Raw genomic sequence first — 57265 nt, 5'->3', positions numbered from 1 at the left:
CGGATGCGCCGTGCCGATCAGGTGTGGTCGTCGTCGGTGAGTGCTTGCCGCAGGACCTCCTGTTCTCGGTCCGAGGACAGCCCCACGAAATGAAGCAGCGCCGCGTCGACCTCGTCGGCTGAGCGCAGCAGCGAATGCAGTAGCCGTGCCGCGGTCTGCTCCCTGCTGGTCGAGGCGATGTAGGCGAAACCACGACCCGACCGCTGGCGGCGGGCCCATCCCTTACGGACCAGCTTCTCGAGCACCGTTTGCACCGTGGTGTAGGCCAACGGCCGATCGGCGTCGCTGAGGGTCGCCAGCACGTCCCGCACGAGTTGCGGGGATTCGGCGTCCCAGAGGGCGTCGAGAACGGCGCGCTCCAAGTTGCCGAGTCCGATGGAGACGTGCGCCGCTGCAGGATCAGTGTTCACTCGGCCCCGCCTCTCCCCATCGCCTGCCTACCACTGCCGCAGCACGTGCTGACCGTCCTTGTGACGACGGTTCAGGATAGCCGCCCACAGCGTGGGCTCGATCGCCACGCGCGATGGGCTTCCCGGAGAGAGGGCCGCCGTCCAGTCGGTCACCGCTGTCCTGGCACTGGGTTGGGGCTCCGATCCTTGATCATCACCAACGTGATCAGTAGGCCGGCCGACATGATGCCGGCCGAGACAAGGAATCCGAGTGACCAGCCTTGCGTGATTGCACTGCGGGACGGACCCGCGTCCTCGGGCGTCAGGCTCGCGGTGCGGGCGGTGCTGACGGCGGTGAGGACTGCAAGTCCGATCGCCCCGCCGACCTGCTGCCCTGCGTTGAACAAGGCCGCGGCGACGCCACTGTCCCCCGGCGTGGCAGAGCCGACGGCCGCGGTGGTGAGTGCCACGAAGGCGAGGCCGAGGCCGCATCCGGCGAGGACGAAGGCGGGCAGCAGTGTGCTCAGGTAGGTGCTGTCGGGCGCGATGCGGGACAGGCTCGCGAGCGCGGCGGTGACGAGCAGCGCCGAGGCGACGAGCAGCGATCGCGCGCCGGTGCGGGCGAGCAGCTTGCCCGCGGCGGTCGAGGCGACCGCGATGGCGGCCGTCATCGGTAGGAAGGCCAGCCCCACGGCGACCGGCCCGTAGCCGAGGGTGCCGCCCATGAACAGGCTGAGGAAGTAGAACAGTGCATAGATCGCGGCGCCGAGGATGAGCCCGACGAGGTTTCCGCCGAGCACCGTCGGGTTGCGGATCAGTCGCAGGGGAACCAGCGCGTGCGGGCGCACGGCCTGCACCCGCGCGAACGCGAGCAGAGCCAGGACCGACATGACCAGAACGAGCAGCGCCGGCACCGACGTCCAACCCGACTCGGCAGCCTGTACGAGGCCGTAGACGAGTCCGGCGAGCCCGGCGGTGGCGAGCACGCCGCCCGCGAGGTCGAACCGCTCGGTCTGCTCGGGAGGACTGTCGGGCAGGACGACCCTGGCACCGGCGACGGCGATCGCGGCGATCGGAACGTTGACCCAGAACACCCACTCCCACGACAGCGCCTCGGTCAGGACCCCGCCGAGGATCAGCCCGAGCGCGGTGCCGCTGGCGGACACTCCTCCCCACACGCCCAGTGCCAGGGTCCGGTCGCGGCCGGGCGGGAACACCGCCATCAGCAGGGAGAGGGCGGCGGGCGCCAGCACGGCCGCGGCGAGACCCTGTATCACCCGGCCGCCGAACAGCACGACGGCGGTCTCGGCCAGTCCGGCGAGCAGCGATCCGGTGCCGAACACCGCGGCACCGACGATGAACATGCGGCGGCGGCCGACGCGGTCGGCGAGCCGCCCGCCCAGCAGCAGGAAGCCTCCGAAGGCAAGCACGTACCCGGTGACCACCCAGTGCAGGGCGGTGGGGGCGAGGTCGAGGTCGTCCTGCATGTCGGTGAGCGCGACGTTGACGATCGTCGCGTCCAGCACGATGAGCAGCTGGCTTCCGGCGAGCACCGCGAGCGCGAACCAGCGCCGAGCGCTCCTACCTGATGCCGCAAGGGGCGGGGTCATCAGTCTCCTTCACGAGTTCGACTCAACGACCGTAGAGTGAACCTCCTCCGTCGGTCAACGTCTGTAGAGTGAGAGCCGTGAGTGGAGATGCGGGGCCTGCGACGAGGGCCGAGCGACGACGACGCAGCGAGACGGTGATCCGCGATGCGGCCAGGGCGTTGTTCGCCGAGCACGGCTACGAGCGCACGACCATCCGCGCGGTGGCGGATCGGGCGGGCGTGGATCCCGCGCTGGTCATGCAGAACTTCGGCAGTAAGGAGGCCTTGTTCGCCGCGGCCGCGCGGTGGAGCACGCCGGTCGACGAGCTCGTCGGCGCAACTCGTACCGAGCTGCCGCAGGCTGCGCTGGACCACGTACTCGTTGCCTTCGAGGATCCTGAGCGGCGTGCGGCGGCGGAGGCGCTGCTGCGGAGCTGCCTCACTCACCCTGCGGCGCAGGCGGTACTGCGCGATGAGGTGATGGGCGCCGCGCAGGAACGGGTTGCCTCCACGATCGGCGGGCCGGATGCTGCCCTGCGCGCGGCTCTGCTGAATGCGTGCGTGCTGGGACTGACGATCAGCCGCTACCTGGTGGGGGTTCCGGCGGTGGCGGATGCCACGGCTGCCGACCTGGAGCGCGTCCTGCGGCCCGCCCTCGAGCGGCTCGTCGAGCCGACATGAATCGTGCTGACGAAGGGACACAAGTCCATTCGATCGGCGCGGGACGCCGTCGATGAAGGCCGATCGATCGCAGCGGACACCGTGCTGATGCGCTATGCGGCGGGCTCTCGCCCACCGGGGCGTGCAGCGGGTGGTGACGGCGCTGTTCTGCTATCTGGCTGCCGGAATTGTCAGCCTCGCGCTCCTGGGCAGTCGGGGCCAGTTGACGCCCTTACATCATCACGGACGTCGATGGCCTCGGCGTGGACGGCCTCGACAGCCGGCGCAGCCTGCTCGCGCTGACCGGCCTGTTGCCGAGGTCGCCTTCGTCCTCGGTCCGCTGATCATCGGCTTTGCCGCGGGGGTGATCGCCGGCCGCCGCGATGGCGGTCGCGGGTAAGACCTCGTTGCTGGGCGCTTGGTGGCTGCACGGCGCGCCTGCGTTGCGGAGCGGCCGGGTGGAAACTCCTCGTCACCGGGTACGGCCCTGCCCGCATCAGCTCACCGGACACGTGAATCCGCACGTCTCGCCCGGTCGCGGAACGCATTTTCCAGGCCTGTGAGCGATCGGCGGCGGGCCCTCGACACGAGGAGGTGGTGCAGCCGGGCCGGCCGCACCACCTCTGTCGGGAGTGCTGTGATCAGGTAGCGCGTGCTCGGAAGCGGCGCAGTCGCAGGCTGTTGCCGACGACGAAGACGGAGCTGAACGCCATGGCCGCGCCGGCGATCATCGGGTTGAGCAGGCCGACGGCGGCCAGCGGGATGGCGGCCGTGTTGTAGGCGAAGGCCCAGAACAGGTTGGTCTTGATCGTGGTCAGTGTCCGGCGGGAGAGCCGGACCGCGTCGGCGGCGGCGCGGAGGTCGCCGCGGACCAGGGTGATGTCGGAGGCCTCGATGGCGACGTCGGTACCGGTGCCCATGGCCAGACCGAGATCGGCCCGGGCGAGTGCGGCGGCGTCGTTGACGCCGTCGCCGACCATGGCCACGACCTTGCCCTGGCTCTGCAGCCGCTCGATGACCGCCAGCTTGTCGGCCGGCATGACGTCGGCGATCACCGTGTTCGGGCCGGCCGCGATCCCGACCTCGGCGGCCACCGACTCGGCGACGGCCTGGTTGTCGCCGGTCAGTAGCACCGGCGTCAGCCCGAGGCGGCGGAACTCGGCGATCGCCTCGGCGGAGGTGTCCTTGATCGTGTCGGCGACGACGAGCACGGCGCGGGGCTGACCGTCCCAGGCGACGGCGACCGCGGTCCGTCCCTGCGCGGCCTCGGTCGCGGCGGCGTGGGCGAGTGCGCCGGACAGCGGGGTCGACCACTGCTCGAGTAGCCGGGGCCGGCCGACGAGCACGGCGTGGCCGTCGACCACGCCCTGCACGCCGAGGCCTTCGTGGTTGGTGAAGTCCTCGACGCCCGGCAGGTCCCCGGTGCGCTCGGTCGCGCCGTCGGCGATCGCCGCGGCGATGGGGTGCTCGGAGGCCTTCTCCAGAGCCCCGGCCAGCCGCAGCGCGGTGGCCTCGTCGACCCCGTCGGCGGTGTGGACTCCGGCCAGTGCCATCTTGCCGGTGGTCACAGTGCCGGTCTTGTCCAGCACGACGGTGTCCACCCGTCGGGTGGACTCCAGCACCTCCGGGCCCTTGATCAGGATGCCCATCTGGGCGCCGCGCCCGGTGCCCACCAGCAACGCGGTGGGTGTGGCCAGGCCCAGCGCGCACGGGCAGGCGATGATCAGGACGGCGACGGCGGCGGTGAACGCGGCCGTCGCGCCGACACCGGCGCCGAGCCAGAAGGCCAGCGTCACCACGGCGACGGCGATCACGATCGGCACGAACACCCCGGAGATGCGGTCGGCGAGGCGCTGCACGGCGGCCTTGCCGTTCTGGGCGTCCTCGACCAGCTTCGCCATCTGCGCGAGCTGGGTGTCGGAGCCGACCCGGGTGGCCCGCACGACCAGCCGGCCCCCGGCGTTGACGCAGGCGCCGACGACGGTGTCGCCGACGGCGACCTCGACCGGCACGGACTCGCCGGTCAGCATGGACGCGTCGACCGCGGAGCGGCCTTCGACGACCTCGCCGTCGGTGGCGATCTTCTCGCCGGGGCGGACGACGAACCGGTCACCGACCGCGAGCTCGGAGGTGGGGATGCGCTTCTCGATGGTGCGCCCGTCCTCGTCGCGCAGGACCGTGACGTCCTTCGCGCCGAGTTCGAGAAGCGCGCGCAGCGCGGCGCCGGCGCGGCGCTTGGAGCGCATCTCGAAGTAGCGCCCGGCCAGGACGAAGGTGATGACGCCGGCCACGACCTCGAGGTAGATGTTCCCGGCGCCGTCGGTCGGGGAGACCGACAAGGTGAAGGGGTGGGTCATGCCAGGGATCCCGGCGGTGCCGAAGAACAGGGCGTAGACCGACCAGGCCATCGCCGCGGTGGTCCCCATGGAGATCAGCGTGTCCATGGTGGCGGCGCCGTGGCGCAGGTTCGTCCAGGCCGCCCGGTGGAACATCGCACCCGCCCAGGCCCAGACCGGGACGGTGAGAACCAGCGACAACCACTGCCAGTTCACGAACTGCAGTGCTGGCGCCATCGCCATGGCGATGACCGGCACCGCGAGCACGGCGGAGACCACCAGCCGGTGCCGCAGGCTGCGCAGCGCCTCGTTCTCCCCGCCACCGGCATCGCCACCGGCATCGGCATCGGCGGCCGGATCGGTCGGCAGCGTGGCCGTGTAGCCGGCGGAGGCGACGGCCGCGACCAGCCGGTCGGCGTCGACCCCGGTCGGGGCCGAGACCTTGGCCTTCTCGGTGGCGTAGTTGACGGTGGCGGTGACGCCGTCGAGCTTGTTGAGCTTGCGCTCGACCCGGTTCGCGCAGGAGGCACACGTCATGCCACCGATCGCGAACTCGATCTCCTGGACGTCCTGGCCGGGCTGCGGCAGTGTCGCGGTCACTGGTGTCCCCCCTCGCTGTGCGCGGGTGAGTTGATGTCCGCGATGGCAGGAGCGCTGTAGCCGCCCGCGTGACCGGCGGCGCCGCTGGGAGCGGGCTGCAGGTGTGCGGTCGGGACATCGACAGCGGATCCGGTCGCAAAGGCTCCTGCGCCGAGCAGGACAGCGACCGCACCGTAGGCAGAAAGTCGCGCGACGGTATTCATGGGATCGTTCCCTCTTGTCGGACCCGATCCGGGTGGACGTCGGTGGCGCCGCTGGGGCAGCGCGTGCCTCGGTGACCCGTACCGGGTAGGTGGTCAGGTCGTGATCAGGAGTCGGATACGACCTGGTAGCCGGCCTCGGTGACTGCGGCGCGCACGGAGTCAGGGGAGACCTCGCCCTCGCCGGTGACGGTGACCGCGCCGGTCGGCAGATCCACGGCCACATCGGTCACGCCGACGATCTCACTGATCTCCTCGGTGACCGAGGCGATGCAGTGGCCGCAGGTCATGCCGGTGACGGTGTAGGTGGCGGTACTCATGGCTCGGATACCTCTCTCGTGACGGCCCGCGGCGCGGGCCGCGGTTGGCTTCGGCGCCCGGGGCGGTGATGCCACACCCTGCGCCGGGGCTGTGAAGGGCCGGTCAGGACCGGACCAGGCGCGCGATGGCCGCGCTGGCCTCCTCGATCTTCTCCTCGGCGACCGCCCCGCCCTCGGCGGCGGCATCGGTGACGCAGTGCTTGAGGTGCTCGTCGAGCAGGCCGAGCGCGACGGCCTCGAGTGCCTTGTTGACCGCGGAGACCTGGGTGAGGATGTCGATGCAGTACTTGTCCGACTCGATCATCTTGCTGATCCCGCGGACCTGGCCCTCGATCCGGCGCATCCGCTTGACGTGCGCTTCCTTGTTGTCGGCGTAACCGTGCTGCATCGCCTACCTCCTCGTTTCATTTGCACTGTACCCCTAGGGGGTACCCGCATCAAGGTGGTCGAGTGCCCGGCCCAGCTGTGTCGGGTTACGGTCAGCGTGGCCTCGGGCACGGCGCGGGTGGCCCCCCACCCCCTGGTCCCCACGCCGCGAGTACCGGCAACGCCAACGGGTAAGGACCACGACAGTGTGACTTGCACAGATGCTGTGCCCGGGTAGGGTACGCGCCTGTTGCCGCTGATCAGGGGGTGCGAGGTGGAGTCATTTGTGCCGCTGGCGGTCCTTGCGGGCGCAGGCGTCCTGGTCGTGTCAGTAGTCGTTGGAATGTCTCAACTGGTCTCGGTCGGGCCCGTCCTGAAGGGCCGCCTGCCACATCTGGGGGGCCTGCCGCCGGTGGAGCATGCGGTCTCGCGCTTTCACGTCCGCTGGTACGCGGTGACGATGATCTTCCTGGCCTTCGACATGGAGATGATCTTCATGTACCCGTGGGCCGTCGTCGTCGCGACGATGGGGACGGCGGCGGTCGTCGAAATGTTCCTGTTTCTCGCGATCCTGCTCGCCGGCGTCGTCTACGCGTGGCGCGAAGGGGCCCTGCGATGGACCTGACTGCCGTCCTGCTGAGGTTCGCGGCTGGGGTGCCGCACGTCCTGCTCGTTGCGGTGCCCGGTCGCCCCGGGCTGCGCATGGATACCGAACTCCTGATCAGGCGGCGTGGGTGGCCGGAGGCGACGAGCCCAGCTGAGGCCGATGTGCTGCTCGTCGCCGGGCATCCGGGACCTGAGCTGGGTGAGGTCGTCGAGAGCCTCTGGCGGGGGATCCCCGCGCCACGGGTTCGGCTCGACCTCGGCGACGACGCTACGACCGCGCACCTCGAGCGGCTGCTCGATCGGCTCCCCACACGGCTGGCGGATGTTCGACTTGCTCGCGAGGAAGCCATAGCTGCCGCTGCCGTCTCCGACGTGGCGGACGAATCACACGCCGCCCCCGCGCAGCACGGCGAGCACGGCGAGCACGGCGAGCACGGCGAGCACGGCGAGCACGGCGAGCACGGCGAGCACGGCGAGCACGGCGAGCACGGCGAGCACGGCGAGCACGGCGAGCACGGCGAGCACGGCGAGCACGGCGAGCACGGCGAGCACGGCGAGCACGGCGAGCACGGCGAGCACGGCGAGCACGGGCCGGAGCACGGCGAGCACGGCGAGCACGGCGAGCACGGCGAGCACGGCGAGCACGGCGAGCACGGCGAGCACGGCGAGCACGGCGAGCACGGCGAGCACGGCGAGCACGGCGAGCACGGCGAGCACGGCGAGCACGGCGAGCACGGCGAGCACGGCGAGCACGGGCGAGCACGGCGAGCACGGCGAGCACGGCGAGCACGGCGAGCACGGCGAGCACGGGGGGGGGGGGGGAGCACGGCGAGCACGGCGAGCACGGCGAGCACGGCGAGCACGGCGAGCACGGCGAGGATACGCACGCAGCTGGTCACGAAGCCCACCTCAACGAGCACTCAGGCCATGCCGGCGACGGTGAGCCGCCCGACCAGGGCGGGGATACCGCTCATGGCCGGCACGAGCACCACGAACGCGATCACGCCGAGCACGCGGACAGCGGCTCCGGCCACGAGGACGACTCGGGCCACGCCGGCGACCACCAGCATCACCACATGGACATGCCGCTGCCCGGGGGCCTGGCCATGGCCGACGTCGCGGAGGATCGGGACGGTCTGGCACTCGACGTGCTCCATCTGCCGCTCGGTCCGGTGCTCCCGGACTGGCCGGCCGGCCTGGTCATCGACGTCGAGTTGCAGGGCGACGTGATCTCCTCGGCCGAGGCCCGCGTCCTCGACGTCGCCGAGCTGCGACCCTCGGCGCCGGTCGCTGCGGCGGTACGTGACCTCGATGTGGTCGCCCGCGTCCTCGCCGTCGCCGGTTGGCCGGGCCCGGCCGCCCGGGCACGCGACCTCCGTGACCGTGCCCGGGCCGGTGAACCGGCCGACGGCCTCTCTGGGCTGCTGCGCCTGGTCCGGCGGTCCCGCGTACTGCGGCTGATGCTGCGCAGGGTGGAGTTCGGTGACGGCGTGGACGTGGCCGAGCTGCTCGAGCGTCGCCTCGCCCGGATCGAGGCGCACGCCGCGGGGCGGACGGTCGGGGAGCCGGAGCGTCCGGTCCTCGCCGAGCTCGGCGGGCGTCTCGCGGGAGCGGAGTTCACCGCCGCCCGGCTGCTGGTCGCGGCACTCGATCCCGACGTCGACGGCGCAGCGACCCCCGCCGGCCTCCGCGACCGGGAGCCGGGCGAACGATGAGTGCCACGACCCTGCTGCTCCCGGCCCTGATGATCGCCGCCGTCTGGTTCCTCGCCGCACTCGACGGCGCCCTGGCGGGCCGGGCCGCCGGGCGACCCGTCGGGCCCGCCGCGGCCGCCGTCGAACCGGTCCGCGCCACGGTGCGGCTGCTGGTCGGCCAGCGGCGCAGCACGCTCGCCGCCGATGGTCTGCTGCGGTGGGCAGGGATCGTGTCGTTGATCGTCGCCGCGGTGCTGGCGGCAGCGGTCGTCCCGCTCGGTGAACGTCCGCTGGTCGACCTGTCGGTCGGCGTCGTGTGGTTCAACGCGATGGAGGTCGTCGCGTGGGCGGCGGTGTGGCTGGTCGGGTGGGGGCCCAACGGGGCGTTGTCGCTGGTCGGCGGGTACCGGTTCGTCGCCCAGGGCCTGTCCTACGAGCTCCCGCACATGTTCGCGATCATCACCGCAGCCCTGGCCGCGGGCAGCCTGCGGATCACCGACATCGTCGACGCCCAGGCCGGCCTGTGGTTCGTCGTCCTGATGCCGGCGGCGTTCGTCGCCTATCTGCTCAGCGCGGCCGCGATGGCGTTCTGGGGGCCGTTCGATGCCCCGGTCGCCCGCGACACCGCGGGGGGCGCGGGCTCGGAGCTCGCGGGTGTGGACCGGCTGCTGTTCGCCGGGGGGCGCCGGCTGCTGCTCGTGGCCGCGGCGGCGATGGCGGTCCCGCTGTTCCTCGGCGGCGGTCACGGGCCGTGGCTACCTGCGTGGGCGTGGGTGCTACTCAAGACCGCCGCGGTGCTGGTCGTGCTGGTCTGGCTGCGCCACCGGCTCCCGACGATCCGGATGGACCGCTGGGCCGAGATCTCCTGGATCGTGCTCGTACCGCTGACGATCGTGCAGGCGCTCGTGGTCGCACTTGTCGTGCTGGCCAGGGGAGGGATGTAGATGGTTCTCGCCGTGTTCTGCGTGCTGAGCCTCCTGGCGATCTCCTCCGGTGTGCTGGTGTTCGTCGTCGACTCGATGGCGCGCGCAACGTTCTGCCTGCTGGTGTCGTTCCTCGCGGTCGCCGCGATGGTGCTGATGACCGGGCTGGCCTACCTCGGTGTCGTCATCATCCTGATGATGATCATCGAGATGGTGATCATGGCCGTGTTCATGGTCATGTTCATGATGAACCCGGCCGGGCTGATGCCGATGTCGATGTTTCACAACACCCGCGGCGCGGCCGTCATCTCGGGCCTGGTGTTCACCGGACTGGCCGCGGGGATCCTCGTCGTGGACTGGCCGCAGCGCCGTGGTGTGCCTGCGCCGGATCCGACCGTCGCGCTGGGCGAGGCCCTGATGGGCGGCCACATGCTGACCATGATGACCCTCGGCGTGACGCTGTTCGCCACCATCGTGGCCACCGTGGTCCTGTCCACCGGGCGTGGCCGCTACGACCGGCTCGGCGACGACCTCGACGCCGAGCGAGCCGATGACCCGGCCGGTGGGGGTGTCGGTCGATGATCCTCGAGGCGTTCCTGCTCGTGGCCGCCGCACTGTTGTGTATCGGGCTGTTCGGCGCACTGACCCAGCAGTCGATCGTGATGCTGATGATGGGCCTGGAGCTGATGATCAACGGGATCATCCTGGCCGCGGCCGCGTTCTGGTACTTCCTCGCCCCGGCCTCCGACGGCCAGGTGATCGTGGTGGCGGTGGTGACCGCGATGGCGATCGAGATGGCGATGGGGTTCGCCGTGGTCACCGCCATCTACCGTGCCCAGCGGATCGACATGACCGACTCGGCCACCGAGCTGGAGGGCTGAGCGGTGCTGCTCGCGGTGCTCATCGGCCTCCCGGCTGTCGCCGGCGCGGTGCTGCTGCTGGCCCACCCGGCCCGCGGCGCGACCGCGGCCGGTGTCGCCACGGCGGCGGCCACCCTGGCGCTCGCCGTGGCCGCCGCGGCGACGCGGCCTGCGTCCGAGGTGTCGTTGCTGGCCGGTATTCGGGCCGGGTTTGCCGTCGACGGGCTCTCGGCGGTACTGGTCGTCCTGGTCGCCGCGGTGCTGCTGGCCGCGCTGGTCGTCGCTGCTGCCGAGCCGGGCCTGCGGACCGGCCGGTTCCACGGCCTGATGCTGGTCTTCGCGGCCGCGATGCTGGTCACCGTCACCGCCACGACATTGCCGGCGCTGCTGATGGCCTGGGAGGTGATGGGCGCGACGAGCTGGGCGCTGATCGGCTACCGGCTCGACGACCGGGTGGCCGCCCGCGCCGGCACGGTCGCGTTCCTGACCACACGGGCCGCCGACCTGGGCCTCTACGTCGCGGCCGGGGCGATGCTCGCCGGCGGCGCGGGCGCGATGGCGCTGACGGATCTGGCCGGTCTCGACGGCGTCTGGGGCGACGTCGCGGTCGCCGGTGTCGTCGTCGCCGCGCTGGGGAAATCCGCGCAGCTGCCGTTCAGTTTCTGGCTGTCCGGGGCGATGCACGGACCCAGCCCGACCTCGGCGCTGCTGCACTCCGCGACGATGGTCGCGGCCGGTGGCTACCTGCTGCTGCGGATCGCCCCATCCCTGGAAGCCGCCGGCTGGGCGGCCCCGCTCGTGGCGTGGATCGGGGTGGCGACCGCGCTGCTGCTCGGCCTGGTCGCCGCGGTCCAGGACGATCTCAAGCAGCTGCTCGCCGCCTCCACCTGCTCACAGATCGGGTTCATCGTGCTCGCGGCCGGGACGGCCGGTGTGTCGGCCGGGGCGCTGCAGACCGTGGCGCACGCCGCGGCGAAGAGCCTGTTGTTCCTGGTCGCCGGCCTGTGGCTGGCCACACTCGGCACCCGCAGCCTGACCGGCGGTCTGCGCGGGGCCGCGCGGCGGCACCCCGTGGTCGGGGCCGCATTCACCGTCGGTGCGCTCACGCTGGCCGGGCTGCCGCCGTTCGGGCTCTGGGTCGGCAAGGACGCCGTGCTGGCCGCCGCCCTGGGCTCCTCGCCCGCGCTGTACCTGGTCGGACTGGTCGCCGGGTGGACCGCGGCGTTCTACAGCGGACGCGCACTGTGGTTCGCCTGGCAACCCGCCGACCGCCCGGCCACCGGTGCTGCTCCGGTCCGGATACCGCTCCCGGCGGTGACCACGACTGTCGTGCTCGCCCTCGCCGCCGCGGGGGCCGGAATCCTGGCACTGGGCCCTGTGCGGCCGGACCCGGCTCCGCAGGTCTGGGAGCTCGTGCTTTCCGGCGTCCTGGCCGGTGCCGGCGTGCTGCTGGTGTGGCGGTTCGCCGAGCGCGTCCCGACGCCAGGCCTGCTGGACCGGTGGCTCGGCCTCGAGGCGTTCGCGCTCCGCTACGTCGTCGGCCCGGTCGTGACCTTGGGAGCAGCTCTGGCCGTGGTCGACGACCGCGTGCTCGCCCGTGTCCCGGCGGGCGCGGCGAGTGCCACCTCGCGGCTGGCCGCGGTCGTGGCCGGGCACGGTGAGCGCGGCGTCGACCGGGCCGTAGCCGGGCTAGCCGACGGCGCCCGCGCGCTGGGCCGAGCCGCCCGTCGTCCGCAGACCGGGCAGATCCACCAGTACTACGCGCAGGCCTCGGTCGGGTTCGCCCTGCTCGCGGCGCTGGCCGTCCTCGTGATCGTCGTGAGGTGACCCCGGAATGCTCTCGCTGATCGTCTTCCTGCCCGCGCTGGTCGCGGTCGCGCTGTGCGCGGTTCCGGCGCGGGCGGGCACGACGGTGTTCGCCAGTGCGTGGCTCGCGGCGGGGCTCGCGCAGCTCGGGCTGATCGCCGTGGTCTGGGCGGGCCTGCCCGCGTCGGGGTACGGCTTCGTCGAGCGCTACGCGTGGATCCCCAGCGCCGGGATCTCCTACCACGTCGGCGTGGACGGGCTGTCGCTGCCGCTGCTGGCGCTGACCGCGGTGCTGTTCACCGCGACCGCGGTCTACACGCTGCGCGGCATCGCCCGCCCGAAGGGCTTCGTGCTCCTGTTCCTGGCGTTGCAGGCGGTCAGCGCGGGCCTGTTCGTCGCGCTCGACCTGATCCTGTTCTTCCTGTTCTTCGACCTGTCGATCGTGTTCATGTACTTCGTGATCGCCGGGTGGGGCACCGGCGCGCCGGCGCGGCGGGCGGCGCTGACGTTCTTCCTCTACACCTTCCTGGGCTCACTCGCGCTGCTGCTCGGGTTCATCCTGCTCGCCCTGGCCGGACCGCAGGTCACCTTCGACATCCCGACCCTGGCAGCGCAGAACCCCCTCGCCGGCGGCGGCGGGTACGCCGGGCTGACCCTGCTGGTGATCGGGATCGGGCTGGCGGTCAAGACCCCGCTGTTCCCGTTCCACACCTGGCTGCCGCCCGCGCACACCGAGGCGCCCGCGGCCGGGTCGGCGATCCTGGCCGCGATCCTGCTCAAGATGGGCACCTACGGCTTCGTCCGGATCGCGATGCCGCTGCTGCCCGCGAGCTGGCGCCAGTTCGCGCTGGTCGCCGTCGTGGCCGGGGTGGTCTCGGTGCTCTGGGGTGCCCTGGTCGCGCTCGCCCAGACCGACCTCAAACGCATGATCGCCTACACCTCGGTCAACCACATGGGCTACGTCCTGCTCGGCCTCGGCGCAGCCGGCCTGATCACCGCCGACGACGAGCAGGCCCGCCAGCTCGCCACCTCGGGCGCGACCTACCAGATGGTCAGCCACGGCCTGATCACCGCGGCGCTGTTCCTGCTCGCCGGGTCGCTGCACGAGCGCGGCCACACCTACGAGATGAGCGCCTACGGTGGGCTCGCGACCCGCACACCGCGCTTCGCCGGGCTGTTCGCCGTCGCCGCGTTCGCCTCACTCGGCCTTCCCGGGTTCTCCGGGTTCATCGCCGAGTTCCAGATCTTCGCCGGAGCGCTGGGCGCCGTCCCGGTCGCGACCGTCGTCGCGGTGACCGGTGTCCTGCTCACCGCCGCGTTGTTCCTGGTCGCCATGGGGCGGATGCTCTCCGGCGATGTCCGCGTCCCGGACGCCCCCGGCACCCCGCGCCCGTTCCCCGACCTCGACGCCCGGGAGCTGCTGGCCATCGGCGCGCTACTGGTCCTGGCGACCGTGCTCGGGCTGCTGCCGCGGGTCCTGCTCGACGTGATCGAACCCGCCGCCCGCACCCTGGGCGACCTGGTGACGCGGTGATTCGGCCGTGACAGTCCACAGTGACCCGTCCGCTCTGATCCCGGAGATCGCGTTGCTGTTCGGCGCGGTCGCCGGGCTGCTGCTCGGTGCCTGGACCCCACGCCGACGCCAGTGGACGATCCGGGTACTGGCCGCACTGGCCTGCACCGTCGGCCTGGCCGCGACCGCCGTCGCCGCGACCCGACCGGTCGACGTGGTGTTCGGGACCTACGTCCTCGACACCGCGACCCACGCCACCCGGGCGATCGTGCTCGTCGCGACGCTGCTGCTGCTCGCCCTGTGCGGCGACACCGTGGCCGGGCACCGCCGCGAGACCGAGTTCGTCGTCCTCGTGCAGCTCGGGGCGCTGGGTTCGATCCTGCTCGGCGGCGCCGCCGATCTGATTTTGCTGTTCGCTGCGTTCCTGCTCGCCAGCGTCCCGCTCTACGCCCTGGCCGGCTGGGCCAAGCAGGGCACCGCACCCGAAGCGGCGCTCAAGTACTACCTCGCCGGCGCGCTCGCCGGGGTCACCACCGTGGCCGGGGTGACCCTGCTGTTCGGCACAGCGGGAGCAACCGGCTACGACGCGGTTGCCGACGGGATCGCCTCCGGACCGGGCGGCGCCGCTGCGGTCGGACTGATCGCCGTGCTGGTCGGGCTGGCGTTCAAGGCTGGAGCGGTTCCCGCCCACTTCTGGGTGCCTGACGTCGCCGACGGCACACCGCCGGCGGTCGCCGCTGTGATCACCACGCTGCCGAAGATCGGCGCCCTGGTCGCCACCTACCGGCTGCTCGACACCGCGGTCCCGGCCGACGTCGTCGACTGGCCTCTGATCATCGCGATCCTGGCTGCGGTGAGCATGACACTCGGCAACCTCGCCGCGTTCGCCCAGACCTCGGTGCTGCGGCTGCTCGGCTACTCGACCATCTCGCAGGTCGGCTACATGCTCATGGCCCTCGCCGTCGCCGGACGCGCCCCGCTGGCGCAGCCGGCGCTGCTGTTCTACCTGGCCGCTTACGCCATCACCAACATCGCCGCGTTCGCCGTCGTCGCCGCCACCGGGCAGCGCACCCTCGCCGGCCACCGGGGACTGTTCCGCCGGGACCCGCCACTCGCGATCGCGCTGGTGGTCGCGCTGCTGGGGTTGGTCGGGACTCCGCCGACCGCGGTGTTCCTCGGCAAGCTCGTCGTGTTCACCGCGACCGTGGACGGGGGGCTGGTCTGGTTGGTCGCGCTCGCCGTGGTCAACACCGTCGCGTCGCTGTTCTACTACCTGCGCTGGATCGCGCCCGCCTTCGGCGAACCGGGCCCCGACCACGAGCGGCCGGTGACCCGGGCTCGTGGCTGGGCGCGTGGGACCGCGCTCGGTGCCGCCGCGCTGTCGCTGCTGCTCGGCCTCGGCGGTGGGGTGGTGTTGAACACCGTTGTGTGAGCCCCCGAAGTCGACATGCTTCACCGTCGGTACCGTGGCCGGGGTGAGTAATCAACGGGTTGAGCTGCGGTTGCTGCTCATCGTGCCCGTGTTGCTCGCGCTGCTGGGCATGCACGCGTTCGTGGCCGCCCCGCCGGGCGAGACCGGGCACGCCGCGACCACGGCCGCCGTCCCGTCGGATGGTGCTGCCGGGATCCCTGCGATCTCCGACCTGACGTTACCCGGCCACGACCCGGCTGACGTGCCCGGCGACCATGGCGCCCGGTCGGATCCGGAGCACGCCTTGCACTTGTGCCTGGCCATCCTGACCTCCCTCGGTGTGCTCCTTCTCGCTGCCGGGCTCCGCCTCGGTGGCCCCATGCTCGGTTCGCTGGTCGCACCCGTCCGGAGCTCACTTCGACGGTGGTCTGTTGCCAGACCGCCACCTATGTCTCGTCGTCTTGCCCAGCTGTGCGTGATGCGGAGCTGATCGGCCCCCAGCGCGGAAGAGCGCTGGATTCCACCAGCTCACGACCGGTCACATGCAAGGGAGTCCACCATGAAGATCAAGAAGATGGCGCTCGCCACGACGGCGGTCACCGCGGCCCTCGCCCTGTCCGCGTGCGGCGGTGGGGAGGCCACCGGCTCGGCCGGCCAGGCACCGCCCGCGCCGACCTCGTCCGCGGCGGGCCAGCAGGTTTCCGCCGATCACAACGAGGCCGACATCGCTTTCGCCCAGGGCATGATCCCGCACCACCGGCAGGCGGTCGACATGGCCAATCTGGCGGCCGACCGTGCCGAGAGCGACCAGGTCAAGCAGCTCGCCACCGCGATCCAGCAGGCGCAGGGTCCCGAGATCCAGCAGCTGCAGGGCTTCCTCGCCGCATGGGGCGCGCCCGAGTCCGGCGGCATGCCGAACATGAGCCAGGAACACAACATGCCCGGGATGGAGCAGAACGGCATGTCCGGGATGTCGGGCATGATGAGTGATCAGCAGATGCAGCAGCTCGAGCAGGCATCCGGTGTCGAGTTCGACCGGATGTGGCTGCAGATGATGATCGCTCACCACGAGGGTGCCGTGCAGATGGCGCAGACGGAGCTGCGCGACGGGCGCAACCCGGAGGCGAAGGCGCTCGCCCAGACGATCATCGATGCCCAGCAGACCGAGATCACTCAGATGCAGGAGATGCTCGGCTAACAGCGCGACTCGGCGGCGGTGCGTCCGTCATCGGCGACGGCCGCCCACCGCCCGACCCATGCGCACGTGCGACGGCGTGATGGGGCCGGTGTGGCTCGGTGCGTCGCCGTACGTTCTGTGGTGCCCACTGGGGCCGCTCAGCGGCGCGGGCCCTCGTCCCGCGCCGTAGCCGGGAACGGCACGGCCGGAACACCACCTCAGGTTGTTCGCGTCGACTTCCCGGCACGGTCTCTCAGCGTTGTCACAGGGCCCAGAGGGAGAGTGGTGGGCATGGCAGCGGTCGCGCAGTCCCGAACGAGGACCGCGTGCGTCGGCGGCGTACCGCAGTCGCGAGGCGCCATGACCTGTGGTGTGATCGCCACGGTCGGGGCGGCACTGGTGGTTGATGTGCTCGCCGGCGAACACCCGATCCACACCCTTGCCCTCGTGGTACTGGTCGGGGCCGTCACCGGGCTGCGCCGGTGGATCGCGCCGCGATTCCGCGGTCTGTTGAGCCTTCTCAACGCGACCATCGTCGCCCAGCCCGCCCTGCATCTCGCGGGCAAGTGGCTGGGGCGCTCGGCTGAAGGATCTGGGCTTGAGTGGCCGGCACCGGCTGGTGTCTGGCACGGCCTCGTTCCGGATGGGGTGACCGGAACCCAGCTCGCCGCCACTGTGCTGATCGTCGCGATGGTCCTGATCTGCGGCGCTGCCGCGGACCTGGTGGTCGGCTACTTGCGAGCGCGATTTCCCCGCCTGGCCCAGCGCAGCCGATCGGTGCGACGCCCCGGCGTGCGCCTGCCCCGGGTGCGCCGACACGGATCGATGCTGCGTTGGTGCGGTTGGAGGTTGCAGTCAGCTCGTCGGGGGCCCCCGGGCGCTGGGGCTCCCGGCTGCTGAGTGCTCTCGCGACGCTCGGTCGCCGCCCGGGGCTCAGTGGCCGGACGGGCTCTGCACCGACTGCGCCTTCGACACCCTCTGAGCAGCGACCACGCGGGAACCGGGTAACGCCGCTCAGAACCGCGGCTACCGGCCGGAATCATCCTTCGCCAGAGTCGAACGGGTCGCGACCCGCACCCCGCAGCCGAGGCTGAGGCACACCTCGACGCCATCGCTGACTGCCTCGCCCCAGCCCATCGCACACGTCGCTGTCGTCCGACCGACTCGCAAATGGCTAGGCCGGACAGCCACGACCCCACCTGAGATCACGGGCCACGTCGCAACGGTCGCCGGTATCGGCAGCCACGAGGCCGTCGCGGATCACCGCCTGCCTCTCAACCTTCGCCCGCTGCTGCCCCATCCTCCTCGGATCCGGCGGCCGCTCGCGGGTATCGACAACATGGAGCAGCATTCATGCACGACGACTCTGACCGCTTCCGCTGGATACGAGACACCGTGCTCTCGGTCCTGCGGAGCGATTCACTGCTGAACGGACAAGGTCGCCGGCAGGTTCTCAGCCGGGCAGGTCGCACATCGACGCCCCAGACGACGTCACTGCTGGTGACCTGGACCGGTGCTCCCGGCTTCAGTCCCGACATGCTTCTCGACCGGTTCCTCCTCAGCCTCCACGACACCGGCATGCCAACCGGCTCCCTCGGGTCCCGACATGTCCTCGACCACGCCACCGCCGTCCTCCGCGGCGCGGCGCTCACCGCGGACAACGGCATCACCTTCTCCGTGGTTCGCACGGGCCGCTGGCTGGAGCAGTCCGCCGTCGTCGAGCACGGCCTCGAGCTCGTCGCGTTCGACGCTCGAGTGCCGCGCGCGGAACTCGACGGCCGGCTGCCAGCCGAGAGAGGCGTCCCTGCCACGCCAGGCTCGACTGCCAGTACTGGAACCGAGCCGGCCCATCTCCGCTCGGCTGACCAGTCCGCACCGGTCAGGGACGAGGTCACGCCACGCGAGCCCGTTGCGCCGTCGGTGTCGAGCAGCACAACTGGACGAGCTGGGTCTGAGCATCGCGCGGCGCGGCTGCTGCGGCGGCGTATCGGCTCTACCAACGCACACGATCCGCGAGGTACATCGTGACCGGAACACAGCGACTCCCGGCCCTGTGCGGAGACGCGCTCGGCCGATGGCGACGGGCTACGGCACGCACCCAGCAGCAACGATCGCGACTCCAGGTTCGCAGGCGCGCAGACGGCCGCATCGTGCGGCCCGTCCGATTCCGCGGCGACACGTACTACCAGGTTCTGCGCGGAGCCGACAAGTCTGGAGCCAACGGGTCTCGGCAATACCCGTGATCGGACCACCGCACCCCTTGTCCGGCGGAGGATCGGGCTTCGACCCGCGCCGCGGGCACAGCATCAGCGACACCACGCCTGTTCAATACCCTGAGGGGGTATGACACTTTTGTCAACGGCGGGTTAGAAGTGACCCCCTGGCGACGGTTTGGGATTGACCCCTGTGTGCCCGGTTCGTGCTAGTTGTCGCGGTCTTTGGCGAGGAGTTCGCGGCGGGCGCGTGTGCGGTAGGAGTCGCCGGAGAGGGTGAGGACCTCGGCGTGGTGGACGAGGCGGTCGATCATCGCGGCGGCGACGATCTCGTCGCCGAAGACCTCGCCCCAGCGTCCGAAGGGCAGGTTGCTGGTGACCATGACCGAGCCCTGTTCGTAGCGAGAGGCGATGAGCTGGAAGAACAGGTTCGCCGCGTCGTGGTCGAAGGGGATGTAGCCGACCTCGTCGATGATGATCAGCTTGTAGCGGCGGATCTTGCGTAGCTCGGCCTCCAGCTGCCCGGCCTGGTGCGCGGCAGCGAGGCGGGTGATCCAGTTGCCGGCGGTGTTGAAGAGCACCGAGTGCCCGGACTGGGTGGCTTTGACCCCGATCCCGATCGCGAGGTGGGTCTTCCCGATCCCGGGCGGTCCGAGCAGGATCACGTTCTCGGCCTTGGCCACGAACGTGCCGGTCGCCAGATGGGCGAGCAGGTCTCGGCGCAGAGAGGGCAGATGGTCGAGGTTGAACTCCTCCAGCGTTTTCACGGCCGGGAAGTGGGCGGTGCGGATGCGCATGGTGGTGCCGGCGGACTCACGGTCGGCGACCTGGCGCTCCAGGACCGCGGTCAGGTACTCCTCGTGCGACCAGTTCAGGTCGCGGGCCTGGGCGGCGAGGTCGTCCCAGACGCGGGCGATCGTGGGCGTCTTCAACACGCGAGTCAGGTAGGCCAGCTTCGAGCCGAGCTCGGTGCTCACGCCACCGGTCTTCGTGGCTTCCGTGGCTGCTGTCGTGCTGGTCGTCGCGGTCGTCTTCGGGGTGGTCATCTACTGCCCTTCAGCGGTGGCGGTCGGGTCGGGTGCGGGGTCGAAGTTCACGCCGTAGAGCGCGTCGTAATCCGGCAGCGCGCGCAGGGCCACGACGTGCCCATCGGTGTGGGAGCGCGTGTCATGGCGGGCGCGGTCACGGGCGGCGGTGAACGCAGTGCGCAGGGCGCGGGCGGTGGCCCGGTGCTCGGGATCGGTCACCGTGGCGCCGCTGGCCCAGACCCGCTCGTGGGTGGCCGCGATCTGCCCGGCGCAGGTGACCGCGACCAGGGCGGGAGTGGCGATCCAGTCGACGAACCGGCCGATCGCGGCCGGGTTGACCGAGTAGTCGTTGCCGTCGACGCGCACGTAGTAGTCACGCGCCAGCCGAACCCGCCCGGTCAGCCCGACCTGCGGCGCCACCGGCGGCAGGGCGACCATCGCGGCCCGGTCGATCGGCCACCGCGTGGCGGGGGTGGTCCCAATCGAGCGCAGGTGCCGGGCGCCCGCCACCTCGGTCAACCAAGTCTCGATCTGGGCGTTGAAGTCGAACGGCGAGACGAAGCTGCGTCCGGGCAGAAAGGAGGTCTCGAAGTAGCCGTTGCGCCGCTCCACCAGTCCCTTCGACTCCGGGTCCCGTGCCGGGGTGAGCTTGATCCGCACCCCGAGCGTCCCGGCGAACGCAGCTGCCTCGACGCCGGGTCGCCCGGTGCCGCCGATCGCGGCCTCGCGGTCCCAGACCAGCGTGCGGGGACAGCGGCCCCACCCTGCGATGATCTCCCACATCCCGGCCAGGATGTCGCCGGCCTTGCGGGACGGGATCATCACAGCGTCCGTCACCCGGGAGAAGCCGCAGGTCATCGCCAACACCGGCAGGACCCGCGCCCCGCTGGCACCGACCGGGATCGGGACCGGCGGGAACCACAGGTCGCACTGCGCGAGCTCACCGGGGGCGTACTCGATCCGGTCCGCCGGGTCGGGAGGGGCGAACAACGGCCGCAGCTCACGCACCCGGTCCTTGAGGATGGTCAACGAGTGTGTCCAGCCGATCCGCTCGGCGATCACCGTCGCCGGCATCCTCGGATACTCGGCCAGCAGGGCCCGGACCTGCGGCTCCACCTTGTCCACCAACGACCCGCGCGGTCCACGCTCCCGCGAGGGCGGCGCGTCGGCCCGCAACGCCGCCCGCACCGTATTTCGCGCCAGTCCCAGCCGGCGGACGATCTCCTTGATCGGCACGCCCTCGGCGCGGTGCAGACGACGGACCTCAGCCCACTCTTCCAACGTGATCACCCCTCCAGCCTCGATGGAGGGGTCAGTCCCAACCCGTCGCTAGAGGGTCAGTCTCAGCGCGTCGTCGACAACTTTGGGGTCCTGCCGTATCTCCTTGGAGATAGGACTGTGTCTCGATCAGCTGCAGTGCGGTGACCCCGCTGTCGGGATCGACGCTGAGCGCCACGAGCTCGCCGCTGCCCGGAGTGGGGGAGACGACCTGCGCGGGGCGGCCCAGCACGGTGGGGAAGATCAGGGTGTCCAGGGCGCACCAGGTGTAGAGCGCCTGGCCAGCGACGGTGAACTGGTGCGGGGTCTCGCGCAGGGTGATGCCGTGCCCGACCACCGCGCCGTGCTCGTCGTACTCGGTGTCCGAGAGCCCGGCCAGTCCGTCGCGGACCTCCCCGGCGCCGCGCCCGGTGGTGTGGGCGAGGTCGTCGACGGTGACCGGATGCCCGCGGGCCAGCTCACGCAGCAGCGCCGGCCACAGCCAGCCCATCGCGTCCCCGGCGGCGCCGGGAGTGGAGCAGATGGTCTCGCTGAGCCGGGTGGCGAGATGCTCGGCGTCGATGCTCATGACAGAAACGTCCCTTCCGACGAGGGGATCGGGGAGGGGTGGGCTGGGGGTCAGGCGCAGCAGGAGGTGGGCATCTGGTTGCGGAACTGTCCGGCGGCGATGCGCAGGCCCTCGGCCATGGTCAGGTACGGCGCCCAGGTGTCGGCGACGTCGTCGACGGTCATGCCGGCGGTGATCGCGTAGGTGGCGGCGAGCATGATCTCCCCGGCCGCCTCGGCGGCCGCGTGCACCCCAAGCATCCGCCCGCTCTCGGCGTCGGCCACCACCTTGATCACCCCGCGGGTGTCGCGGTTGGCCAGCGCCCGGGGCACATCGGCCAGGTCCAGCACCCGGCAGTCGCAGCGGTACCCGGCGGCCAGCGCCTGGGTCTCGCTGAGCCCGGCGGAGGCCAGCTGGGGACGAGTGAACACGACCGCGGGCAGCCCGGTGTAGTCGACGATGGCCGGGCGGGGCCCGGCGGCGTCAGTGGCGTTGAGCGCCGCCACGCGTCCGGTGGCGGCGGCAACGTAGACGTACTGCGGCGCCCCGGACACGTCCCCGGCGGCGAACACCCGCGGGTTGGAGCTGCGCTGGGCCTCGTCGACGGCGACGAAACCCCGCTCGTCGGTCTGCACCCCCGCCGCGTCCAGGCCCAGCCCGTTGGTGCGCGGGGTGCGCCCGGTCGCGACCAGCAGCCGGGCCCCGCTGGCGCGCTGCCTGCCTCCGGTCACCACCGTCGCCTCGCCGGTACCGACGTCGACCTGCACCGCCCGGTCCTCGATGACGGTGATCGAGTCGTCGGCGAACACCCGGCGCAGCGTGTCAGCGAGTTCGGGCTCAGCCGTCGGCGCGAGGCGTCCCACGAGGGTGACCTGGGCGCCGAGGTGGGCGAACAGCTGGGCCTGCTCCATCCCCACATAGCCTCCGCCGATGACCACCAGCGACTCGGGCAGCTCGGTCTGCTCCATCGCCGTGGTCGAGCTCAACCAGTCCACCTCGTCTAGGCCGGGCAGCGGCGGGCGGGAGGGCTCGGACCCGGTGGCGATCAGGTAGGCGTGCGCAGCCAGCGGTTCATCGTCCACGAGCAGGGTGTCGGGGTCGGCGAAGCGGGCGTGCCCGGGGCGGACCTCGAAGCCGTGGGCGGCGGCTACGTCGGCGTACTTGGCCTGGCGCAGCCGTCCGGTCAGCTCGTCCTTCTGCTCCACCAACGCGCCCAGGTCCACCGGCCCGGACGAGGTCGGGGCACCGGGAAACGGGTTGCCCAGCGCGCCGTGCCGCGCCCCGGCCGCGGCCAGCAACGTCTTCGACGGCACACACCCCACGTTGACGCAGGTCCCGCCCAGGGTTGCGTGCTCGACCAGCACCACGGTCTTGCCGGCGCCGCGGGCGGCAATCGCGGCGGCCATCGCCGCCCCACCCGAGCCGATCACCACCAGGTCCAGCGCTGCGGTGTCCTCCACGTCGTCGTCCACGTCGGGGCCTCCTGACCTCCGTTGAGCTCGTCTGAACCGTCCAATCCGGCTAGACGAATACATGCTAGCGTAGTGGCATCCGTCAAGGCGGATGCATGACACGATGGAGGGAGCGCAGCGGATGGTCACCAGCTCGAGGACGGCACCAGGCCCGCCGACCGAGCCGGCCGCGCAGACAGGCGGCGAGGTCCCAGCACCGGTGGCGGGCGCCGAGGTGTCGGCGCCCCCGCTGCTCGGGCAGGCCGGCGAGCAGGCGGGGGTGGTGGCGAAGTTCTTCCGCGCGTTGGGTGACCCGACCCGGCTGCGGCTGTTGGAGTTCCTGCTCGCCGGCGAGCACACCGTCAGCGAGTGCGTCGCGCACGTCGGGCTGGCCCAGGGGCGGGTGTCGACGCACCTGGCGTGTCTGGCCGACTGTGGCTACGTCGCGGTGCGCCGCGAGGGCCGGTTCTCCCACTACCGGGTGGCCGACCCGCGAGTGGCCGACCTGGTGGTGCTGGCCCGCTCGCTGGCCGCGGACAACTGCTCCGCGCTCTCGGTGTGCGCGCGCATCGACCCCCGCCCCTGACTCGATCCCGCCCTGACCTCGCTGGGGACCAGGATCCTTCATACCTGCCGACCGACCCGACCGCGGCCCCACCAGCGGCTCCGACACCGAACGCGCCGACACCGAACACACCGAGGTCGAGCGCGCTGGCGGGGCCCGCGGCGTTTGGGTGTCGCCGCCCTGCTCGTGCGGCTGGTGATGTTGCTGCGCGGGGCCGGCGTTGCTCGCCGCCGGGGCGCTAGGAGCGGCCGGCTCCGAGCTCGCCAATCCCTGGCTGATCGGCGCTGGCGTCGTGCTACTGCTGGTTGCGCTAGACCGGGCCCTGCCGGATCGACCGCCGCAGTCGTGACGGCCGCGACCATGGGATGTCTGACTCTCGGGAAGTCGACGGGCCTTGCGGTGTCGGATGCGGTGACCCCGCGACCCCGCGGTCAGCCGTTGCCGGGGTCGGCCAGGTCAATGAGTTGCCACGGCCGGGCCAGGTTGTCCTCCAGCCCCTGCGGAGACGAAACGCGCGCGCCGCACCGCGTGCCGCTCCCGGGAACGCGTCCTCACCGACCGCGAGGACGGCCTGGCCCTCAATTTATCGCCGGTCCAGTCGTTGCGGGTCGAGGATATCGAGTGCGCCGGACCTTCGGGCAGCACTACCCAAACATATCGATGGCCGTTAGAATGTTTGTATGGCCATGGATGACGCATGTGACCTGCTCTGTCTCGATCTTCCGCACGCCGAACGGATCCGTGCCGCACTGCCGGACAGCACTCGTGTCGAACCGGCGGCCGGTATGGCCCGCGGGCTCGGGGATTCCACCCGGCTGCGGATCGCGGCCGCCCTTCTCCAGGGTGCCGAGCTGTGCGTGTGCGACACCGCCTGGGTCGTCGGTGCGTCGCAGGCCCTGGTGTCACATCACCTGCGCCAGCTGCGCACGGTCGGGGTTGTGACCTCGCGCCGGGACGGCCGGATGGTGATGTACCAGCTCTCCGACCGGGGACGCGCCGTCCTGTCGGTGCTGGTCGAGGTCGACAACGGCACAGCCGTCGACACCGATGGCGACGGCGACGCGGTGCTGGAAGGAGCGGATCGTGTCTGAGTCCGGCACTGCACCCGCACCCGCGAACGACAGCGCTGCCGGGGGCGACGAGGGGCCCGGCCGTATCTGGCAGGTCCGTGAGCTGCAGCTCGCCGCGGTCGCTGCGGTGCTACTCGCCGCCGCCTGGGTGATCGATCTCGTCGCCGGTGGGCCGGCGCTGCTGATCGGCGGGGTCGAGTTGGTCGCGGCCGTGGTCGCGGCGTCGACGTTCGTGCCCGACGCGCTACGCAATCTGCGCCACGGCCGGATCGGTGTCGGCACCCTGATGACGATCGCCGTGATCGGCGCCGTCGCACTCGGACAGATCGCCGAGGCCGCCCTGCTCGGGATCCTGTTCTCCATCGCCGAAGGGCTCGAGCACCATGCTGTGACCCGGACCCGCCGCGGCCTGCGTGCCCTGCTCGGGCTGGTCCCCCCGACCGCCTCGGTGCTGCGTGACGGCGACGAGGTCACCGTCTCCCCTGACGACCTCGTCGTCGGCGACGTCCTGATCGTGCGCCCCGGCGAGCGGGCCGCGACCGACGGCACCATCCGGACCGGGCGGACCAGCCTGGACACCTCCGCGATCACCGGTGAGTCGGTCCCGATCGAGGCGGGACCGGGTGACGACCTCTACGCCGGGACGATCAACGGCGGTGGCGCGATCGAGGTCGTGGTCAGCGCCCCGGCCTCGGACAGCTCGCTGGCGCGGATCGTGCACATCGTCGAGCAGGCCCAGGAGCGCAAGGGCTCCGGTCAGCGCCTCGCCGACCGGATCGCTCGCCCGCTGGTTCCTGCGATCATGGTCCTGGCCGTTCTGATCGCCGGGCTGGGCGCGCTGTTCGGCGACCCGGTGCTCTGGCTCGAACGAGCCCTGGTCGTGCTCGTGGCTGCGTCACCGTGCGCGCTGGCGATCTCGGTACCGCTGACCGTGGTCGCCGCGATCGGCGCGTCGAGCCGGCACGGCGCGCTGGTCAAGGGTGGTGCGGCGCTGGAGGAGCTCGGCCGGATCCGCGCCGTCGCCCTCGACAAGACCGGCACCCTGACCCGCAACAGTCCCGAGGTGGTCGAGGTTCTCGCCGCGCCCGGCGAGGACCGCACCGACGTGCTGGCCACCGCCGCCGCGCTGGAATCCCGGAGCGAGCACCCGCTGGCCCGGGCGGTCCTCACCGCCGCCGAGGCGGCACCGTGGTCGGTCGCGGTACGGCCCGCCGACGACGTCACCGCCGTGCCCGGGCACGGCCTGATCGGCGTCCGCGACGGGGTCGAGCTGCGGCTGGGCAGGCCCGGCTGGGTCGACGCCGGCCTGTTGGCCGAGGACGTCGCGCGGTTGCAGGACCAGGGGGCGACGGTCGTACTCCTCGAGCGCGGCGGCACGCTGCTCGGCGCCGTCGCCGTCCGGGACGAGCTGCGCCCCGAAGCCGTCGAAGCCGTTCGCCGCATGCGCGCGCTCGGGATTGACGTCGCCATGCTCACCGGCGACAACCGGCGCACCGCGGCCATGCTCGGCCAGCAGGCTGGGATCGGCGTCGTGCACGCGGAACTGCGCCCGGAGGACAAGGCTCGTCTGCTGCCCGAGATCGCCCGGGGTCGCCGGATCGCGATGGTCGGTGACGGCGTCAACGACGCCCCGGCGCTGGCCACCGCCGATGTCGGCATCGCGATGGGCGCCATGGGCACTGACGTCGCCATCGAGACCGCCGACGTCGCGCTGATGGGTGAGGACCTGCGCCACCTCCCGCAGAACCTCGCCCACGCCCGCCACGCGCGCACGATCATGCTGCAGAACGTCGGCTTCTCACTGCTGATCATCGGCACGCTGATCCCGCTCGCCGCGTTCGGCGTCCTGGGCCTGGCCACCGTCGTCGTGATCCACGAGGCCGCCGAAGTGCTGGTTATCCTCAACGCCGTCCGCGCCGCGCGGACACGGCCCCTGCCCGGTCTGACCGCCGCTCCGGCCACCTCGGGGCGACACCACATCGCGGTCGAGCCCGCGCCGGAACCGGACGACCCCTGCTGCGCGCCGGCACCCCGACCGGCCACACCCCACACGGTGGCCACCGGACCGTCGCCGCTCGACGCCGATCCGGGATCCGCTCCGGCACAGCCGCCGCACCAGAGCGGTTGTGCGGACGGATGCGCATGCTGCAGCCCCGAACCGTCCGCTGCTGAACAAGAGATACAGGCACACCAGAGGTCTCACCCATGACCACGGCCGACCGGGCGGCACGGCTGGCCAACACCGTCCTCACGGTTGCCGTGATCCCGCTTCTTCACCGGATGCAGAACGAGCTCGACCGCAACGGAACCCTGCGGCGGGGAACCCAGATGATGATGTGGGCTGCCTACGCGACGTTCGGAGTCCTGCTCACCGAGTCCCTCGCCCGCCACCGCGACGTGCCGACCGGCCGCCGCGGGACGACTCTCGCAGGAGCCGGCATGACGCCGTTCGACAGCCCGCAGTAGCTCAACGGCGGCGAGACCGGTGAGCTGATCACCAGTGGGATCTACCACTACAGCCGCAACCCCCGGTACACGGGCTTCGTGGCCGCCACGGCCGGCCTCGCCGTCGCCCGAGGCTCACCGCGGCCGCGCTGCTGGCCATCGAACTGACCGTAGTGATGCGCGCCTGGGTAGCGGTCGAGGAAAGCCACCTCCGGCGACAGTTCGGAACGGCCTACGGGCGCCTGTGCAGCCAGGTTCCGCGTTGGATCGGCGTTCGGTCATAGGGGCGGGGTCTCGCGTCCCGCCCTTGGGCTCTGAACATGTGACCAGGGGGTCAGCACCATGCTGGTACAGCATCTACGGGCGATACTGCTCGGTCCGGTAACGGTCACGATCATCATTCCACTGGTGATCGTAACGATCATGGGTTCCGCTCCGGGTCGATCTCAGTCCGGTACTCGGCTACCTGGCCCTGACTGCCGGCGCCCTGCTGATCGCGGGCGGTGTCGCGATGCTCGCCTGGACGATCAGGCTCTTCGCCCGGGAGGGCGAGGGAACATTGTCGCCACAGGACCCACCGCGCACCCTGGTAGTGCACGGGCCCTATCGACACGTGCGCCACCCGATGTTCAGTGGAGTCCTGGCCATCCTCGTCGGCGAGACGATCGCAACGCGGTCCCTGAGCCTCCTGGCATGGCTTGTCGTGTTCGCGCTCTTCGTCACCATCATGGTCCCCCGTGTTGAGGAACCGCGGCTAGCCCGCGGCTAGCCCACCGGTTCGGCGACGGCCACGCGCGCTATCGGGACAACGTCCCGCGCTGGATACCCCGCTTACAGCCCTGGGACCCCTCACCGCCGCGAAAGCCAACCGAATGATCCGGGAACGTCTGCTCACGTTGCCGGCGCGCTAGGTAGGGCGTGTCTCCGAAATAGGTGGGTCGGGGTGCGCGATGCTGTAGCGGTGTCGCGCACTGCGGTCCTGACCGACGTTCAGTGGGCCCGGCTGGCCCCGCTCCTGCCCTCGTCGGAGGGTCGTCGCGGGCGCCCGTTTCGAGACAACCGTCGAGTACTCGAGGGCATCATCTACCGATACCGGTGCGGCCTGGCCTGGCGGGATGTCCCGTCCGAGTTCGGGCCGTGGCAGACGTTGTGGAAGCGGCACCGCCGCTACTCCGGCCCATGAGGAACAACGGAACGGGTTCCATCGGTAGCGCTGGCGCGGTCGCTACTGGGCCCGGCACTCCGCGAAGCTGACCCGAGGGGCAGAGCAGGACGTCAGGACGCGGACGGTGCAGCTGGGCGTGCGCGCTCGATCGCCCGGTAGACGGTGGAGCGGGCGACGGAGAACAGCTCCGCGAGCTCGGCGCTGGTATGCGCGCCGGCGTGGTGCAGCTCGACGAGGTGGGACTCCTGGCGCGGGCTGAGCTTGGGCTTCTTGCCACGCAGCCGGCCCTTGGCGCGGGCGACCTTCATGCCCTCCCGGGTCCTCATCTTGATCAGGTCTGACTCGAACTCGGCGACCATGGCCAGCACGTTGAACAACAATCTGCCGACCGGGTCGGTCGGGTCGTGGACCGACCCGCCGAGGCTGAGCTTGACCTCGCGGGCGGTGAGCTCGGCGACGATGTCGCGGGCGTCGGGCAGCGACCGGGCGAGCCGGTCGAGTTTGGTCACGACCAGCACGTCGCCGCCGCGGCACGCGGCCATCGCCTCGCGCAGCCCGGGCCGGGCCCGGTTGGTTCCGGTCAGGCCGTGATCGACGTAGATCCGCTCGGGCGCAACGCCGAGGGTGGTGAGGGCGTCGCGTTGGGCGGTGAGGTCTTGTTCGTCGGTGGAGACCCGGGCGTAGCCGATCAGTAGTCCGCTCACCGTGCGAGTGTCCCAGTAAGCGCCCCTTCATCGGGCATTTCATCGGGCGGGTCTTACGGGAATCGCCGAGCAGCAGCGATCTTCGGTTCGCGGGCGGGGCCGGGGTGTCCCGGTGGGGGTTCGGTCTACGAGACGAGGTCGCGATCCGTGCGCCGCGACGCCTGCGTCGTCGACCGGAGAGAAGATCGTGAGAGGGTACGGCCGAGCAGCCGAGAGCGCATGGTCGGTCGACGCCACGTGTGGCGTGGTCAGCCCGGTGTGTCGGCCAGCGGTTGAACCAGTCGGTACTTGCCGCCGGTGGCGGGTTGGGGGAGCTGCTCGGCGCGTCGAACGGTGATCTGGGCGAGGCCGTGGGCGGCGAGCAGGTCGGTGAGTTCGCGGTGCACGTGGGCCCAGGCCTGCTGCGGGGTGGCGCCGGGTGCGGGCTGGATTCGCACCGAGAGCTCGGTCGGGGAGATCTGCAGGATCTGGAACAGCGCCACGGAGGGCAGCCGGTCCAGGCGGGTCGAGAGGGTCAGCGGGGTGAGTGTCACGGTGGTGCCGTGGGTGGTGGGGAGGGTGAGTAGGTCCGCGGTGCGGCCCTGCACCCGGATCGCGGGCAGTGGGCTGCCGCAGTCGCAGGGGTCGGGGCGGGCCAGGACGCTGTCGCCGAGGTCGTAGCGCAGGATCGACTGGGCCCGGTTGGCCAGGTTGGTCAGCAGCACGGTGTGGGACTGCTGGCCGGGCGGGGTGGGCCGGTGGTCGGCGTCGACGGGTTCGAGGATGGCCCAGTCGGCGTTGACGTGCAGCCAGCCGTGGTGGCAGCTGTAGGACAGGAACGGGCACTCGGTCGCGGCGTAGGAGTTGCCCACCGCGGAGCCGAACGCGGTGGCGATCCGCGCGATCTCTGGGTCGGGCAGGCCTTCGGCGGCGAGCGCGACCAGGGCGGGGCGGATCCGCAGCCGCCCGGCCTGTTGTTCGGTGGCCAGCAGCGCCGCGGTGGTGGCGTAGGGGGCGAGCACGGCGGGTGGGAACGCGTTGAGCTGGGTCACCAGTTCCGGCAGCGGGGTGTGTACCGACAGCGCCTGGACCCGGCGGCGGCCGCGTCTGGTGCGGCGCAGGCGGGCGGCCGCGGCGGTGGAGGCGAAGTGCCCGCCGGTGGCGGTGACCATCGCCAGTCGTCCCCGCCCGGCGATCAGCCGGGGCAGCGCGCTCGCGTTCAGCCAGGTGCTGAGCATGCGCGAGCTCAGCGCGGTGGTCACCGCGAGTGCCCGCTCGTCGAGCAGGAACATCCCCCGCGTGCCGGTGGTACCCGACGTGGTCGCCACCGTGTAGCCGGCTCGGGAACCGCCGCGGTAGCCGGGTGGGATGGCGAGGAACGGCTGGCCGATCTGGGCGGGGTCGGCCACGAACGCCTGCACCCGCTCCCTGCTCGCGCGCGGGTCGGTGACCCAGTCGTCGAACCGTGCCATCAGTGCCGCCTTGCTGGTGACCGGCAGCAGGCGCGGGTCCTCCACCCGGCCGGGCAGGTCCTGGTAGAGCTCGCGGTACACGCTGCCGTGGCCGCGGGCGAAGTCCACGAGCTCGGCCAGGCGGGCGCGTTGGCGGGCGTCGATCGCCTCCGGGCCGTGTCGGTAGGTCCGGCGGGCGTCGAGCAGCAGCCGCAACGCCCCGTCCTCGCCGGCGGGGCTCACCGCGGTGCGGCGTCGCTGTACGGGCGCTGGGCCACCCCGAGCAGGTAGTGCCCGCGAACCCGGGTGCGCCACCGGGACCCGACCTGCAGTCCCTGGCGCTCCAGTTCGGCGACGAACTCGCTCGCGGTGAACCGGTCCTCGGTGGGGTGGTCGAACAGCCACCGGTAGCCGCGGGTGGCCAGCGCGGCGGCGGTGACCTCGTCGAAGTAGAACCGCCCGCCCGGCTTGAGCACCCGAACGATCTCCGCCAGCGCCGCTCGCCAGTCCGGGACGTGGTGCACGATCGCGAAGTCGAACACCGCGTCGTAGCTGTTGTCCTCGGCGTCCAGGGCGGTGCGCAGGTCGGTCATGTCGCCGGTGGCCAGCCGCACCCGCTCCCCGTAACCAGCCAGCCGGCGCTTCGCCCGAGTGACCATGGCCGGGTCCAGGTCGATCGCGTCCACACGAGCCGCGGCGAACCGGCGCAGGATCAGCTCGGTGCCGTACCCCGCCCCGCACCCCACCTCGAGCACCCGCGCGTCCGGGGATAGTGCCCCGCCCAGCCGCAGCAGCGTCGGGGTCTCGTAGAACCGCTGCAACGCGCGCCGCGGCGGGCTGTTCACCAGGGCCGTTTCCACCCGGTTCATCAACACGACAGACCTCCCAGTTATCGACGATATGCGGTTACATCGTTGGCTAGCGATGGATACCAGAGGTGTCGCGGCGGTGTCCAGGGCTGCGACGATCGAGGGCGTCGAAAAGCTGGCGCCGAACATGGGCCACATGCGTTATCATCGCCGCATGACGATGCCAGATGCGGTGGCGGTGTCCCCGCGCCAGGAGTTGATGCCGGCTGCGGCGTTGTTCCACAGCCTGTCCGACCCGACCCGGCTCGCGATCGTGCAGCACCTCGCCCGGGGCGAGGCGCGGGTGGTGGATCTGACCGAGCGGCTCGGGTCGGCGCAGTCGACGGTGTCGGCGCACCTGGCGTGCCTGCGCGACTGCGGCCTGGTGATGGGCCGTCCGGAGGGCCGGCAGATGTTCTACTCGCTGACCCGCCCGGAGCTGCTGGACCTGCTCGCCGCCGCGGAGAGGTTGTTGGGGGCGACCGGGTCGGCCGTGGCGCTGTGCCCGAACTTCGGTACCGGCACCGTGGGGGTGCGCGGTGAGTGACGCGTGCGGGTGCGGCCCCGATGAGCCCCGCGTCGACGCCGAGACCGGTGAGGTCGTGGCGGAGCGGGAGCCGGAGCGGTTGTGGGAGGTCTCCGAGCTGCGCGCCGCCGCGGTGGCCGGGGTGCTGCTCGGCGCGTCGCTGGTCGTGGGCTGGTCCGGTGGGCCGGCGCCGGTGGAGCTCGCCCTGCAGGTCCTCGCGCTAGCGGTGGGGGCGTGGACGTTCGTGCCGTCCACACTGCGCCGCCTGGCCAAGGGCAAGATCGGGGTAGGCACCCTGATGACCATCGCCGCGGTCGGCGCCGTCGCGCTCGGCGAGGTCGGCGAGGCCGCGATGCTGGCGTTCCTGTTCTCCATCAGCGAGGGCCTGGAGGAGTACTCGATCGCCCGGACCCGCCGCGGCCTGCGCGCGCTGCTCTCGCTGGTCCCCGAGCAGGCCACCGTGCTGCGCGGCGGCCTGGAGATCGTGGTCGCTCCGGGCGAGCTGCGGGTCGGGGACACCATGCTGGTGCGCCCCGGGGAGCGCCTGGCCACCGACGGGACCGTCGGGACCGGGCGGACCGCGCTGGACGTCTCGGCGATCACCGGGGAGTCGGTGCCGGTCGAGGCCGGCCCCGGCGACGAGGTGTACGCCGGGTCGATCAACGGCACCGGCGTGCTGGAGGTGCAGGTCACCAGCACCGCCGCGGACAACTCGCTGGCCCGGATCGTGGCGATCGTGGAGGCCGAGCAGTCCCGCAAGGGCGCCGCGCAGCGCCTCGCCGACCGGATCGCGCGTCCACTGGTCCCGGGCGTGCTGGTCGCCGCCGCACTGATCGCCGTGGTGGGCAGCGTGTTCGGTGACCCGCTGGTGTGGATCGAACGCGCGCTGGTCGTGCTGGTCGCCGCGTCACCGTGCGCGCTGGCGATCTCGATCCCGGTGACCGTGGTCGCCGCGGTCGGCGCGGCGAGCAAGATGGGGGTGCTGGTCAAGGGCGGCGCCGCGCTCGAGGCCCTGGGCGCCGTGCGCCAGGTCGCCCTGGACAAGACCGGCACCCTGACCCGCAACCGGCCCGTCGTGATCGAGGTCGCCACCACCGGTGGCGCCACCCGCGAGCAGGTCCTCGCGCTGGCCGCCGCGCTGGAGGCGCGCAGCGAGCACCCCCTGGCCCGCGCGATCCTGGCCGCGGTCGACCAGCCCACCCCGGCCGCCGACGTCGAGGCCGTGCCCGGCGCCGGGCTCACCGGCCGCCTGGACGGGCGTGCGCTGCGGCTGGGCCGGCCGGGCTGGATCGACCCCGGTGACCTGGCCGGGCCGGTGCGCGGCATGCAGGAGGCCGGGGCGACCGCGGTGCTCGTCGAAGCCGACGGGACGGTCCTCGGCGCGGTCGCCGTGCGCGACGAGCTGCGGCCCGAGGCCGCCGAGGTCGTCGCCCACCTGCAGCGCGACGGCTACCGGGTCGCGATGCTCACCGGGGACAACCACGCCACCGCCGCCGCGCTCGCCGCGCAGGCCGGCATCCGTGACGTGCACGCCGAGCTGCGACCTGAGGACAAGGCTGCACTCATCGCGACGATGCGCGCCGAACGGCCCACCGCGATGGTCGGCGACGGCGTCAACGACGCCCCCGCGCTGGCCACCGCGGATCTGGGCATCGCCATGGGCGCGATGGGCACCGACGTGGCCATCGAAACCGCCGACGTCGCCCTGATGGGTGAGGACCTGCGCCACCTGCCCCAGGCCCTCGACCACGCCCGACGAGCCCGGCGGATCATGCTGCAGAACGTCGGGCTGTCGCTGGCCATCATCGTCGGACTGATGCCGCTGGCCCTGCTCGGCGTGCTCGGCCTGGCCGCGGTCGTCGCCGTGCACGAGCTCGCCGAGATCCTGGTCATCGCCAACGGGGTGCGCGCCGGCCGCACCCGCGCGCTGTCTCCCACCGCCGCCACGGTGCTCCCGCCGTCGGCGCCGACGCGCCCGCAACCGCTCGACGCCGCACATCGCGGCTGATGCCGGTGAACACCGGACGGATTCCCGAGGTTGAGGGGTAGGTGCAGGACGTGGTGAGGGACCAGACGCTGCAGCTGCTCCGTCAGGGGTACCGCTGGGCCGGCGGGCTGCGGCCAGACCCCCCGACGGCCCCGTGGGCGGTACCGACCCGGCTGCTGGGCCGCCGCGCGGTGCTGATCGGCGGCCCGGCCGGGGTGCGTCGCTTCTACGATCCGCGGCTACGCCGCCGCGGGTCGCTGCCGGCCCCATTGAAGCTGGTGCTGTTCGGCCGGGACACGGTGCACGGCCTCGACAATGCCGAGCACCACCACCGCAAGGCGCTGTACCTGCGGGTGCTCACCGCCGACGCGGTGGCCGACCTCGGTCGGTGTGCCGAGCAGGAGTGGCAGGCGGTCACCCGGCGCTGGGCGGGCGGGGCGCCGGTGCGGCTGTTCGACGAGGCCGTGCAGGTCCTGGGCGCGGCCGTGCTGCCGTGGGCCGGGATCCCGATGGCGTCCGCGGAGCTGCCCCGGCGGGCGCGGCAGCTCGCCGACATCGTCGACGGGTTCGGCACGCCGGGGCGGCCCTTCGCCCGGGCCGCCCTCGCCCGCGCGCGGCTGGGCCGGTGGGCGGCCGGGCTCGTCCGCCGGGCCCGCCTCGGACAGATCCACCCGGCGCCCGGTACCGCGCTGCACGCGGTCGCGACGGCCCGGGACCTGCGCGGGCGGCCGTTGCCCGCCCGCGTCGCCGGCGTCGCACTGCTCAACTTCGTGCGCCCAACCGTGGCCGCGGCCTGGTACGTGGCCTTCGCCGGCATGGCCCTGCACGAGCACCCCGAATGGCGCCACCGCCTCGCCGACACCGAGCCCGACCAGGGCGCTGTCGCCGCGTTCGCCCAGGAGGTGCGCCGGCGCTACCCGTTCGTGCCGGTGCTCGCCGCCGTGGCCCGCGAGGACCAGGACGTCCTCGGCGTCCCGGTCCCGCGCGGCGGGCTGGTGGTGCTCGACGTGCACGGCACCGACCACGACCCGACGCACTGGCCCGACCCCGACCGCTTCGACCCCGACCGCTTTCTCGCCGGCCCGGTCGACCCGGACACCCTGGTACCGCAGGGCGGTGGCGACGTGGCCACCGGGCACCGCTGCCCCGGCGAGGACGTCGTGCTCACCATGATCGCCGTCGCCACCCGCACGCTCGCCCGGCTGGACTACACGCTGCCACCCCAGGACCTCGAGGTCGACCTGTCCCGGGTCCCGACCCGCCCCCGCAGCGGCGTGCTCCTCACCCCCACCGCCCGCTGACGCATCGCACCCGGCCCGCGCATCACCCTGGTCGCCGCAGTGTCGGCGGCTGGTTCGGGTGCGCGGTCGCCAGGGCCGCCGCTCACGAGGTGCCGTGGGGTTCACGAGGTGCCGTCCGAGGGGGGCGGCCCTGGTCTGCCGATTCCTGCTCCGTGGCGTGTCCTGCGACGCTGCGGTTCTCGGTGCGCCACGACGCCCACAGCAGGGCGAGCACCCCGAGGGTGATCGCGGTGTCGGCCAGGTTGAACGTCGGGAACCAGCCCAGCCACAGGAAGTCGGTGACCGCGCCGTCCCCGGCCCGGTCCACGATGTTGGCCATCGCACCGCCCAGCACGAGGCCCGCCGGCACCGGCGGGCGCAGCCAGCCGGCGACGATCGCGACCAGCACGCCACTGGTGATCACCCCGGCCAGCGCGAGCACGGCCCAGGTCGGCAGCCCGTCGCCCAGACTGAACGCCACCCCGGTGTTGTAGCTGAGCTGTAGGCGCCCGATCCCGAGGTCTACCGGCGCGCCGGGCAGTCGGGTATCGGCCAGCCACTTGGTCACCACATCGACCAGGACAGCGACCGCCGCCGTGACACCGGCCGTGGCGACCGAGCGTGATCTCGGCCAGGCACTCATCGGCGCGACTCCGCCCGATCGCTCGGGTCCCCGTCCGACCTCGCACCAGCGACAGCAATCGGCATAAGGCGATGATAAACGGCGGAGCCGATGACAGCGCACCGGCTCCGTCTCGCCGCGGAGAGGCGGTGCCGCCAGCAGTACGCGGATGCGCCGCCTCAACAGACCGCAGCCGCGGCACGCCGGCACCTACAGGCCGAAGGCGCCGCCCTCGACCAGGATGACGATGCCCAGACCGATCAGCACGATCGGGAACAGCACCTGCTCCCAGCGCTCCAGCACCTCGGCGATCGGTTTGCGGGTGGCGACGAAGCGCGCCGCGGCGACCAGCACGGCGACCAGGGCGAGGAACACGATCGAGTAGGCGATGATGCCGCCGGTGCCGACGGTGGCGAAGACCGGTACGTAGACGCCGATGTTGTCCCCGCCGTTGGCGAAGGTGATCGCGGCGATGGCGGGCACGCTGAGCGCCTTGCCGCTGAGCTTGCCCTCGTCGTCATCGTCGTCACCGTCACACCAGGACCGCCAGGACCGCCAGGCCGCGAGCAGGCCCAGGACCAGCGGGATCAGGCCGAAGTACGGGATGACCTCCTCGGGCAGGAAACTGCGCGCGCCCAGGGCGACGAGCACCGCCGCGGCCAGGATGGCGCCGAAACCGAGGTACTGACCACCGAGGATCCTGGCCGTGGTCCCCGGGACGCCGGCACCTCGGGCATAGAACAGCGACAGCACGATGACGTCGTCGATGTTGGTGACCATGAACAGGCCGATGGCCTGCAGGGTCCACGTGAGGGGTTCCATGGCTGCTGCCTTCTTGGTGGTCGCCGACATCGTTCGGTCGGCGAGAGTCGGCCGCCGGGGAGCGGGCGGTACGGCGGTTCGGGCACGCCGCTCCAGCGGAGCGTGGTCCCGGTGAGCTACGACATGACATGCCGACCGAGCGGTGGGGCACCGCGAGCGGGGTGAGGACCGCTACGGCGGCGCCGGCGCTCGCGCGCGGTCCGACACGCTGTCAGCGTTCCGGGCACGTGACGCAGCGCGGGCGTGCTCGTGTGACCCAGAAACGGCAGACGAGCCGTGAATACGCTGAAGACGCTTGGTCGGGCACGCAGCATCGTCATACGACGATGCTATCATCGTCCGCCGCTGTCATAGTCAATAGCCGATGCAAATTCTCGCCGCGCTTTGCCGGCGTCGACCGGCCGCCGGGTACCTCGCGCTGCAGCGTGGACAGCGGCGTGACAGGTCAAGGCGCGATCGTAGGTCGGCGCCTGCGGACCACCGTCACCGAGAACCGGTGACGGTCGGTCACAGCGGTTTAGTGTCCTCCGGTGCACAGCACGATCAGCAGCATGAGCGGCGGCGACGATGTGGACCTGGGGTCGACCTGCCGGAGCCGCCATCACGTCAGCACTGCGCGGCGCGATGTCGGCGGCTCGACGCCCGGTAGAGCGGCGGTCAACGGTCCTCGTCCTCGTCGCCGGTGTCGGGATCGCGCAGCGTACGGCGGGTCCCGGCGAGGTCGGGGAGCTGGAACGAGTAGTGCCCGTGCACGTTGAGGTGACGGCGCATGTAGGGCGAGAGCCGTACAACGTCCTCGCCGCGCACTGGGCAGCCCTCCTGGCGCAGTTGGGCGAGGGCGGCATCGAGGTAGACGGTGTTCCACAGCGTGATGCAGTTCAGGACCAGCCCGAGCGCGCCGAGCTGGTCCTCCATGCCCTCGTGGTAGGCGCGGCGCAGATCGCCGCGGCGGCCGTGGAAGACGTGCCGGGCCAGGTCGTGGCGGCCTTCTTGCAGGTTGCGCATGCCCTTGATCTCCGCCCGGTACGGGGCTTGATCGACATACGACAGCACGTGCAGGGTCTTGAAGATCCGCCCGTAGTGGGCCAGGGCCTCACCGAGCTGGGTCGGGTTGCCGCCGTGGGCGAGCATCCGCAGCACGTCGTGCGCGCTGACCGCGCCGGTGTGGATGGACCCGGCCAAGCGCAACAGGTCGGGCCAGTGCGCCCTGACCCGACCGAGGTCGATCTTCCCGCGGGCGGCGGTGGCGAGCGGGCCATAGTCCGCGCCCGGGTTGATCCGCCACAGCTTCGCGTCGGGCAGGTCGGCCAGCTGGGGGCGGTAGTCGAACCCGAGCAGCCGCATCAGCCCGCACACCATGTCGCTGTACGAGCCGGTGTCGCTGATGATGACCTCCGGGCGGCGGCCGCCGTCCTGGCGGTAGATCAGGTCGATCACGTGCAGCGAGTCACGCGGGGTGCCCGACACGACCAGCCCGGCCAGCCCGACGGCCTGGTCGTTGACCAGATTGAGCAGCGTCACCCCGCGCCTGCGCCCGAAGTAGCGCGGGTTGGGACGGGCGTCGATGCTGCGCACCGGCACCACGAACCGGACACCGTCCACCGCCGCGAGCAGCCCACCACCCCACGCCTGGGCCAGCGGAATGTCGGCCTGAGCGGTGATGAGCGGGGCGTTCGCTGCGGCGTAGGTCTCCGCGCGCAGGTAGTTCTGGTCGACGTGGCTGATCCGGTGCCGGGTCAGCGCCGCCACTCCGGGGCTGAGGACCGGCGTGAACCCGACGTTGAGCGCGTGCGCGGTCAGCGCGGCCGCCACGCTCACCGACAGGTCGTCCAGGCGGGCCTGGCCGCCCGAGGCCGGAGTGAACGCCGCCGCGAACTCCGGGTGCCAGGACATCACCTCCAGCACCACCTCGCCGATGTCGACCCGCGGGAGCATCGCCTCGCACCGGCGCCGCAGGTCGGTCAGGCTCGGCGGATCGGAGACGGCGTCGATCTTCCCGGCGTGCAACCGGCCTTGCTCGTCGATGGAGACCTCGGTGTTGGCGATCAGGCGCCCCGCGACGTGGCGCAGCGCGGCGTCGAGGTCGCTCGCGTGCTCGGCCAGCAGCGGGTCGGAATCGTGCGGGAGCTGCAGGGCGTTGAGCACCGGGCCGCGGGCGGCCTCCCACGCCGGGCCGTCCAGCAGCTGCGCGCGCGGGTCGGCCCAGCGACCGGAGGCAAGCGCGAAGATGTCGCGGCGGCGCAGCCGATGGTGAAATAGCTCTAGTACGCAGAATACGTAGCCGGCCCGGTTCACCGTGGTCTCCGGTCGCCCGGGGGTGAACACCACCCGCGCCCAGCCTGGCGGGACCAGGTCCACCGCGACCTTGCGGGCGTCGAGGTACCCCGCCGGTACCCGCGCCGTCGGGCGGGCATCGAGCAGGTCCGGCAGGGCGCGCAGCGCGTCGAGGACGGGGGTGGCCTCGGCGGTGGCGTCGAACCGAATGGCCGTGCACAGCATCGGCAGGAACGGGCGCACCACCGCATAGCGGTCGGCCAGGGTCGCCCGCCACTCCGTGTCGGGATCTGTGCCCGGGGCCGGCACGACGTCGGTGATGTTCGCGACCGCGGTGCGCAGCTCGGCCCGGGAGACCACGTTCTCGATCGCGTCCCAGACCAGCTCCAGCGTGATCTCCGGGCCCCATGTCGTGGCCTCGAGTAGTACCCCGACCGCGGCGGCCAACTTCCCGGCGTCGCGGCTGACCCGCGGATACCGCCGGGCCTGCTCGTCACGGGTCTGGCGTTGCGCACGGGCCAACAGCTCCGTGGTCATCAGCACGTCGAACAGCTCCACCGCATCGTCGGTGGCCCTAGCCTGCAGCCCCACCACCGTGGCCAGCAGCGTCGCCAGCCGGCGGGCGTAAGGGTGGCGGCGCAACGCCGGCGCCTTCCCCGCCATGCCGTAGCGGGCCAGCTCGATCACCCGCCGCCGTGGGACCGCCCCCAGCTCGATCTGACCGACGCCGATCGCGGACAGCTCGCTGACCCGATCCAACGCCGCTGCCATCGCGCGGCCCGACGCCCGGGTCGGGCCCCGGCGCAGCCGTTCCAGCTCCGAGGTTCGTGCCCCGTCAGGGATCTCCAACAACAGATCCAACGCAGCGGCCTGCGACGCAGTCAGCGGGGCGGCCAGGGTGTCCCACAGCCGCGCCATCGCCGCGTCCCGGACCCGGGCCACCAACCGAGCCAGGGTGGACACCCCGGGCAGCAGCACCCGGTGCTCCCGAAGCCAGACCACCGCGCCGTCGAACAGCGCCTTCGGGCCATCCCCGGTGGTCCACGCCCGGTCATCCACCCACCGCGCAAGCTCCTCGGCCGCCGCGGTGAACTCGACGAACCCGTACGCCTCGCGGATCTGCGCTGCGTGCTCGAGCCGGGTCATCTCCCGGACCCGGTAGTCCTTCACACACGACGGATCAACGATGTCGAGCTGCTCGGCCAGGTAGTCCACGACCTCGGTCGGAACATCGGTCGGATCGGCCAGGAACCGGCCGATGAACAACAACGTCGTGAGCTGCACCGCGAACCCCAGCCGGGTGTGCGGCAGCCGCTTCGCCTCGACCAGAGCGCGGGCCTTGTCATCGAGCAGGAAGCAGCGGTCCAGCTCCGCCGTCGACGGCGGTCTCGCGTAGCAGCCGTACGTCGCGGCCTGCGCGTCGGTGAGGAACTCGACGGGCACGGAGAACCCCCAGCACGCCACGGACTCGAACGTCGAGCCCAGACCGTTCCCCGAACGCGGCGACGCTACCGCGAGCCCCGGGCTGGCGCCGCTCTACCGATGGATCCCGTTCCGTTGTTCCTCACGGGCCACTCCGGCGATGGCACCTGGGACCACGTTCTCGCGGCTCTGCTGACCGACGCCGACACCGCCGGGATCGTGGACTGGGCGGTCAGTGTGGACTCCACGATCCTCCGCGCCCACCAACACGCCGCGACCCTGGCCCGCGACACAGGGGGCAGGATCGAATTACACGAATCTGCTCGCCGAGCCCGGCGATCACGCCTTGGGTCGGTCTCGCGGCGGGCTGTCGACGAAGATCCACCAGCTCGTCGATGGTCACGGCCGGCCGCTGGTGGTCCTGCTCGGACCGGGCCAAGGCGGGGACTCGCCGATGTTCCCGCACCTGATGGCGCATCTGAGCATCGCGCGAGCGGGCCCGGGACGTCCCCGAACACGGCCGGAACGACTGCGCGCTGACAAGGCCTACTCCTCGCGCGCGATCCGCCGCCATCTACGCGAGCGGCGGATCGTCGCCGTCATTCCCGAGCCCGCCGACCAGCAAGGACACCGCAAACGGCGAGGGGCACGCGGCGGCCGCCCGCCCGCGTTCGACCGCGCCGATTACCGCAATCGCAACGTCGTCGAACGCGGGTTCTGCCACGTCAAGCAGTGGCGCGGGCTGGCCACCCGTTACGACAAGCTCGCGCTGACCTTCCGCGGCGGCGCCGTCCTGAAGGCGATCGTCACCTGGCTCCGCGCTTTAGGAGACACGCCCTAGTGGTGTCGGCGCTGGGGCCAGGGACCGTGACCGGCACGCTGCTATCCGCCGCTTGCGCTGGAGCCGCCGGCTGGCAGCTCACCAGTCCGACATGGGCGGCAGGATCTCGCACCGCTAAACCCCACAAGCGACACGAACGGCCCCGGCGCGCCGCCGGGACCGTTCGTGTCGTCAACGGGTTCAGGCCGCCGGTCGTGCCACGCCCGCGGCCACCACCACCAGGATCGTGCAGAACATCGACACCGCGGCAGTGGCCACCGAGCTGATGGCGGTCAGCACTCGGTCGAGCAGCTGCGCACTCCGACACTGCCGCTCCGGGTGCCGCGACCACACCGCGGTCAGCACCACCAGCACCACCAGCACGGTCATCAGCAAACCCGTGATCGGGACGACGTTGTGCAGCACCCCCGCGGCGAGCTCCGCCGCCGTCGGCAACATGATGATCATCTTCGCTCCTCCGGATCGAACCGGCGAGTGAACCTCCTGGTCACACCCGGTACGAGACGAAGAGTGCCGAGGAGCGCGACCCCCCTGCAACGCCGGCTCGACACGGGATAGACTGCCCCTTAACGCGCATCGCACCTGGAGCGAAGCGTCAAACGAGCAGTCAATCGCGTACAGGCAATCGCTCAAAAGTCGGATTTGAGATAGTAGGTCTCATGGCGCGGACGGTCGACGATCGGTTGTCGAAGCGCCTCGACCTCCTGGCCCGCCTGCAGTACGGGACGGGCCGCGAGGGCTCCGCCGACGCCGTTGCCCGAGCTGTCAGGCAGCGCCTCTGGGCGCAGCGCCCGCAGTCGGCCCCACCGGTCGTCCGCCTCCGGGCACGTCTTGTACTGCGCGGAGGCCGGGAGATCAGCCCGCTGCGGGAGCTCGCCACATCGAAGGGGGTGGCGGTGCAGATGCTGCTCGTCGCGCTGTTCGTCGAGCAGTGCCGCAAGCCGACCAACACCATCGGCACACCGACCCCGATCCCGCTGGCGTACCCGGTGGTGGCCGGCGACCCCTGCTGGCGGCACCTGATCGCGCTCCCGACCGAACGCCGGCCAGGGCGCCGTACGGGCACGTCTCGCGGCCTGGCGAACAGCCAGCTCGACCAACTACGCGCCGCGCTGGACAGGCTCCACGACTTCGGCAAGGTCGATCTAAAGGAATCCCGTCCGCGGTACGAGGAGTTCACGGTGCGCGACGAGAGCGTCCTGCGTGGTGCTCCGATCCAGCCTTACAAGGTCCCGGCGCCGGCGCGCGAGCTGGTGATCGACGTGCCTCCAGAGTTCTTCACCTGCGGGTGGGTTCATGCCCTCGGCCCGGACGAGACGGTCGCGTACTTGTTCCTGCTCTACCGGAACCAGTTGAGCCAGGAGAGCAACGACGACGGGCTGAGCGTGAACGACGACCTGTGGGGACTGGCCTTCGAGCGGCCCCGAGCGCAGCGGGAGGCCTACCGACGGCTGCACCGGATGGGCCTGATCAGCGCCGATCGCAGCGATCTTCGCAACCAGGACGGCACGATGCCCGACGGGGCGGACAACACCCTGGGAGTACGGCCGGTCAACGAGATGACCTTCCGCGTCGATCTGGAGCGCCTCACCGACGACGGCGTCAGCGCGGCGATCGACGCACTACGGCGGCAACTCGACGGCGAAGGGCTCGATGACGCGTCCCTCGCCTCATGGACCGAGCGCCACGGAGGCGTCTGAGGTGGCTGGGGCTCCGAAGCCCAATGCCGTCCGCGAGGCGATCGCGGACTCCATCGCGGCGAACCTGAAGTCCTACAACGTGGCCGCGTTCTGCGAGCGGCTCGGGCTGGCGGCTCAGGGCAAGGATGACGATCCGTCCCGCAGCAAACGGCTCTACGTCCAGGCCCGCCTGCAGGGCCACGGCCTGCCGGAGCTGCTGCCGGTCGCTCGCGTGGTGCTGTCGGAGTGGGACGACCCGCAGTTGCAGGCAACCGTCGATCTGCTCGGCGTGACCGGTGTCGCGGGTGAGCTGAAGAATCTGATCTTCGCCTCAACCGGTCCGAAACCCGAGATCGTCCTGCGGGACGCGTTGAACAACACCATCGAGATCACCAAGGGCGCCGGGACGTGCCTGGTCTACGACCGCCCCCTGCCTGACGACGGGCTCACCTGGGGAGCCCTCGTGGAGTGGTGGGCCACCGAGATCCTGCACGAGACCAACCTCGACGTCGCCGGCCGCCACCTCTACCGGCGACTCGCGCAGTCGACCGCCACCAGCAGCAGCCCTCCGGAAAGCCTCCTGCTGCGCGCCTACGCACACCGCTACACCGATCGGTCTGTCCCCGCGCTGCTGCCGCAGGTGTACCTGCACTACGACCCGTACCTTCGGCCGGATCCGCTGCTGCGCCCCGGCTCGGTGGTCCGTCAGCGGATGGATTTCCTGCTGCTGCTGCCCGGACGGCGGCGCGTCGTGCTCGAGGTGGACGGCCAGCACCACTACGCCACCGACGACGGACGCCCGAGCCCCAGGCGCTATGCCGTCATGGCTGCAGAAGACCGCCGCCTGCGCCTGGCCGGCTACGAGGTCTATCGCTTTGGCGGCGCCGAGCTCGCTGATCCCCAGCGCGGCCGGACTGTGCTGGACGACTTCTTCTCCAAGCTGCTCGACGACTCTCCAGCAGAGCTCTGACCGGGCACGGCCGCGAGGAGGCGGCTCGGTCGAGCGCATCATCGACCGCCCCAGCGCCAGTCATCCGCTCGCGGACGACGATGCTCAGGTGGCTTACCGAACTGGATCCCGTCGATGCTCGCCACGGCCGGCGCACGCCGACCGGTGGGTCTACGCCCCTCCGCGATCAGGCAACCGCCCTGAGGCCGGATGGTGCCCTGTCCGGCCTAGCCGATAACGAATTATGACAGTTCACTCAGGAGTCGGGTCGGAAGCCGTGGAGAACGGGACACTAAGACCGTGTTTGAGAAGGGTCGGCGTGTCTGCGCCGCGCGGGCCGCGCTCTGGTCCATCGTGGACGGGTGGCTCGGCGTCAGCGGCGGTATCCCTCGGACACCAGCGATGAGCAGTGGGCGTTGATCGAACCGCTGTTGCCCGAGGCCGGGGCGGGTGGGCGTCCGGAGAAGCACCCGCGCCGGGACGTGGTCGACGCGATCCTCTACGTCGTGCGGGCGGGGTGCGCTTGGCGGGCTCTACCAGCGGACTTCCCGCCCTGGCAGACCGTCTACTGGTATTTCAACCGGTGGGAACAGCAGAAGGTCACCGAGAAGATCCTCCCGGTCGTGCGCCGTCAGCTACGTGCCGACGAGGGGCGGGACCCGGAACCGAGCGCGGGGATCATCGACTCGCAGTCGGTGAAGGGTGCCGACACCGTCGGGCAGGACTCGCGCGGCTTCGACGCAGGGAAGAAGATCAACGGCCGGAAGCGGTTCATCGTGACCGACACCCTGGGCCTGCTGTTGACCACGGTGGTGTGCTCGGCGTCGGTGCAGGACCGCGACGGGGCGAAGTCGATCCTGCTCGACCTGTACCTGCGCACCAGGGTGCGGTTCGTCTACGCCGACGCCGGGTTCGCCGGACGCCTGCTGGAGTGGGCGAACACGATCCTGCGCACCAGCGTCGAGGTCGTGCGCAAACCGCCTGAGCAGCGCGGGTTCGCCGTCCTCCCGCGCCGCTGGGTGGTCGAGCGGACACTGGCCTGGCTGACCGCACACCGCCGTCTGGCCCGCGACTACGAACGCCACCCCGCCGTCTCCGAGGCCATGATCCGCTGGGCCGCGATCAACACCATCACCCGCCGCATCGCCCGCGGCAAGCCGGCCGCCCGCCAACAGAAATACGTCTTCACACCCGCGACTTGATCTTCTCAAACACGCTCTAAGGTCTGCTCATGTGGTCTTTTGTTGTCGACTTGTCCCAGGTTGTCGGAGCTGCACTAAGCCTAGTCGCCCTCATCGTCGCACTCTACGCTCTGTATAAGTCGAACCTAGATCTAACCCGCGAACGCACCAACCTTCACGAGTTAGAAATCTTGCGTCAGATCGGGAGTCGCCTACACCCAAAAGCTGACCCACTTGAAACTGCCGCACTAATAGTGCTACTTCCAGATACGGATTTCCCGTTGGCTAGAGCGGGCCTCACGCACGACGGAACCGAAAAGGGACAACGCGCATTCGATGTGGGGTTTCAGCAGTACATGACCGAGACAGATGATTCAAACCAGGACGAAAAAGCCGAGTGGCGATACCTCGGTCGCCGGGTTTGGGGGTCCGCAGATTCACGTTCAATCCTGCGACGAGAGTTTGATGACGCCGTCTCCCGCAGAGTAAAGAACCCCAACAGGTAGCACGCCCTCATCCCCACACAGCCTGATCTCCACCGGTCCACGGGACTACCTCATACCGTTGAGCACCGGCGATAGTCGTAGGGACGTACCCAGTGCCAGCGGTGACCCCGAGCGTGCGCATAGCACCTGCCTGGGTCGCGATCAGGCCGCCGGCCGCGACGTCCCATAGGTGCAGGGTCTCGGTGTGCGCATCCAGGCGCACCACGACCCGGCACCGGCCCAATCGGCCGCGGTGAGCGGCTACCTGATGAGGCGTCCGCGCCGCGGATGCAGGGGCGCGCGCATCACCGGTGTGCGTGAAACGCTGAAACCGGATTCCTCGTACATTCGACGACCGTCATCGGTGGCGAGCAACTCCGCGCGGCCCGCATCAACGGTGTGACTCCAAGCGAGCACGGCGTCGAAGGCTGCGCGGCCGTGACCCCGACCCCGAGCCCCAGGATCAGTGCATACGTTGCTGATCAGCACATCGCCCTCGGTCGAGTGCGGTGATGGGGGCGCTTCTCGGAGTGTGCCCAAGGCGGTCGCGACGACCGCGCCATCCACCTCGACGACCACGATGCAGAAGCGTGGGTCCTCCAGCCGCCGCGTGAACCACTCCGTCGCCGCGGCCTGCCAATCGGCGGAGCCATGCTGCGGGACCCCCATCGCCCGGAACATCTCGACACGAAGCCGTACAACGGCCTCAACGTCGTGTGCCCTCGCCCTACGGACACGCCGGGTCGTCACGACCTCGAGCGTAACGATCACCGGGCGACCATCTCCTGTGTCGGCACCGGCTGACCCGGGTTCGCCGTCGGCGCCCCCCGCTACGGTCTGAGGTGTGTCCCAGACCGAGCCGGAGATCACCGAGGGCCTGGTCCGCGAGCTGCTGCAGGACCAGCACCCAGACCTGGCAGGGCTGCCCCTCAGCGAGGTCGAGGGCGGCTGGGGTAACCAGATGTGGCGCCTCGGGGACGAACTCGCGGTGCGGATCCAACGCATGGACACCACCCCGGAGCCACAGCTCAAAGAGAGGCGTTGGCTACCCCAGCTCGCGCCACGACTGCCGTTACCGATCCCCGTCCCGGTCCGCGCCGGCACACCGTGCGAGCGCTTCGGGAAGCTGTGGACCGTCATGACCTGGGTGCCCGGTTGCCCGCTGGACCACGGGGTGATCGCCCGGCCCGAGCACGCCGCCGACACCCTCGCCGCGTTCCTCCAGGCCCTGCACGTCCCAGCACCGGGCGACGCACCCGGTGATGACATGGGAATCGGAGCCCACCCTCGCGAGAGCACCGGAGGCTTCGAGCACTTCCTGGGCTCGATCGACACAGCCGCGTTCGATGTCGATACCGCCGGAGCTCGCGCGGTCTGGCAGGACGCCGTCGCCACCCCCGGGTGGGCCGGGCCGCGGATGTGGGTGCACGGCGACCTGCACCCCGCGAACGTCGTCATCGCGGACGGGACGCTGACCGGGGTGGTCGATTTCGGGGCCCTGTTCGCCGGCGACCCCGCGGTGGATCTCGCGGCCGCCTGGGTGGTGCTCCCAGCGGGCATGGCCGAGCACTTCTTCTCCGCCTACGCAGAGGTCGACGAGGCGACGATGCGGCGTGCTCGGGGGCTGGCTCTGCTCAAGAGCCTGTTCCTGATGCTGATGGGCCAGAACGGCGACCGGGGCCTACCCGGCGGCAAACCGGCCTGGGGACCGGCCGGCCGGAAGGCACTGGACCGGGTCCTGAACCATGAGTGACCCGGCGAATCGATCGACGACCGATCGTGCGAGTCCGGCGCCTGCCGCATCACCGCCCCGGGACGCCGCCGGTGCCGGCTACGGCCGGGAGTGGGCGTTGTTCTGCGACTACGCCGCCGCGACCGGGCAACCAGCTCTGCCGACCACGGTGCCCACACTGGTCGGGTTCTTCGCCGCGCTGCCGGCCCGCCCGGCCACCCAGGCTCGGCGGGTGCGCGCGATCGCCGCCGTTCACCGCCAGACCGGGTATCTACTCCCTCGCCCCGAGACCGGGCCCGCCGCGCTTCCGCGGCCGCGGGCTGCTCGCGCGGGCGTCCCTGATCCGGGCGAGATGATCGCTGCCTGCGCGACCCGCGGCTGGCCCCACGGGCTCCACGGCCGCCGCGACGCCTTCCTCGTCGTCGCCACCGTGGTCCTGGACCTGCCGCAGGCACGGGTGCGGGAGCTGGTCCCCGCCGCGGTCATCGTCGACGACGAGGGCGTGCGGGTCGGGGCACAGCCGGTGCCTGTCGACGTCGACCCGCGGCGCTGCCCGACGTGTGCCGTCGTGCGCTGGCTGGAGCTCCTCGGCGTCCTCGACGGGCTGGGCCGCGGATCGGCCCGCATGGACCTCACCCGCGCCCACGCCCCGACCGCCACCGGCCCGCACCGTCACCAGTGCCGGGCCCCCCAGCGGTGGTGCGCCGCCGCCACACTCCTGCCGGCCATCGACCGCTACGGCTGGCACGACGACTACCGCCCCATCACCGCGCGCACCATCCGTACCCGGCTCGCACTCACCGCCGCCCGCGCATCACAGCCCGGCGAGCACGACTCGCCGCCGGACGTCCCCACCGTGCGCACCCGGGCGGCCGCGGGGCGAGAAACACCCAGTCTGGACCAGGTCCTCACCCTCCTCGACAGCATCGCCGACGACGCCGACGCGCTCAACGACCGGATCATCGCGCTGCTCGAGGGAAACCCGTGAGATCCCTACGCCCTCGCCGGCCACTCTTCGCACACCCCCAGTACAGGAAGGCAGCCATGACCAGAACCGCACCCAGTACGGTCACCGCTCGCCCCACCCCGCGCCTCATGATCACCATGGCCGGGCCCCAGGCGGTGTGGACCGCGGTCGAGGACCCCACCGCGCACCGAGGGCGACGGTCGTGACCGGCCCGCAGGCGGGTGATCCTCGGATCGAGGAGCTGCTCGAAGCGGTGACCGCACTGCGCGCCACACTGCGCGCTCACGACGAACGCCACTCCTACACCGAGCGCAGACTCGGCGAGCTCGATCAATACAGCCGGGAGCAGGCCGCGGTCTTGGCAGAGCTCGCACCCCAGATCGACGAACTCGCGGCCGCGACTGCCCCAGGCCCGCCCGACCGCGACGGGGCCGGGCCAGTGGTGTGGGCGCGACTGTCCGCCCAGGAGGCTGCAGCCGCGTGGGACGAGCTGGCCCGCTGGATGGACACCATCGCCATCCCTACTCTCGCCCCGACCTGCCGCCAGATCCCGCCTTGCTGGCCCATGCACCCACGGGTCCACAGCGCCATCTCCAGGGCGTCGAGCGGGAGCTCGGTGGGCATCCGCGCGGCGCAGCGCCACCCGACGATCCGCCGGGAGTACACGTCGGAGACGAACGCGGTGAACACCGTCCCCGACCATGTCGGCACGTAGGTCAGGTCCACGACCCAGAGCTGGTTGGGCCGCGCCGCGGTGAAGTCCCTGTCGACCAGGTCCGGGGCCCGCCCGGCGTGCTGGTCGGGCCGGGTGGTGATCGTGGGCTGACCGCGGCGCACGCCGCGCAGCCCGAGCTCGCGCATCAGTCGTTCCACGGTGCAGCGCGCGACCGGCTCGCCGCCTTGGCCGGTGACGCCGTCGCGGCGCAACTGGTGCCACATCTTGCGGGCCCCGTAGAGCCCGCGGCCCTTGTCCCGGTCGAAGAAGGTGGCCTCGATCGTCTCGGCCAGCGCCGCGTCGTGCAGCGCCCGCCGCGACGGACCCCGCTTCTTGTGCGCGTAGTAGCCGCTCGGGGCGACCGCGATGCCCTGCGCGCGCAGGGCAGCACAGATCGGCTCGACCCCGAAGCGGCGCTTGTGCTGATCGATGTAGGCCACGATCAGCGGATATGGCGGTCGAGCTCCGCCGCCGCGAAAAACGCCGACGCGGTCTTGAGGATCTCGTTCGCCCGCCGCAGCTCGGCGTTCTCCCGCCGCAGCCGCTTGAGCTCCTCGGACTCTGCAGTGGTCACACCCGCGGCCAGACCGTCGTCGATGTCGGCCTGTTTGCACCAGCCGCGCAACGTGTCGGGGAGGATCCCCAACTGCGGGCCGATCCGCTTGCACGCCGCGTTGACCGAGAGCCCCGGCTCTTGCCGGCGTGCTTCACGGACCATGCGCTGGGCGCGCTCGCGCATCTCGTCGCTGAACTTCCTCGGTGCCGGCACGATCTCCACCTTCCCGTGGGATCAGAGCCTCCACCACATCCGGGGCGCTTCACACCGCATGCGGCGCGCCACCGCACATGCACCGCCGGTGTCTGAGCTGCTGGCGCATGGTTACTCCGCAGTTCATTGATTACTTACGTGTATCTCTGCGCAGTCACTCCGGCGCCGGGCCTAAGACCGTGTTTGAGAAGGGTCGGCGTGTCTGCGCCGCGCGGGCCGCGCTCTGGTCCATCGTGGACGGGTGGCTCGGCGTCAGCGGCGGTATCCCTCGGACACCAGCGATGAGCAGTGGGCGTTGATCGAACCGCTGTTGCCCGAGGCCGGGGCGGGTGGGCGTCCGGAGAAGCACCCGCGCCGGGACGTGGTCGACGCGATCCTCTACGTCGTGCGGGCGGGGTGCGCTTGGCGGGCTCTACCAGCGGACTTCCCGCCCTGGCAGACCGTCTACTGGTATTTCAACCGGTGGGAACAGCAGAAGGTCACCGAGAAGATCCTCCCGGTCGTGCGCCGTCAGCTACGTGCCGACGAGGGGCGGGACCCGGAACCGAGCGCGGGGATCATCGACTCGCAGTCGGTGAAGGGTGCCGACACCGTCGGGCAGGACTCGCGCGGCTTCGACGCAGGGAAGAAGATCAACGGCCGGAAGCGGTTCATCGTGACCGACACCCTGGGCCTGCTGTTGACCACGGTGGTGTGCTCGGCGTCGGTGCAGGACCGCGACGGGGCGAAGTCGATCCTGCTCGACCTGTACCTGCGCACCAGGGTGCGGTTCGTCTACGCCGACGCCGGGTTCGCCGGACGCCTGCTGGAGTGGGCGAACACGATCCTGCGCACCAGCGTCGAGGTCGTGCGCAAACCGCCTGAGCAGCGCGGGTTCGCCGTCCTCCCGCGCCGCTGGGTGGTCGAGCGGACACTGGCCTGGCTGACCGCACACCGCCGTCTGGCCCGCGACTACGAACGCCACCCCGCCGTCTCCGAGGCCATGATCCGCTGGGCCGCGATCAACACCATCACCCGCCGCATCGCCCGCGGCAAGCCGGCCGCCCGCCAACAGAAATACGTCTTCACACCCGCGACTTGATCTTCTCAAACACGCTCTAAGGAACGGTTCGAGGTGCGGCACCGTGCTCGCCTGTCGGTGACGGTCAGGACGGCTGCGAAGGCGGTCTGGACGACGAGGTAGCCGAGGACGAAGGGCAGCATGACCAGCGCGGGGTGTGTCGTTGCCGGGTCCGGCAGTGGGGTGAGCGAGGCGATGGCGACGACCAGCCCGCAGTTGAGCAGCGACAGGCGGGCGTAACCGGTGCCGTCGCCGTCGGCCTGGCGTCGAGCCAGCTCGAAGACCACCACGAGCCGGAACAGCACACCGACCATGAGCGCGGCGATGATCGGTGCGCCGACGGTGTAGCCGGGTCCCAGGACCCGCAGGACCGGCCAGCCCAGGGCCGCGCCCAGGGCGAGGAGCGGGACGAACAGCACCAGCATGCGGCGTCGTGTCCGGCGGGCGAGCTCGACGGCGCGGTGAGGCTCGCGCGCGGTCTGCACGGCGAGGGAGTTGGTGAAGAACACCGCGGCGGTGTCGATGACGACGGTGGCCTGCCAGGCGATGAAGAACACCGCGCCGATGGCGTTACCCATCCGGAAGTTCGCCAGCAGCGGGATCTGGTTGTAGAGCAGCACTGCCCCGAGCTGGGCCACCGCGGTCGGGGCGAGGAACCCGGCCATCGTGGCCCGGCTGGGCAGGACACCGGGCCCGCCCGCGGCGGCGAATCTGCGGACCAGGAACCACAGCACGATCGTGCCGACCCCGATCCACACCACGACCGGGATCACCCAGGACAGCACCATGCCCTGCGAGGCCAGGCCTGCCCCGAGCACGGCGAGCAGGCCGATCCGGGCCACGGCGAAGGTCCCGCTTCGCCAGACCGCCAGCCAGGGCCGGCCCGCGGCGACCATGACGAAGTCGTGCACGACGAACACGCCCCACCCGGCACAGCCCAGCACCAGCAGCAACAGGCCGAACCCGAAGGAACCCTCGCCGGCGGCGACCAACGCCACCCGCGGGACGAGCAGCCCGTAGACCAGCCCGGCCAGCCCGGACAACGGCATGATCAGCAGCAGGCTGCCGAACACCAGCCGCACGGACTTGCGGCCTGCCCCGGGCAGCCACCTCATGATGCCGATACCGAGATTGAGCTGAGCCGCGCCGCCGATCAGCTGCATGGCCGAGACGAACTCCGTCGCCCGCCCGACCTCCTCCTGGGGCATCACCCACGCCGCGATCAGAAACCCCAGAAGGCCGGCGACGGAGTTGAAGACCGAGGTGAGCGTCAGGGCCAGCGAGTCCCCCAGCTCACGGCGCCCCCTACTGGTCGAGGAGACGGAGGTGGAAGGAGGGCATCGCCGCGACGCTACGGCAGCCCCACGCGAGCCCCTCGGGATCCGCCTGCGCCTGGAGATCTGGTCTCGCGGCGGTGTCGAGACCGTCGTCGACAGCGCAGCTGGCTCGATGGCGGCGGGGCCTGCCGCGGAGATGATGAGGCCCCCGCCGCAGGGGTGCTGTGGCGGGGGCCTCGGTTGCGCGCCGTGTCGTTGTGCGTGACTACCCCGGCTTTCGGCGCGCAGCTCGGGGGATGGAGGTCAGTTCGTCCAGGTGATCGGGTCGGAGAAGCTGAACGAGGGCGCGTACTTGACCGCGTTGACGTCGGTGGTCTGCTGGTCGCCGCAGATCATCCCCGAGGTGGTGCCGCCCGGGGCGAGCTGACCGGAGTTCAGCGCCTTCGCCCCGGCGTTGAACGGGATCGACGCGGACGCCTCGACCCCGGCCGGGGTGGTGAACTTCCAGTCGAACGGGTTGAACGACGCCGGGCTGGACCCGTTGTTCTTGTAGGTGACCGTCGAGCACGCCTGCGTCATGCCGAACTCGGTGACCTGCTCGGGTGCGGACGCCGAGATGGCCAGGTCTCCGGAGGTGGCCTCCTGCCCGAACTTCACCGACTGGTCCCCGCTCGCGGCGGCACCGGCGGCGGCAGGGGCGGCGTTCGCGTCTCCTGAGGCGGCGGCCGGGGCCTGCTCGTCGCCGCCACCGCCGGTGGCGATCGCGATGACGACGATCGCGACGAGGATCCCGAGGGTCACCTTGAGCCCGGTGCGCTTCTTCTTCGGCGCGGGCGGCGGGATCTGCGGGGCCTGGTTGTACTGCGGGTACTGGCCCTGCGGGGGCGGGTAGCCCTGCGGCGGGTACTGGCCGCCCTGCTGGGGCGGGTACTGACCGTAGTAGGGCTGCTGCTGAGGGTGGCCCTGGTAGGGGCTCTGCGGCGTAGTCACGTACCGCTTATCGGCCGCGTCACCCCCTCATTAGCGCTCGGACCTGCGGATCATCAAGGTTGTTGAACTACTCTTTACCCAGACAACCCGCGGGTAGAGGCTGATGGCGGCCGCGTCCCACTGGCTGACGGTTATGTTCGCCTCCTACCGGCGTCGGCCAGGATCCCCGAACTAGACGTTGGCAACGAACATGTCGCCCCGCAAGATCGGGACGAGTGAGCTGGAGTCCAGTTCACTCGCGGTTTGGACGTCGTCCTCGTATCCGCTGTCGATCAGTTCCCGCCCGCTGGCGCATTCACGGAGCAGCTGAGTGATCTGAGCCGAGGCGGTCTCAAACGACGTTGCTGCGACAAAAGCCTCCGGCGAAAGGTCAGTCCAGCCGAAGCTGTGCAATGCAGAGATCAGTGCGCCTGCTCCCCATAGATCTTCCACGGCAGGGCGGAGGCTCCGGTCTGGCCACTTCTCGCCGGCCGGGATGATTGCGACGCGAATGTCTGGGGCGGCGGCGCGGCGGGCCTGGATCCAACTTGCCACGGCGGCGCGGTTGCGCAGGCTGCAACCGAGCACGTCTGCCTGCGACCTAGCGAGCTCGAAGCTGATCGAAGACCCGTTAGGAGACGGAAGTACGAGACGCTCTAACGATTGAGCGTTCCGGATGCTGGCCGGCGACAAGCTGACCTGACCTGCTCGGGCTTCCGATCTGCCAACGGCGAGAGTCGCAGCACGGGCAGCAGCGAAAGTGGCGGCCGCATCCTTTCGCCAGGGCAGCGGATAGACGACGACGCCTCGATCGGCGGCCACGGTCAACGTCGTGGTGAAGCTCAGGACGTCGACGACTACGGCGATATCGCAGTCCGGAACCACAGCAGCGGCTCCGGCGAGGCCCCACTCCATGCGGAGCGAATACGCGCTCTGCCCATGAGCAGTCGACCCTGATATCACGCGGTGAACAGTACTTCGATCAGCGATGCAGCGGATGATCACAGTCACCCGAAGACTAGTCCATGACGCGCGGCTCCTCGTCGCACCGGCGAAGACTGTCTTCTCCGTGCAGATAAGTTCCGGGAGGGCAACGGGCGCACCCAACGGGCGTTCCTGGCCCAGCTCGTCCACCCCGCGGGATACGAGCTGCGCTGGACCGGGATGGACCCGGCCGAGAACACCGAGCGTCCGCGCTCTCGTTGGCCGATGACAGCTCCGCCCTGCACCGGGTCAGACTCCCTCGTGACCAGTAGCCGGGACCAGATCTGGAGTAGGGGAGCCCCTGAGCGCGATTGGGCGGGCTCCCGGATCGCTGTCGTCATGCCTTCTCGCCGGTCGTACTGCTACGAGCCCGTGAATCCGTTGCTCTACCTGAGTCACCCGACTCCGCAACCCTGCGCTCGACACCACGAACGTTTCCGGTGGGACTAGATCTGCGCTGTGCTGCACTGTGGACGACTATGGGTAACTACGACCTGCACGCGGTGCTCGACTGCGCCGTGTCAGCTGCGCGGACCGCCGGGCGGGAGATCGCCCGCGCGGCGCAGGCGGACGGCGGGCCGGTACTGCAGATGAAGGACGGCGTCGAGCCAGTCACGGACTCCGACCTGCGCTCGGACCGGATCATCCGGGGCGTACTCGGCAGCTGCATCCCAAGCGTCCCAGTGCTGAGCGAGGAGTCCGGTGACCTGCCCGTCGTCGGCGAGGGACCGTTGTGGATCGTCGACCCGATCGACGGGACGGCGAACTTCGCACGCGGGCACCGCTACGTCGCCGTCTCGATCGCCTTTGCCATCGACGGCGTCGTCCAGGCTGGCGTGGTACACGCTCCCCTGCTGGACGAGACGTTCACCGCGATCCTCGGGCGGGGAGCCGCTCTGGACGGAGCCCCGATCGGGGTGACCGACCGGGGCTCGCTCGCCGACGCGATCGTCAGCACCGGGTTCCCGCACGTCCGCCCCGACATCGACGCGCTCGTCGAACGCATCCGCCGGCTGATCACGCACTGCCAGGACATCCGCCGGGCGTCCTCGCCCGCTCTCGACCTCGCCTGGCTTGCCGCCGGACGCCTGGATGCGCACACCGAGACCCTGCACCCATGGGACGTCGCGGCCGGCGGCCTGATCGCGACCGAGGCCGGCGCTGTGGCGCACACTCCTGCCGGGACCTGCCCGGACGCTGCCGCCGGACCTGGACGGCGCCGAGGTGCTCTTTGCGGTGCCGGGCATCAGTGACCTGCTCGAGCACCTGCTGAGCGAGTAGCTGGACCAGCCGCGGAGGGGCATCGTGAGTGATCGGGACGTAAGGGCCGCAGGAACGTAGGCATCGTGTGAGCCGGTTGCTGCCGAACCGGACACCGCGGTAGTTTCTGGAACCGACCTACCTGATCCGCAGGGGAGTCAGAGCGTGTTTGAGAAGATCAAGTCGCGGGTGTGAAGACGTATTTCTGTTGGCGGGCGGCCGGCTTGCCGCGGGCGATGCGGCGGGTGATGGTGTTGATCGCGGCCCAGCGGATCATGGCCTCGGAGACGGCGGGTGGCGTTCGTAGTCGCGGGCCAGACGGCGGTGTGCGGTCAGCCAGGGCCAGTGTCCCGCTCGACCACCCAGCGGCGCGGGAGGACGGCGAACCCGCGCTGCTCAGGCGGTTTGCGCACGACCTCGACGCTGGTGCGCGCAGGATCGTGTTCGCCCACTCCAGCAGGCGTCCGGCGAACCCGGCGTCGGCGTAGACGAACCGCACCCTGGTGCGCAGGTACAGGTCGAGCAGGATCGACTTCGCCCCGTCGCGGTCCTGCACCGACGCCGAGCACACCACCGTGGTCAACAGCAGGCCCAGGGTGTCGGTCACGATGAACCGCTTCCGGCCGTTGATCTTCTTCCCTGCGTCGAAGCCGCGCGAGTCCTGCCCGACGGTGTCGGCACCCTTCACCGACTGCGAGTCGATGATCCCCGCGCTCGGTTCCGGGTCCCGCCCCTCGTCGGCACGTAGCTGACGGCGCACGACCGGGAGGATCTTCTCGGTGACCTTCTGCTGTTCCCACCGGTTGAAATACCAGTAGACGGTCTGCCAGGGCGGGAAGTCCGCTGGTAGAGCCCGCCAAGCGCACCCCGCCCGCACGACGTAGAGGATCGCGTCGACCACGTCCCGGCGCGGGTGCTTCTCCGGACGCCCACCCGCCCCGGCCTCGGGCAACAGCGGTTCGATCAACGCCCACTGCTCATCGCTGGTGTCCGAGGGATACCGCCGCTGACGCCGAGCCACCCGTCCACGATGGACCAGAGCGCGGCCCGCGCGGCGCAGACACGCCGACCCTTCTCAAACACGGTCTCAGCGCGCTGCCGCGCGTCTCCAGCCAGGAGGTCGCACTCATGAACGCCGACCAGCCCGACCTGTGGCGATCCCAGGGCAGCCCCGCGCCGATTGTGCTGTGGGACATGCTTGACGGTCCGATGCCGCGAGGGCTACTCGGTGTCGGTGACCCGAACGTTCACCTCGTCGACGACCGGTGGACCCTGTTCGTCGGCGGCTTCACCACCATGTTCCGCAACCGCCTGTTCCGCGCGCACCTGGTCGACGAGGCGACCGGCCCCGGCGGTCCATGGCGGGTCGCCTGCGACCCTCGGGGCCGGGCCCGACCGCTGGCCGCCGACCCGCCGAAGGGCAGTTGGGACGCTGCCGGCATGCACACCCCGAGCTACGTCCCGCCGGCTGCGGGCAACGGCGCTCGGATCTATTACTCGGGCCGGGCGAACGCCAAGCTTTACGGGCCCGGGAGCAGGTACGCGATCGGCGTGCTGGAGCACGTCGACGGCCAGTGGCGGCGGCGCGGAGCGCCGGTGCTGGAGGGCAGCGGCCCGCGATGGAGCGTGCTCGAACCGCGCGTCGTTCATTCCGGGGGTCGCTACCGGATGTGGTATCAGGCCAACCCGCACGAGATCGGTCCCGGCGAGCACCCCGACTACGAGCTGCACTGCGTCGAGAGCGAGGACGGCCTGACCGGTTGGACACCGCCGCGTGTGTTCGCCGGGCCGGACGAGGGCTTCTTCGACATCGCGATCGCGCCGCGCGGCGACAGGTGGATGATGCTGCTTGCACGCGGATCCGACCTGCACAACACGGGCGGCTTCCCGCCGCAGGGCCTCTGGTGGAGCACAGCGGCACACCCCAGCGCCGACCGCGCGGACTGGTCGCAACCGCGGCGGTTCCTCGACACCGACGCGCCGGGTACTCCAATCTGGATGGCCCGCGGAACCTACGGACCGGGGCTCGCGTTCGATCCTGCCAACCCCGCTCGCGTCACGGTGCTGCTGACGGGCGTCCGGGACGCCCCGCGATGGCCCCGCCTGATGCTCGGGCGGGTCTCCCGGCTGCGTGGCCCGCCGGTGCCCGCACCGTTCTACCTGTCGGTGGCTTCTCTGATGCTTGATCTGCCGACCTGCTGATCGATGCGCTTACACGGCCGGAGTCCAGATCGGCGTAGGGCTCAGTGCGCTGTGCTTTGCACTAGCCCT

The 57265-nt window shown here is 71.1% G+C and carries 55 protein-coding genes, 3 pseudogenes and 1 other annotated feature; of the genes and pseudogenes, 33 read left to right on the top strand and 25 right to left on the bottom strand.

Features of this window, described 5'->3' with window-relative positions; genetic code table 11:
- Positions 1-17: 17 nt before the first annotated feature.
- Together DMP15_RS27985 and DMP15_RS27980 are read right to left on the bottom strand one after the other, a co-directional pair.
- Positions 18-410: a BlaI/MecI/CopY family transcriptional regulator gene (locus DMP15_RS27985; RefSeq protein WP_232021794.1), complete on the bottom strand. Its 393-nt coding sequence runs from the start codon at positions 408-410 to the stop codon at positions 18-20.
- A 149-nt stretch (positions 411-559) separates the two neighbouring features.
- A complete protein-coding gene (locus DMP15_RS27980) occupies positions 560-1999 on the bottom strand; it encodes an MFS transporter (protein WP_179763241.1) in 1440 nt (479 codons plus the stop codon).
- Positions 2000-2133: 134 nt separating this feature from the next.
- On the opposite strand from DMP15_RS27980, the gene DMP15_RS27975 reads away from it, so the two are divergent.
- A complete protein-coding gene (locus DMP15_RS27975; RefSeq protein ID WP_218913774.1) occupies positions 2134-2658 on the top strand; it encodes a TetR/AcrR family transcriptional regulator in 525 nt (174 codons plus the stop codon).
- A 620-nt stretch (positions 2659-3278) separates the two neighbouring features.
- On the opposite strand, the gene DMP15_RS27970 is transcribed toward DMP15_RS27975, so the two are convergent.
- From DMP15_RS27970 to DMP15_RS27960, 3 genes are all read right to left on the bottom strand, one after another.
- On the bottom strand, positions 3279-5573 hold the full coding sequence (locus tag DMP15_RS27970) for a heavy metal translocating P-type ATPase (RefSeq protein WP_312888992.1): 2295 nt from the start codon (positions 5571-5573) through the stop codon (positions 3279-3281).
- Between the two features lie 307 nt (positions 5574-5880).
- Positions 5881-6093, bottom strand: a complete 213-nt coding sequence (locus DMP15_RS27965) for a heavy-metal-associated domain-containing protein (protein WP_179763239.1) — start codon at positions 6091-6093, stop codon at positions 5881-5883.
- Between the two features lie 103 nt (positions 6094-6196).
- Positions 6197-6481 carry a metal-sensitive transcriptional regulator gene (locus DMP15_RS27960; protein WP_093357462.1) on the bottom strand — a complete coding sequence of 95 codons (285 nt, stop codon included), beginning with the start codon at positions 6479-6481 and terminating at the stop codon, positions 6197-6199.
- 321 nt (positions 6482-6802) lie between these two features.
- Here DMP15_RS27960 and DMP15_RS27955 point away from each other — a divergent pair, with 321 nt between their 5' ends.
- A complete protein-coding gene (locus DMP15_RS27955; RefSeq protein WP_179763283.1) occupies positions 6803-7084 on the top strand; it encodes an NADH-quinone oxidoreductase subunit A in 282 nt (93 codons plus the stop codon).
- A gap of 365 nt (positions 7085-7449) precedes the next feature.
- On the opposite strand, the gene DMP15_RS27950 is transcribed toward DMP15_RS27955, so the two are convergent.
- Positions 7450-7818: a hypothetical protein gene (locus DMP15_RS27950; protein ID WP_337826740.1), complete on the bottom strand. Its 369-nt coding sequence runs from the start codon at positions 7816-7818 to the stop codon at positions 7450-7452.
- A gap of 167 nt (positions 7819-7985) precedes the next feature.
- A complete protein-coding gene (locus DMP15_RS27945) occupies positions 7986-8135 on the bottom strand; it encodes a hypothetical protein (RefSeq protein ID WP_218913772.1) in 150 nt (49 codons plus the stop codon).
- A 6-nt stretch (positions 8136-8141) separates the two neighbouring features.
- Between DMP15_RS27945 and DMP15_RS27940 the strand changes: the two genes are divergently transcribed.
- The 11 genes from DMP15_RS27940 to DMP15_RS27895 all read left to right on the top strand — a co-directional run bounded on the left by DMP15_RS27940 (position 8142) and on the right by DMP15_RS27895 (position 18477).
- Positions 8142-8780 carry a hypothetical protein gene (locus DMP15_RS27940; RefSeq protein ID WP_179763168.1) on the top strand — a complete coding sequence of 213 codons (639 nt, stop codon included), beginning with the start codon at positions 8142-8144 and terminating at the stop codon, positions 8778-8780.
- Positions 8777-9703 (top strand): complex I subunit 1 family protein, encoded by a 927-nt coding sequence (locus DMP15_RS27935; protein WP_253066751.1) that lies wholly within the window; start codon positions 8777-8779, stop codon positions 9701-9703. The genes DMP15_RS27940 and DMP15_RS27935 overlap by 4 nt, the downstream gene beginning before the upstream one ends.
- Positions 9704-10264 (top strand): NADH-quinone oxidoreductase subunit J, encoded by a 561-nt coding sequence (locus DMP15_RS27930; RefSeq protein WP_179763237.1) that lies wholly within the window; start codon positions 9704-9706, stop codon positions 10262-10264.
- Positions 10261-10563: an NADH-quinone oxidoreductase subunit NuoK gene (locus DMP15_RS27925; RefSeq protein WP_253066750.1), complete on the top strand. Its 303-nt coding sequence runs from the start codon at positions 10261-10263 to the stop codon at positions 10561-10563. Before DMP15_RS27930 ends, DMP15_RS27925 begins: the two co-directional genes overlap by 4 nt.
- Positions 10564-10566: 3 nt before the next feature.
- Positions 10567-12369 carry a proton-conducting transporter transmembrane domain-containing protein gene (locus DMP15_RS27920; protein ID WP_253066749.1) on the top strand — a complete coding sequence of 601 codons (1803 nt, stop codon included), beginning with the start codon at positions 10567-10569 and terminating at the stop codon, positions 12367-12369.
- Positions 12370-12376: 7 nt separating this feature from the next.
- Entirely contained in the window at positions 12377-13882 is a 1506-nt protein-coding gene (locus DMP15_RS27915) for a complex I subunit 4 family protein (protein WP_179763234.1), read from the top strand.
- Between the two features lie 7 nt (positions 13883-13889).
- Positions 13890-15293, top strand: coding sequence for an NADH-quinone oxidoreductase subunit N (locus DMP15_RS27910; protein ID WP_337826739.1), 1404 nt, complete (start codon positions 13890-13892; stop codon positions 15291-15293).
- Positions 15294-15327: 34 nt separating this feature from the next.
- Complete coding sequence (locus tag DMP15_RS30445) at positions 15328-15762, top strand: DUF6153 family protein (RefSeq protein WP_374210109.1); 435 nt, start codon at positions 15328-15330, stop codon at positions 15760-15762.
- A gap of 69 nt (positions 15763-15831) precedes the next feature.
- Positions 15832-16470: a DUF305 domain-containing protein gene (locus DMP15_RS27905; RefSeq protein ID WP_281010830.1), complete on the top strand. Its 639-nt coding sequence runs from the start codon at positions 15832-15834 to the stop codon at positions 16468-16470.
- Positions 16471-16821: 351 nt separating this feature from the next.
- The gene (locus tag DMP15_RS27900; RefSeq protein WP_179763231.1) at positions 16822-17349 is read left to right on the top strand and encodes a hypothetical protein; all 528 of its coding nucleotides are present in this window, start codon (positions 16822-16824) and stop codon (positions 17347-17349) included.
- A gap of 453 nt (positions 17350-17802) precedes the next feature.
- Positions 17803-18477: a hypothetical protein gene (locus tag DMP15_RS27895; RefSeq protein ID WP_179763230.1), complete on the top strand. Its 675-nt coding sequence runs from the start codon at positions 17803-17805 to the stop codon at positions 18475-18477.
- Positions 18478-18871: 394 nt separating this feature from the next.
- On the opposite strand, the gene istB is transcribed toward DMP15_RS27895, so the two are convergent.
- From istB to merA, 4 genes are read right to left on the bottom strand one after another with little or no spacing between them, the layout of a single operon-like run.
- A complete protein-coding gene (gene istB, locus DMP15_RS27890; protein WP_245350810.1) occupies positions 18872-19708 on the bottom strand; it encodes an IS21-like element helper ATPase IstB in 837 nt (278 codons plus the stop codon).
- Positions 19709-20980, bottom strand: coding sequence for an IS21 family transposase (gene istA, locus DMP15_RS27885; RefSeq protein ID WP_210026967.1), 1272 nt, complete (start codon positions 20978-20980; stop codon positions 19709-19711).
- A 22-nt stretch (positions 20981-21002) separates the two neighbouring features.
- Positions 21003-21536, bottom strand: a complete 534-nt coding sequence (gene merB / locus DMP15_RS27880; protein WP_337826738.1) for an organomercurial lyase — start codon at positions 21534-21536, stop codon at positions 21003-21005.
- Positions 21537-21586: 50 nt separating this feature from the next.
- Positions 21587-22987, bottom strand: a complete 1401-nt coding sequence (merA, locus tag DMP15_RS27875) for a mercury(II) reductase (protein ID WP_308292795.1) — start codon at positions 22985-22987, stop codon at positions 21587-21589.
- Positions 22988-23186: 199 nt separating this feature from the next.
- Here merA and DMP15_RS27870 point away from each other — a divergent pair, with 199 nt between their 5' ends.
- From DMP15_RS27870 to DMP15_RS30430, 7 genes are all read left to right on the top strand, one after another.
- Positions 23187-23552, top strand: coding sequence for an ArsR/SmtB family transcription factor (locus DMP15_RS27870; protein WP_337826737.1), 366 nt, complete (start codon positions 23187-23189; stop codon positions 23550-23552).
- Between the two features lie 659 nt (positions 23553-24211).
- Positions 24212-24622, top strand: a complete 411-nt coding sequence (locus DMP15_RS27865; protein ID WP_179763226.1) for an ArsR/SmtB family transcription factor — start codon at positions 24212-24214, stop codon at positions 24620-24622.
- Positions 24615-26810 (top strand): heavy metal translocating P-type ATPase, encoded by a 2196-nt coding sequence (locus tag DMP15_RS27860; protein WP_308292794.1) that lies wholly within the window; start codon positions 24615-24617, stop codon positions 26808-26810. Before DMP15_RS27865 ends, DMP15_RS27860 begins: the two co-directional genes overlap by 8 nt.
- Complete coding sequence (locus DMP15_RS27855) at positions 26807-27067, top strand: hypothetical protein (protein ID WP_179763224.1); 261 nt, start codon at positions 26807-26809, stop codon at positions 27065-27067. Before DMP15_RS27860 ends, DMP15_RS27855 begins: the two co-directional genes overlap by 4 nt.
- Positions 27068-27091: 24 nt before the next feature.
- Positions 27092-27214 carry a methyltransferase gene (locus tag DMP15_RS30440; RefSeq protein ID WP_179763282.1) on the top strand — a complete coding sequence of 41 codons (123 nt, stop codon included), beginning with the start codon at positions 27092-27094 and terminating at the stop codon, positions 27212-27214.
- Positions 27215-27512: 298 nt separating this feature from the next.
- Entirely contained in the window at positions 27513-27815 is a 303-nt protein-coding gene (locus DMP15_RS30435; RefSeq protein ID WP_374210111.1) for a methyltransferase family protein, read from the top strand.
- 174 nt (positions 27816-27989) lie between these two features.
- On the top strand, positions 27990-28229 hold the full coding sequence (locus DMP15_RS30430) for a transposase (RefSeq protein ID WP_376772752.1): 240 nt from the start codon (positions 27990-27992) through the stop codon (positions 28227-28229).
- A 92-nt stretch (positions 28230-28321) separates the two neighbouring features.
- Here DMP15_RS30430 and DMP15_RS27850 read toward each other — a convergent pair whose 3' ends face one another.
- The 3 genes from DMP15_RS27850 to DMP15_RS27840 form a co-directional block, all read right to left on the bottom strand.
- Positions 28322-28915, bottom strand: coding sequence for a recombinase family protein (locus tag DMP15_RS27850; protein ID WP_179763221.1), 594 nt, complete (start codon positions 28913-28915; stop codon positions 28322-28324).
- A 248-nt stretch (positions 28916-29163) separates the two neighbouring features.
- Positions 29164-30588 carry a phenylacetate--CoA ligase family protein gene (locus DMP15_RS27845; RefSeq protein ID WP_281010845.1) on the bottom strand — a complete coding sequence of 475 codons (1425 nt, stop codon included), beginning with the start codon at positions 30586-30588 and terminating at the stop codon, positions 29164-29166.
- Positions 30585-31214, bottom strand: coding sequence for a class I SAM-dependent methyltransferase (locus DMP15_RS27840; RefSeq protein ID WP_100877393.1), 630 nt, complete (start codon positions 31212-31214; stop codon positions 30585-30587). Before DMP15_RS27840 ends, DMP15_RS27845 begins: the two co-directional genes overlap by 4 nt.
- 154 nt (positions 31215-31368) lie before the next feature.
- Between DMP15_RS27840 and DMP15_RS27835 the strand changes: the two genes are divergently transcribed.
- Genes DMP15_RS27835 through DMP15_RS27825 form a run of 3 tightly spaced genes read left to right on the top strand, consistent with a single transcriptional unit; the run spans position 31369 to position 35007 of the window.
- Entirely contained in the window at positions 31369-31740 is a 372-nt protein-coding gene (locus tag DMP15_RS27835; protein ID WP_208622880.1) for an ArsR/SmtB family transcription factor, read from the top strand.
- Complete coding sequence (locus tag DMP15_RS27830; protein WP_100877370.1) at positions 31733-33727, top strand: heavy metal translocating P-type ATPase; 1995 nt, start codon at positions 31733-31735, stop codon at positions 33725-33727. Before DMP15_RS27835 ends, DMP15_RS27830 begins: the two co-directional genes overlap by 8 nt.
- A gap of 50 nt (positions 33728-33777) precedes the next feature.
- Positions 33778-35007: a cytochrome P450 gene (locus DMP15_RS27825; RefSeq protein WP_100877391.1), complete on the top strand. Its 1230-nt coding sequence runs from the start codon at positions 33778-33780 to the stop codon at positions 35005-35007.
- An 82-nt stretch (positions 35008-35089) separates the two neighbouring features.
- On the opposite strand, the gene DMP15_RS27820 is transcribed toward DMP15_RS27825, so the two are convergent.
- The 3 genes from DMP15_RS27820 to DMP15_RS27810 all read right to left on the bottom strand — a co-directional run bounded on the left by DMP15_RS27820 (position 35090) and on the right by DMP15_RS27810 (position 40147).
- Positions 35090-35629 (bottom strand): signal peptidase II, encoded by a 540-nt coding sequence (locus tag DMP15_RS27820; protein ID WP_100877369.1) that lies wholly within the window; start codon positions 35627-35629, stop codon positions 35090-35092.
- A gap of 189 nt (positions 35630-35818) precedes the next feature.
- Positions 35819-36430 (bottom strand): cadmium resistance transporter, encoded by a 612-nt coding sequence (locus tag DMP15_RS27815; protein WP_100877368.1) that lies wholly within the window; start codon positions 36428-36430, stop codon positions 35819-35821.
- Positions 36431-37087: 657 nt separating this feature from the next.
- On the bottom strand, positions 37088-40147 hold the full coding sequence (locus DMP15_RS27810; RefSeq protein ID WP_100877390.1) for a Tn3 family transposase: 3060 nt from the start codon (positions 40145-40147) through the stop codon (positions 37088-37090).
- A gap of 214 nt (positions 40148-40361) precedes the next feature.
- Between DMP15_RS27810 and DMP15_RS27805 the strand changes: the two genes are divergently transcribed.
- Complete coding sequence (locus tag DMP15_RS27805) at positions 40362-40967, top strand: IS5 family transposase (protein WP_337826736.1); 606 nt, start codon at positions 40362-40364, stop codon at positions 40965-40967.
- Between the two features lie 180 nt (positions 40968-41147).
- Here DMP15_RS27805 and DMP15_RS27800 read toward each other — a convergent pair whose 3' ends face one another.
- Positions 41148-41414: a hypothetical protein gene (locus tag DMP15_RS27800; RefSeq protein WP_253066744.1), complete on the bottom strand. Its 267-nt coding sequence runs from the start codon at positions 41412-41414 to the stop codon at positions 41148-41150.
- A 212-nt stretch (positions 41415-41626) separates the two neighbouring features.
- On the opposite strand from DMP15_RS27800, the gene DMP15_RS27795 reads away from it, so the two are divergent.
- From DMP15_RS27795 to DMP15_RS27785, 3 genes and pseudogenes are all read left to right on the top strand, one after another.
- Positions 41627-42667 carry a hypothetical protein gene (locus DMP15_RS27795; RefSeq protein ID WP_253066743.1) on the top strand — a complete coding sequence of 347 codons (1041 nt, stop codon included), beginning with the start codon at positions 41627-41629 and terminating at the stop codon, positions 42665-42667.
- Position 42668: 1 nt separating this feature from the next.
- Positions 42669-43616, top strand: a complete 948-nt coding sequence (locus DMP15_RS27790) for a hypothetical protein (protein WP_253066742.1) — start codon at positions 42669-42671, stop codon at positions 43614-43616.
- 302 nt (positions 43617-43918) lie between these two features.
- Positions 43919-44783 (top strand): annotated as a pseudogene (locus tag DMP15_RS27785) (IS5 family transposase); the annotation flags it as partial.
- 739 nt (positions 44784-45522) lie between these two features.
- Here the strand turns inward: DMP15_RS27785 and DMP15_RS30425 are convergent.
- A complete protein-coding gene (locus DMP15_RS30425; RefSeq protein WP_253066741.1) occupies positions 45523-45930 on the bottom strand; it encodes a GNAT family N-acetyltransferase in 408 nt (135 codons plus the stop codon).
- A gap of 175 nt (positions 45931-46105) precedes the next feature.
- Between DMP15_RS30425 and DMP15_RS27780 the strand changes: the two genes are divergently transcribed.
- From DMP15_RS27780 to DMP15_RS27770, 3 genes are all read left to right on the top strand, one after another.
- The gene (locus DMP15_RS27780) at positions 46106-47014 is read left to right on the top strand and encodes an aminoglycoside phosphotransferase family protein (protein WP_337826735.1); all 909 of its coding nucleotides are present in this window, start codon (positions 46106-46108) and stop codon (positions 47012-47014) included.
- Positions 47015-47111: 97 nt separating this feature from the next.
- Positions 47112-47981 (top strand): hypothetical protein, encoded by an 870-nt coding sequence (locus DMP15_RS27775; protein WP_337826734.1) that lies wholly within the window; start codon positions 47112-47114, stop codon positions 47979-47981.
- A 56-nt stretch (positions 47982-48037) separates the two neighbouring features.
- Positions 48038-48166, top strand: a complete 129-nt coding sequence (locus DMP15_RS27770; protein WP_281010836.1) for a hypothetical protein — start codon at positions 48038-48040, stop codon at positions 48164-48166.
- A 124-nt stretch (positions 48167-48290) separates the two neighbouring features.
- On the opposite strand, the gene DMP15_RS27765 is transcribed toward DMP15_RS27770, so the two are convergent.
- Complete coding sequence (locus tag DMP15_RS27765) at positions 48291-49115, bottom strand: IS3 family transposase (RefSeq protein WP_337826733.1); 825 nt, start codon at positions 49113-49115, stop codon at positions 48291-48293.
- Positions 49029-49160: a sequence feature (AL1L pseudoknot), on the bottom strand. (Overlaps the previous gene by 87 nt.)
- Entirely contained in the window at positions 49118-49453 is a 336-nt protein-coding gene (locus DMP15_RS27760; RefSeq protein ID WP_337826732.1) for a transposase, read from the bottom strand. Its footprint overlaps the feature before it by 43 nt.
- Positions 49454-49646: 193 nt before the next feature.
- On the opposite strand from DMP15_RS27760, the pseudogene DMP15_RS27755 reads away from it, so the two are divergent.
- Positions 49647-50586: pseudogene (locus DMP15_RS27755) on the top strand (IS5 family transposase).
- Here DMP15_RS27755 and DMP15_RS27750 read toward each other — a convergent pair.
- The 3 genes from DMP15_RS27750 to DMP15_RS27740 all read right to left on the bottom strand — a co-directional run bounded on the left by DMP15_RS27750 (position 50531) and on the right by DMP15_RS27740 (position 53761).
- Positions 50531-51712, bottom strand: coding sequence for a hypothetical protein (locus DMP15_RS27750; protein ID WP_337826731.1), 1182 nt, complete (start codon positions 51710-51712; stop codon positions 50531-50533). The pseudogene DMP15_RS27755 and the gene DMP15_RS27750 sit on opposite strands and share 56 nt — an antisense overlap.
- A 372-nt stretch (positions 51713-52084) precedes the next feature.
- Positions 52085-52771 carry a hypothetical protein gene (locus DMP15_RS27745; protein WP_337826730.1) on the bottom strand — a complete coding sequence of 229 codons (687 nt, stop codon included), beginning with the start codon at positions 52769-52771 and terminating at the stop codon, positions 52085-52087.
- A gap of 171 nt (positions 52772-52942) precedes the next feature.
- The gene (locus tag DMP15_RS27740) at positions 52943-53761 is read right to left on the bottom strand and encodes a 2-phosphosulfolactate phosphatase (protein ID WP_337826729.1); all 819 of its coding nucleotides are present in this window, start codon (positions 53759-53761) and stop codon (positions 52943-52945) included.
- Positions 53762-54213: 452 nt separating this feature from the next.
- Between DMP15_RS27740 and DMP15_RS27735 the strand changes: the two genes are divergently transcribed.
- Entirely contained in the window at positions 54214-54987 is a 774-nt protein-coding gene (locus tag DMP15_RS27735; RefSeq protein WP_337826728.1) for an inositol monophosphatase family protein, read from the top strand.
- Positions 54988-55132: 145 nt separating this feature from the next.
- Here DMP15_RS27735 and DMP15_RS27730 read toward each other — a convergent pair.
- Positions 55133-56054 (bottom strand): annotated as a pseudogene (locus DMP15_RS27730) (IS5 family transposase).
- Between the two features lie 68 nt (positions 56055-56122).
- Between DMP15_RS27730 and DMP15_RS27725 the strand changes: the two are divergent.
- A complete protein-coding gene (locus DMP15_RS27725; RefSeq protein ID WP_337826727.1) occupies positions 56123-57196 on the top strand; it encodes a hypothetical protein in 1074 nt (357 codons plus the stop codon).
- The last annotated feature ends 69 nt before the right edge of the window (positions 57197-57265 follow it).

The sequence above is a fragment of the Pseudonocardia sp. UM4_GMWB1 genome (assembly GCF_017312155.1).
Classification (GTDB): Bacteria; Actinomycetota; Actinomycetes; order Mycobacteriales; family Pseudonocardiaceae; genus Pseudonocardia; species Pseudonocardia alni.
Note: the sequence above shows the minus strand (reverse complement) of the source record. Positions and strands in the feature narration are given on the sequence as shown.

Excerpts from the sequence above, each read along its gene's own strand:
- DMP15_RS27980 (WP_179763241.1), bottom strand. The coding sequence starts at position 1,999 with ATGACCCCGCCCCTTGCGGCATCAGGTAGGAGCGCTCGGCGCTGGTTC.
- DMP15_RS27965 (WP_179763239.1), bottom strand. The coding sequence starts at position 6,093 with ATGAGTACCGCCACCTACACCGTCACCGGCATGACCTGCGGCCACTGC.
- DMP15_RS27960 (WP_093357462.1), bottom strand. The coding sequence starts at position 6,481 with ATGCAGCACGGTTACGCCGACAACAAGGAAGCGCACGTCAAGCGGATG.
- DMP15_RS27955 (WP_179763283.1), top strand. The coding sequence starts at position 6,803 with ATGTCTCAACTGGTCTCGGTCGGGCCCGTCCTGAAGGGCCGCCTGCCA.
- DMP15_RS27945 (WP_218913772.1), bottom strand. The coding sequence starts at position 8,135 with ATGCTGGTGGTCGCCGGCGTGGCCCGAGTCGTCCTCGTGGCCGGAGCC.
- DMP15_RS27940 (WP_179763168.1), top strand. The coding sequence starts at position 8,142 with ATGGACATGCCGCTGCCCGGGGGCCTGGCCATGGCCGACGTCGCGGAG.
- DMP15_RS27935 (WP_253066751.1), top strand. The coding sequence starts at position 8,777 with ATGAGTGCCACGACCCTGCTGCTCCCGGCCCTGATGATCGCCGCCGTC.
- DMP15_RS27930 (WP_179763237.1), top strand. The coding sequence starts at position 9,704 with ATGGTTCTCGCCGTGTTCTGCGTGCTGAGCCTCCTGGCGATCTCCTCC.
- DMP15_RS27925 (WP_253066750.1), top strand. The coding sequence starts at position 10,261 with ATGATCCTCGAGGCGTTCCTGCTCGTGGCCGCCGCACTGTTGTGTATC.
- DMP15_RS27915 (WP_179763234.1), top strand. The coding sequence starts at position 12,377 with ATGCTCTCGCTGATCGTCTTCCTGCCCGCGCTGGTCGCGGTCGCGCTG.
- DMP15_RS27905 (WP_281010830.1), top strand. The coding sequence starts at position 15,832 with ATGAAGATCAAGAAGATGGCGCTCGCCACGACGGCGGTCACCGCGGCC.
- DMP15_RS27895 (WP_179763230.1), top strand. The coding sequence starts at position 17,803 with ATGCACGACGACTCTGACCGCTTCCGCTGGATACGAGACACCGTGCTC.
- istB (WP_245350810.1), bottom strand. The coding sequence starts at position 19,708 with ATGACCACCCCGAAGACGACCGCGACGACCAGCACGACAGCAGCCACG.
- merB (WP_337826738.1), bottom strand. The coding sequence starts at position 21,536 with ATGAGCATCGACGCCGAGCATCTCGCCACCCGGCTCAGCGAGACCATC.
- DMP15_RS27865 (WP_179763226.1), top strand. The coding sequence starts at position 24,212 with ATGGCCATGGATGACGCATGTGACCTGCTCTGTCTCGATCTTCCGCAC.
- DMP15_RS27855 (WP_179763224.1), top strand. The coding sequence starts at position 26,807 with ATGACCACGGCCGACCGGGCGGCACGGCTGGCCAACACCGTCCTCACG.
- DMP15_RS27840 (WP_100877393.1), bottom strand. The coding sequence starts at position 31,214 with ATGAACCGGGTGGAAACGGCCCTGGTGAACAGCCCGCCGCGGCGCGCG.
- DMP15_RS27835 (WP_208622880.1), top strand. The coding sequence starts at position 31,369 with ATGACGATGCCAGATGCGGTGGCGGTGTCCCCGCGCCAGGAGTTGATG.
- DMP15_RS27820 (WP_100877369.1), bottom strand. The coding sequence starts at position 35,629 with ATGAGTGCCTGGCCGAGATCACGCTCGGTCGCCACGGCCGGTGTCACG.
- DMP15_RS27815 (WP_100877368.1), bottom strand. The coding sequence starts at position 36,430 with ATGGAACCCCTCACGTGGACCCTGCAGGCCATCGGCCTGTTCATGGTC.
- DMP15_RS27800 (WP_253066744.1), bottom strand. The coding sequence starts at position 41,414 with ATGATCATCATGTTGCCGACGGCGGCGGAGCTCGCCGCGGGGGTGCTG.
- DMP15_RS27795 (WP_253066743.1), top strand. The coding sequence starts at position 41,627 with ATGGCGCGGACGGTCGACGATCGGTTGTCGAAGCGCCTCGACCTCCTG.
- DMP15_RS30425 (WP_253066741.1), bottom strand. The coding sequence starts at position 45,930 with ATGGGGGTCCCGCAGCATGGCTCCGCCGATTGGCAGGCCGCGGCGACG.
- DMP15_RS27770 (WP_281010836.1), top strand. The coding sequence starts at position 48,038 with ATGACCAGAACCGCACCCAGTACGGTCACCGCTCGCCCCACCCCGCGC.
- DMP15_RS27750 (WP_337826731.1), bottom strand. The coding sequence starts at position 51,712 with ATGCCCCAGGAGGAGGTCGGGCGGGCGACGGAGTTCGTCTCGGCCATG.
- DMP15_RS27735 (WP_337826728.1), top strand. The coding sequence starts at position 54,214 with ATGGGTAACTACGACCTGCACGCGGTGCTCGACTGCGCCGTGTCAGCT.
- DMP15_RS27725 (WP_337826727.1), top strand. The coding sequence starts at position 56,123 with ATGAACGCCGACCAGCCCGACCTGTGGCGATCCCAGGGCAGCCCCGCG.